Origin of the sequence: Rhodohalobacter barkolensis (assembly GCF_002834295.1) — a bacterium.
Lineage (GTDB): Bacteria > Bacteroidota > Rhodothermia > Balneolales > Balneolaceae > Rhodohalobacter > Rhodohalobacter barkolensis.
Genome location: NZ_PISP01000006.1, coordinates 346,030 through 390,745, shown reverse-complemented (window position 1 = coordinate 390,745; position 44,716 = coordinate 346,030). Strand labels below are relative to the sequence as shown.

Below are 44,716 nucleotides of genomic sequence, written 5' to 3'. Positions count from 1 at the left end.
GAAATAGATTTTAACGAGAAGTATTTGGTTTAGCCTGAGTAGAATTGAACCCCTTCAGGGTTCTGCATTGCTCTAATTCCCTCCAACCCAACTTGCAGTCGGGGCTAGTTAAATTGATTCGCCAACTGGCGAATCTTTCCAACCTGAACTCGGATTTGGGCCTTTTCAAAACCGAATTGATATCGGGGTTAATCGGATTGATCCGCCGATTGGCGGACCTTATCAAGAAAAGTCTGAATTTAATTCTTCTAAACCGACTTGACAGGATTGGGAAATTCACTACAGAGGCACTAATCGCGCAATGAAAGGAAAAAGTGGAGAACTCTCTCCTCCTTCGTCATTCGATATTCTTCTGTTCAGTATTCGATATTCTTTCATCCCCCCAACCCCTTCTCATTTATCAATCCGCCTAAGGCGGATAAATTTAATTAGCCCCGATTAAAAATCGGGGTAATTATGCACATGTCTTGTGGGAACCCCGAATGGGGTTCAATATTTTCCCAAACTGCTAAAGAAAGACAAATCAGGAAATTCACTTGGTAATCAACCCTCGTCCTTTTCAGCAAGCTCCATCCAAACCATTGTCTTCTCATCAATCTCATCAGTAAGCTTCCCATATCGCTCTGATTTCTCTTGAAGCTCCTCAGGATTAAGTGACCCGCCGGCCAGTTCCTTCTCCAACTTGGTTTTTTCCTCTTCGAGCTTGGCTATTTCTTTCTCGAGTTTGTTGAACTCCTTGCGCTCTTTATAGCTCAGTTTGTTCGTTTCTTCTTGCTTTTTCTTTGGCTTCTCCTTCTTTTCTTTTTTGGGAGATTTTTTCTCTCTTTCAATTCGTTTCTGTTCAGCCTCCTCAGCATCTTTCAACTCCCGATACTCCATGTAGGTACCGTGATGATCTCGAATCACTCCATCTCCTTCAAACACAAAGTAGTGATCCACCAGCTTGTCCATAAAAAACCGATCGTGAGATACCACAATCAGACAGCCACCGAATCCTCTTAAGAAATCCTCGATTTTCTGCATCGTAGTGAGATCCAAATCATTGGTCGGCTCATCCAGTATTAAAAAATTGGGGTTTTGGATCAGAACCATCATCAAAGCAAGACGCCGTTTCTCTCCACCGCTCAATTTCCCTACCGGGGTATACTGCAATGATCCCGGAAACTGAAAATGCTCCAGAAATTGAGAGGCCGAAATCTGTGAACCGTCCGACATCTGAATCACCGAAGCCACCTCCTTGATCACATCAATCACGCGCTGATTTTCATCAAAATCCACATCCTGCTGGCGATAGTGTCCAAACTGAATGGTCTGGCCGGTGTGAATATCTCCTGAATCGGCCTCCTCTTCTCCGGTAATAATTTTTAGAAAGGTACTCTTGCCAACTCCATTCTTACCGATAATCCCGATTTTTTCACCCCGGTTAAAGGAGTATGAAAAATTATCCAGGATGACAAGATCGTCGTACGACTTGGAAATCTTCTCCATCTCCAGAACCTGCCCACCCATTCGCTGCATCGAAACATCCAGTTCCAGCTCACTTTCATCACTGCTTTGAGTGGCCTTTTCTTTGGTTTTGTGAAACGAATCAATACGTGATTTCGATTTACCGGTTCGGGCTTTGGGCTGTCGACGCATCCACTCCAGCTCTTTTTTGAAAAGCTGCCCCGCTTTTTTCATCTCCACTCTCTCCTGCTCCTCACGCTCTGCCTTCTTTTGCAGATAATAGGCGTAATTTCCATTGTGATTGTAGAGTTTGCCGGCATCCATCTCCAGAATATGGTTACAAACCCGGTCCAGAAAATAGCGATCGTGAGTCACCATCAACAAGGTCACATTGCTCTTGGCCAGATAATCCTCCAGCCACTCAATCATATCCAGATCGAGGTGGTTGGTGGGCTCATCCAGAATCAGCAGATCGGGATCGTCCAGCAGAACAAATGCCAAAGCCACACGCTTCTTCTCTCCACCCGAAAGTGTACTGATTGATCGCTCCAAATCGTGAATATCCAGCCGGCTCAAAATCTGCTCCAATCGCTGTTCATAATCCCAGGCGCCGGCGGCATCCATTGCGGCACTGGCTCGCATGTATTCTTCCTGGGTCTCTTCATTGAAATTCTCTGCCTGCGCCTCTACAGCTTTTTCATATCGCAGCACCACATTAGAAAGCTCTGTATGCCCTTGAGAAATATATTCCTGTATAGTCAGACTTGGATTGAGCTCCGGCTCCTGCTCCAAATATCCCACCTTGATATCACTTTGAAACATCACTTCCCCGGTATCCTGCACTTCATTACCGGCTATTATTTTCAGAAGCGTGGATTTTCCGGTGCCGTTTGGAGCCACCAGCGCAGTTTTATCCCCTTTCGAAAGGCCAAAGGTGATCTTTTCAAATAAAATTTTTGTGCCGAAACTTTTAGAAAGGTTCTCTACAGTCAGATAGGTCATGCGACGAGTCAATCAATTTTCAATGCAATTCAAACCTGAGTTCTGGTGATTTGTAAAGAAAGTATAGAACTCCCCTCCTTTTTAAGGAGGGCTTGGGGGTGGTTAACTAACCCAAAATTGAGCATGATTAAGAAAATTTGGCTTAAATATAACACTCAATCCAACCACCCCTTATTCCCCTCCTTCGGAAGGAGGGGACCTTTACATTCAATCGGTAACTAAAACCTTCAAACTCAGGTATTCGGTATTGAAAATAAGATTTTTTACGGCCAACCTCGCCATCCAAAAAGATGTTTATTTAACTACCCGTTTGATAGACCGGCTCTCCTTCCACAATCATTCCATCTTTCAGATGTATAATTCGATCTGCATACTCTGCATCGATTGGGGAGTGTGTTACCATCACAATGGTCGTTCCCTGGTCGTTGAGCTCTTTCAAAAGCTCCATCACCTCTTTTCCATGACCCGAATCGAGGTTTCCGGTTGGTTCATCAGCCAGGATAAGTTTTGGGTCGGTAACCACAGCTCGCGCAATGGCTGCACGCTGCTGCTGGCCACCTGATAACTGTTGTGGGAAATGATTTTTGCGAGGTGTCATCCCCATTTTATCCAGTGCCTTTTCAACTTTAATCTTGCTTTCCGATGCTTTCAAACCCAGATATTGAAGCGGCAGTTCTGCATTTTCAAGTACGGTAAGTTCATCAATCAGATTAAAACTTTGAAAAATAAAGCCGATATTTCCCTTTCTCATCCGCGACCGATCCCGTTCGGAGTAACCGACGGTTTCCTCTCCTAAAAACTGATAGCTTCCGCCTGTTGGATTGTCCAGCAATCCCATAATATTAAGCAGAGTTGATTTCCCACAACCCGATGGACCCATGATCGCAACAAAATCACCTTCCTTAACCTCGAGATTCAGACGATTCAACGCTGTCGTTTCAATCTCATCTGTTCTGTAAACTTTTGTCAGGTTTTCTGCTTTAATCATTTTTCTGGTATTACATTTTAATTATTTCAATCCTGGAATATCAATACATCGGCCTGCTCAAAAGCATCATAGCTGGATGTAATGACATTCTGACCGGGTTCCAAGCCCTCAATTACCTCATAATATTCTCGATTGGATCGTCCCAACCGAACCGCATGCTTTAATGCACGGTTTTCATCTTCGTCCATTACAAAAACCCAATTCCCACCGGTCTGCTGAAAAAATGCACCCCTGGGCAACAAGAGAGCATTTCCTGAGTCACCCAATTCAAGCCGGATTCGAACCGATTGTCCTCGTCGAAGTGACTGAGGAACCACATCCTCAAACTGAAAATCCACCTGAAATTGTCCATCCTGAATGACCGGGTAGACCCGATCGATGACGACATCATAATTTTCGCCCGCAAACTCAAAGCTTCCCGATTGACCTGCAGCAACCCGGGCCAGGTAAAATTCATCTATACCGGCCCGTACTTTAAATCCATCCAGCTGATCGATCTGACCTATTCTTTCGCCTTGCTGAATTGATAATCCGGGATCCAGCTCCATGGTCGAGAGTTGTCCCGATATCGGCGCTGTAACAACAAGGTTGTCCAATATCTGCTGCACACCATCCAGACTGCGCCACATCCGCTGCTCAGACTGATTCAGCTGAGTTAGCTGCTGTTCCATCTGTACGGAGTCGCGCCGGAAGGATTCGTAATTCAAATCATACCGGCTCTTCTGAAAAGAGTACTCCAGCTCCGACTCTTCAATTTCTTTTGAGGGGATCAGCTCTCTCTCATACAACACACTGTCTCGCCGATACGAAGCTTGCGCTAACTCCACACGTGTTTTTGAATCCGTGAGCTCTTTCTGAATGTTGAGATGATTCTGCTCCAGGTTCAAACGTGAATTTCTGACGTTATTAATCTGATCATAAATTCCCGCTTCCTGCTGAAGTACACTGAGCTGAAGTGACGAGTTGGTTAAAACCACAATTGTATCACCTGCTTCCACCATTTCGCCCGACTCGGTAAAAATCTGCTGAACAACCCCGCCTTCCACCGCATCCAGGTAGGTTGTTTGAATAGGCTGAACGGTTCCGGATACATCAACATACTCCTGAAAAACTCCCTCTGTAACTTCAGAAATCATGACCCGCTGTCTGTCAATCGTAGCTGAAGATCCTGATTCACGACCCAAAAAATTATACAGTACAATTGCCGCGATACCAACGAGCAGAAGAGTACCTGCTATTTTCAGAGGTGAACTTTTCCTTTTTTCGATCTTTTTATCCATGAAAATTCATCAACTCACATTATTCATTTTTCAGGCTTTCAGCCGGATTCAGCAGTGCCGCCTTAATTGACTGAGTACTGATTGTACCCATGCTTATTATCAGGGACACGATTAAACTCGCTACAAAAGTAACGATTAAATAGTAAAACAGGTCTATATGATACGGAAAGCCTGATAGCCAGCCTTCTGCTACAAAATAGATAATCGGTAGTGCTATCAAATGAGCTAATACAATAAGTGCCAGGTAATCTTTCGACAGCAGATAAAACACGCCCGGAGCTGTAAGGCCCAGTGTTTTTCGTATGGCAACCTCTTTCTCCCGCACCTTTATGGAATAAGAGGCCAGGCCAAGTAATCCTATACTTCCCACAAAGATTGCAATCAGCGCAAATATTCCCATAACCGAAGCCACCTTCTGTTCAGGCTCATAGATTTGATTGAGCCGATCATCCACAAAAAAGTAATCGAACGGATGAGTTTGATCCAAATCAGCCCAGATCTCTTGCAGGTGTTGAATAGCTTCGCCCGGATTACCCGGTGCCAAACGAACTTTCATATACTCAATATTGGCAACCATCTGATTTGTATTTGCCGGAAGCTCTAAAATCAGTGGCTCCAGCTCCCTGCGCAAAAAGGTGTGATTAAAGTTTTCGGTAACTCCAATCACCGAGTACCGTCCGCCATTGGAGTCTCTAAACGTTCGACCCACGGCATCGGAGGGATCACCCCACTCCAGATAATCGACCATTGCACGATTAATCAACAGGGCATCGCTTTCATCTGATGAGAATTCATCAGAAAAATCCCGGCCGGCGATGATATCGATATTCATGGTTTCAAGGATATCTTTCATAACAAACAGCTTACTGAAAGATGGTATATCATCTGAACCGCTGTCGTCCGGGATGTAGTCGTACTTCCAAAAATTTGAACTGCCAAAAAGCGTTTGAGAACCCGATACCTGTAGTATAGATGAATGAGAAAGCGCCCTCTGTTTCATTTCATCGTAAGACCATATTGCACTGGTTAAGTATACCGGAACGGCGATAACCTGCTCTGTATCAAACCCAAGATCTTTTTGCTGAAGATGTTGATGTTGAAAATATACAAGTGAAGTTCCGATCAGCAGAATTGCAGTTATAGAAAATTGTACAAGTACCAGACCCTTTCTAATTCGGGTGCCCTTTTTACCCTTGGTTTGAGAGCCTCGCAAACTATCTATTGGGTTGAAGGATGAAAGCACTGCAGACGGATAAAATCCTGCCAGCAGAGTAATTACGATGATTAAAACTGAAAGTAAAAGTGCCAGTTCAGGCAGTTCCAGTTGAGCAGACTGCAACTCCCTGCCTGTAAATATTTCGAAGTAGGGAAGTGCCAGCCAGCTTATCAAAATCCCCAGAGCAAACGCTACTAACGTGAACAGGAGGGATTCAATCATAAACTGGGCCACCAAACCGGAGCGTTCAGCTCCTAAAACTTTTCGCACGCCTACCTCTTTCGATCTTCTAAGCGCCGCTGCAGTTGATAAGTTAATGAAGTTAATACAAGCCAGCAGCAGGATGAAAAAAGCAACCAGGCTGAAGAGATATACATTTACTGAACTGCTAACCGGTTCAATTTCTGAAATTAATCCTGAGCTGAGCCAGATATCCTTAAGTGGCTGTAAGTGTACATCTACAGTTTCTGCTCCTGTAAAATATTCGTCGTAATAGGGCTTTGTTGCCTCTGCAATATTCTGCTCTAATAGTTCAGCATCAACACCGGGCGATGTGAGTACATAGGTCCAGACCGGATTCCATCTCCACCGGGATGTAAGCTGATCGTAATTGCCCCATAAATTTCTCAGTGTTTCAAAAGAGGTTAAAAAGTCAGCTTTAAAGTGTGAGTTTTCCGGCCACTCTTGCATTACCCCGCTTACCGTAAGAGAAATACGCCCTTCGAAGTGAAGTGTTTTACCCATTGGATCTTCATCACCAAAGTAAACCGTTGCCATCTGCTCTGTTATCACTACTGAATTGGGTTCAGACAATACTTCATTCGGATCCCCACGGACCAGATTGATGTTGAACATTTCAAAGATTCCCGGATCGGAAAAGAAGAATCGGCTTTGCCGGATGATGACATTATTATCCGGATTTTTGATGGCTACACTTTCACTTTCTAAATCAAAAAATCTTACCGTTGTTGTCACCGAACCGCTCAATTCATTCTCGATGATGTTTTTTAGGGGAAAGGGTGTGGTTGCCGCTCTTTCTTCAGCCTCGCCGTTGGTAAGTGTTGATTGAGTAACTCTGTAAATTCTCTCTTTGTTATCATGGTACTGATCGTAGGACAGCTCCCCAATCACATACATTCCTATCAACAGACAACCGGACACACCTATGGCCAACCCGATTAGATTCACCATTGAAAAAAATGGCGATCTCTTCCAGTTTCTGAATGCAATCTTTAATATGAATTTTAGATTTACCCTGTGCGCACCCATGTACTATCCGATAGTCCTAAAGCTTACCTTTACTCAATCAAGAGTAGCCAAACATGAACCTGTTACAAAAAAATATATATTTTACAATTTATGGATATCAGGTTCTCCCTTAATACTCTCTTAGTAAAGTTTAATTACCTTATAGGTTCATTTAAATTTGAACCGAGTAACAATGTTTGACAGATCTTTTTTATACAAACTGGTTGTAGCTAAGATGCCCTACGGACAATATAAAGGCTGGAATATTACGTCACTGCCTGTTCACTACCTGGAGTGGTTTGAGCGTCAGGGGTTTCCAAAAGGTGTGCTTGGCCAGCAGTTATCCACAATGTATGAGATCAAAACCAATGGGCTGGATGAAATTCTGGATCCCATTAAAAAAGAGATGAAAGTTCATCAGAATAAATATTAAATCAGAAATACTATGTTAGTTTTAGTCATCAACTGCGGGAGTTCTTCCGTTAAGTACAATTTAATTGAGACGGAAAGTTCAAAAGATGTTTGCAAGGGAATTGTGGAACGTATAGGTGCTGTAACGTCTATTGTAAAGCACGAACCGGAAGGTAAAAAGCACAAGAAAACCACCCAGGTTATTGCAAACCACGAGGAAGCTTTGCAGGAAGTTATGAACTATCTGCTAAATGAAAAGAATGAAATTATTTCCTCACCCTCCGATATCAAAGCCGTTGGCCACAGGGTTGTACACGGGGGTGAAATGTTTAAAGACTCCGTTTTGATTGATGATGACGTAACTCATGCGATCGAAGAGGCTTTTGATTTGGCTCCTCTGCACAATCCCAACAATCTGAAAGGGATTCAGGCTGCTAAAAAACATCTGCCAACCATTCCCCATGTTGCCGTTTTTGATACGGCATTTCATCACTCACTACCGGCCAAGGCTTATCTGTATGGTATTCCCAACCGACTCTATCGACGGTATAAAATCCGGAAGTACGGTTTTCATGGAACCTCACACTATTACGTTAGCCGCCAATATTATAAGTTGACCGAAAAGCCCGTTGAAGATACCAAAGTGATTACCTGCCATTTGGGTAACGGCGCATCCATCGCAGCTATTGATGGAGGCAAATCTGTGGAAACTTCAATGGGTTTTACCCCGCTTTCCGGTTTGGTGATGGGAACACGCAGCGGAGATCTGGATCCTTCCATATTGTTCTACATTATGGAGAAAGAGGAGATTACACTCAACAATCTGCACGCATTGCTCAACAGACACAGCGGACTCCTTGGACTTAGCGGTTATGCCAGTGACATGCGCGACCTGCTGAATGAAGCCCATAACGGTGATCGCCGTTGCCAGCAGGCCGTTGATGTTTTTTGCCATAAAGTGAAGCAATACATCGGATCATACATCGCAACACTCAATGGCTGTGATTCCATCATATTCACTGCCGGAATTGGTGAGAACTCCGCCGAAATTCGTAAGCAGTCCATTGAAGGATTAGACTACCTGGGAATTGAAATTGATGCCGACAAAAACAATAATGTTAAGCGAGGCAAAGTTCAAAAAATCAGCACTGATAGTTCTAAAACTGATATCTATGTTATCCCAACAAATGAAGAGCTTGTGATTGCCATCGATGCGGCTAAAATTGCAACGGCTACTCAGCAGAGTCCATGGTTGTAAAATAAAGTCCCCTCTCGAGAACTTGTCCGCCTACCGGCGGAGGGGATTTAGGGGTGTGTTTAATTCGATCTTTTAATTGAGACTTAATTCTGATTTTCTCTCTTCGACTGTATGCTTAATCACTCTAAGTACATTATCTAAATCTTTAAAAACTTCATCATCCCAAAATCGAATTATTTTCACGCCAAATTTACTGAGCCTCTTTTCTCGTTGGACATCTTTCTTCGCTGTTTCAACAAAGTGATGCGTATACCCATCAAGTTCAATTCCCAGGTATAGTTCTTGGCAAAAGAAGTCAATAATGTATTGATCGACAGGTCTTTGGCGGTGGAAATCAAATCCTAACATCTGTTTCCCTTTCAGATATTTCCATAGTAACCTTTCACTTTTAGTTGAATTATTTCTGAGAAATCTCGCTCTCTCCTTAAATTTTGGATTGTATGGAATGATTGGTCGTCTCATAGTAGTCATATGACACAAAATCATCATTTCCCTTACAAGTTATACACACCCCTTAATCCCCTCTCAAGAGTGGAAACCACTGTCAGACCGCTCTATGCGGTCTGACGGATAATTCAAATCACTTATCAACTCCTCGGCACCAGCGTTGCACTTATTACTTCATCCTGACGGGTGCAAATGTTGTTAAGGACTTTTTCGGATGGCTCGGCATCCAGTTGAATTGTACAGCACGCAGCCAGTTTCCGATCAAAGATTACATTTTCGAGTTCCTGAGCGTTGATATTTGCCTCCTTGAGTTCATTCATTACATTCGCAATAACACCCGGCTTGTCGTAATGTCGAACAACCAGCTGCCATGGAGATTCGGTATGCTCGCAGCGGTTTAACCAATTCCGCACTTTTCCCTCTTTGATATAGCCGCGGACAATATCAACCGCATCATCTGCTACTGCCATTTGAGCCTGATTCGTACTCGCACCAATGTGATGGGTGATACACACATTATCCAATCCCTGAAAACGACTTTCAAACTCACCCTCTTTAAATTCCGGTTCATCACTAAACACGTCCAGGCCGGCTTTGAGTCTTCCGTTTTTAACTTCATCATAAAGAGCTTCCTCATCTACCACTCCGTCTCGTGACGTATTGATAAACATTGCACCATCTTTTAATGAAGACAGTATTTCTTTTGAAATGATCCCCTTGGTTTGGGCATTCATTGCCAGGTGCACACTTAATATATCTGATGCTTCGGCTACTTCCTGGATTGAACCCGCTCGCTCAATTTCCATCTCATCAGCCATTTCAGAAGTAAGCGAACGTGACCATGCAATTACGTTTAATCCAAATCCCTGCGCCCTTTTTATCACTTCCTGGCCAATCATTCCGGTTCCAATGATCCCAATGGTTTTACCGTATAATCCATCGGCTTTAGAGTAGGCAGCCTTATTCCATTTTCCTGCATTGAAATCAGATACATTCTGGGGGATAAATCTATCTAATGATAGAATTAATCCCAGGGTAAGTTCTGCTACAGCTATTGCATTTTTACCCGGGCAATTTGCAACATAAATCCCCTTCCCGCTGGCCGCTTCTATATCAATATTATTCACTCCGGCACCGGCACGGATAATCAAACTCAGCTTTGGGCTGTGATCAATACATTCTTTGTTCACAACCGTTGATCTTACAATAAGTATTTGCGAATCTTTTAATCCCGAAGCCAGATCCTTCTCTTTTAAACCGGGATTATTATCCACATCCAATCCCAGCTGCTTTAACTGGTCGATTGCTTCTTCAGGTAATTTATCTGCTATGGTAACTTTCATAAGTCGTCTCTTTTTGTATGATTGAATTTTCCTGAATGTACGTAATGCCTCTCTATCTGCAAAGAAATTGAATCTGTTTTGGAGTTTACTTCTTGCTGATTTATATTCTACTAAACTTTTAGTACAATGAAATATATCTCTGCATTTTTACTCCTCTTAATGACCGGCTGTGCCCTCTTCAGGCCCTCACTGCAATCCCAGCTGGAACCTTTGGAAATGACTCGAATTGAAGGCGGCACATTTATCATGGGGGATGTTATTGAAGAAGAAAACGACGATTCCCTCCCTCTTCATGAAGTAACCCTACCGGATTATTACATCGGCACTTACGAGGTTACCTACCGTCAATATGATGCTTATGCGGAGGCAACAAAAAGGGAACTTTCCCGGGATGATGGCCGTGGCCGGGGGAATAGGGCCGTAATCTATGTAAACTGGTACGACGCACAAGCATTCTGCAACGCCTACGGGTATCGGCTGCCAACAGAACAGGAATGGGAATATGCGGCCCGATCGGGTGGTAAACATGAAATCTACGCCGGCACCTCAGACCCAGACAGCCTTGATCATTTTGCCCGACACAAAAACAACAGCGGCGGCTACTCATTTTTAGTGGGCACCAAAAAGCCCAACGGACTTGGACTTTACGATATGAGTGGTAACGTGGCCGAGTATGTAGGCGACTACTATCCCTTTTATAAAACCGATCCCGACTCTATTGAGTACTACCCGCTTGAAGAACGCGCCATGAGAGCTATCCGCGGCGGTAGTTTTAATCAAGAGGACAATGTACTCAGAACCTATTGGAGAGTTGGAGTTTTAGCTGAACTTCAAGATCACACCATTGGATTTCGGTGTGCTAAAAGTGCCGGAAAAGAGAATTAATCCTTCGCCACAACGCTTCTTATGGCATAGGGAATAGCCTCAAGACGCTCTTTCTGAATCTGCTCTCCGGTATCAACACAAATTCCATAATTCCCGGTTTCAATTCGGTCCAGGGCTACAGTTATTTGATCCAACTTTTCCGTCTGTTTTTCAATCTTCTTCAAAATCGTTGCTTTTCGATTCTCTTTTGTCCCCAAATCACCCTGATGGTGATCCTGTGAAGATTGCACATCATCTGCGGAATCGTTCAGGGAATCCAGATTGCTCTTCAAATCGTCAATCATGGATTCAGCTTCTCTCTTTTCCTGATGAAGTTTCTCTTTGAAGTGAGAGAGTTCTTCTTCGCTTAGATATGTATTATTGACCGGTGCTTTTTGCTTAGACATAATAAATCATTGTTTTATTGAATCTTCTACTAATACAATGAATTTAAAAAAAGATGCGTTTCAAGTGATTTAACAGAGATTTTTCTGTTACTTCGGAAATTTTAACCTGAATTCCGTCCCGGGATTAACATTTACATATTCGAATGTACCGTTCACCTGGTTGGTTAACTCCTGAATAAGATGCATACCCAGTGACTCGAATTTTTTTATGCGGCCGGACTCGATACCCACCCCGTCATCGGCAATGATTATACTCACCGTTCCTTCTGTATCGGTTATTTTAAATGTCAGTCTGCCCTTTTCCCGATTCACAAATGCATGCTTGTAGGCGTTTGTAACCACCTCATTCACAATCAGGGAAGCCGGAATGGCTTTATTAATATTGAGCTTGATATCTTCACACTGAATATCAATGTCAACTTCCGTGGATGCCTGAAGCGTCTCCGAAATATTGTTTACCAGTTGTAAGATTGTATCCCTGAAGTCGAGCCTGGAGTAGCTATCCGATTGATAAAGTAGCTCGTGAACAGAAGCCATCGTTTTAATTCGGTTCACACTGTCGTACAGTTCAGCCTGTAGTTTATCATCATCTGTTCCTAAAGCCTGAAGCTGCATCAGCCCGGATACAACGGCCAGATTATTCTTCACCCTGTGATGAATCTCAGAAAGCATAATCTCCTTTTCGGCAAGGGATTCTTTAATAGCCCTCTCCTTCTCCTCCCGGTCAGAGACATCATGGACAAGAGAAAAAATTGAGATAATCTTCCCGTTTTTATCAAACATTACAGAGTTGTACCACTCGCAGTTAAGCAGTTTTCCTTCTTTCGTGTAATTTCTATTACGGCTCACATTACTGGACTTTCGTCCTTGAAGCAGTTCATCAATTTTTTGGTTAACCGACTCAATATCATCTTTGTGAGTAAAAGCCCACTCCTCTCTTCTTTTTTCAAGCACTTCTTCTTCGGTCCACCCAAACAGCTCTTCTGCACTCTTCGACCACTGCACCACTTCAAAGTTTTCGTCCGATACAATCACGGCAAGAGGTGAATTTTCTATATGAAACTCCAGCTGCTGAGATGCTTTATGTACCAATTCCTCTGCCTCTTTACGTTCGGTAATATCGGTCAGATATCCCTCGAGATATTGCAGCTCATCATCTTCACTGTAAATACCGGTTCCGTGTTCTAAAATCCATCTCCAGCTTCCGTTTCTATGCAATATTCTATAATTCAGCTGAAACGACTCACGATTATTTACCGCTTGGTTAATTTCATCCTGAATCCAATCAATATCATCAGGATGATAGAGATCTATAAAACTGATCCTGTCTTTCAAAAAGTCCTGCGCCGGATAACCGGTCAGTTCCTCAACCTGATCACTGATAAAGTTCATCGTAAATCGCTCATCATTATTGCACAAATAGATGACGCCCGGAATATTGTAGGTCAATGACCGAAACCGCTCTTCGCTGGCGCGCAACGCTTCCCGCTGCCTGTACTCGTCGGTTACGTCTCTAAATACCAATACACAACCAATGATATTTCTTTCTGCATCCCGAATGGGGGCACAACTATCCGCAATCTGAAATTCGACTCCGTCTTTGGAAATCAAAATGGTATGATTTGCCAGACCTACTATCCGGCCTTCTTTCAACGCCCGCTTCACAGGATTCTCGCTCTTTTCACGCGTGTGAGCATTAATAATATCAAACACCTTATCTATAGGTTCACCTATGGCATCGTTCTCGGTCCAGCCTGTAAGTTTTTCTGCCACTCTATTGATATTCAGAATGCTTCCTTCTTTATTACAGGAGATCACACCATCACCAATAGAGTGTAATGTGGCCTCCAATCTCTCCTCATTTTCCTGAAGCTTCCGTTCTACCTTTATCCGTTCGGTAATATCTTTCATCATAATTACTGCACCCAGCTTGCCTCCTCTCTCGTCAATAATCGGGCTCCCGCTGGCTAAAATATATCGGGCCGGTTTCCCTTTGGGTACAATTGACATTCCCGCATTTAAAACTGCCTCTCCATTAAAAGCTCGCATTAACGGAATTTCAGATGGTTTCAGAGGAGTCTCTCCATCCAGGTGGCAGAGGTCGTAGTGATGAACAGCCTCCTCTACAGGAATCTTCATCAAATCTACACCGTGCCACTCCCTTGCTTTATCATTAAACAGAACCAGCTTACCATTTGCATCGCAGGCTACAATTCCATCAGCGGCAGAAGTAAGAATAGCATTGTTAAATTCTCGTTCCTGGTTCAGGGCTTCTTCTGCTCCTTTACGTTCCGTAATCTCAACAGAGATACCCACAAACCTGTAAATTCTATCCGATTCGTTCCGAATGGGTGAGATGGTTGTAAGATAGTGTCTCCGTCCCCGGCCGGGCATCGAAACATCTTCTTCATACGATATTTCAGCACCTGCAGCTAAACAATTCTGATAATTGGAAATGATGTTATCTGCCACCTCCTTCGGGAAAACCTCATCGATAAACTTTCCCTGAACATCTTCCCTTTTCATATTCAAATAGGTAAGCTGAGTGTCATTAAAATCCTTTATGATGAATCTCTCATCAGGCGTAATATCAATCACAAAAATACTTTGTGCGATATTCGAAAATATTTCGTGATACTCCTTCTCTTTCGATTTGATCTGCTTCCGGGCCCTCGTTTTCTCGGTTATATCCACAAAGAGTGTAGCAAAATACCCTGTTTCATCCGACCAAACCTGGACCTGAAACCATCGATCCAGCGGTTTTGAGTATTGCTCTATCACATCACTTTTGCCTTTTAATGCAATATCACCAAATGTTCCGATCCAGTCTTCCGAACCGTCATCAATTCCTGGAAGCACTTCTTTGGCCGATTTACCAATGATCTCCTTTCCTTTTAATCCGGTCAGTTTTTCAAACGCTTCATTGACTTTTAAAAAGGTGTAGTCTACCGGACGATTTTTTTCATTCAGCACAACCTTATGGTATGCAAAACCAAACGGTGAGGAGGCTAGGATTGATTCTGAGAATTGCATTCTTTCAGTTTCAGGAGTGAACCGCAGTTGTGATTATATTTTGTGTGACAATTTGATGTACCGGAATTTATCGATACATCAACGCAATTATATTAAGCTCAGGTTAATCATCAGCGATGGTCAGCCAATCGTAAATTTTCTTTGAAATTTCGCGACCCACATCTCTCCCACGATCTTCATCGGGCAGGTTTTTGGAGAGAAAAATCAGAATATACGATTGTCCGTCTGGCAGATAAAATATCCCCGAATCGTGACGCACACCTGTAATAAACCCGGTTTTATTTGCTGCAACCACGTCATCGGGCAGATATTCAGGCAGCACATCCTGGTAATATTGATCTTTTAATACTTCCACCATCACACTGTCCATTTCCGGACTCACCGCCGTTCCGTTGGCGATATGCTCATAAATGATCCCGAGATCTTTTGCCGTTGTACGGTTACTGAGCCCTTGATCAAAGGCTTTCAGATCCTCCACGCCACGCAGAACCTGTATACTTTCTGCCCCCAGGTCACGCATGGTTTCTGTTGTCTCTTCGGCACCCACAAGGCGAATCAAAAGGTTTGTGGTTAAATTGCTGCTGTAGGTGATCATCGCGTGATTCAAGTCATAAAGAGTGGCCATCTCGCCAACGCGGCGCTCAAATGGATCATCTCCGTCAGGATCCAGTGTTAGCTGAAATTCTGATCCATCCACAATACTGTAGAACTTATTTTCAATCTCGATGGAATCGGACAGATCAAACTCACCGGCTTCAGCCCGTCGAAACAGTTCGATCATTACCGGGGTTTTCATCGTGCTGGCTGCGTGGAACAGTGTATCCTCATTGATGGCAAAGAATCGATCCGGCTCCTGCAAATGCTGAAACCAAATGGCAAATGTGCCCTCTTCTTCTGAAATATGATTTTCAATATCGGCCTTAAGCTGATCAATGGATTTTGGAGATGAGCACGCGCTAACAAAAAACAGAACAATCAGGAAGTATTTATACATATATAGATTTGTTGGACTTAAGATTTTCTATCAGAAAATATAAAAACGGATGAACATTTCCGGTTAATTCTTATTTCAATATAATTGAGAAGGCTTTGCAAAAATAGCGAAAAGGTGTCCTTCTGAGCCCGCCTGCGCTAAAGCTTCTGCAGACAGGCCTGCTAGTTCCCAAAAGCATTCGGAAATCGGAAGATGGGCCCGCCGAAGAATCTCCAGTCTGTACCTACGAATTAGGAGATCCTTCGCTACCACTCAGGATGACTATTTCGTCACCCTGAGCTTGTCGAAGGGTCTACTGATGTAAACCGTTAGTATGGGTAGATCTTCCACTGCCGTTCCCCGTAAAACAGTCGGGCCACAGCAGGATGACATATAAGGTTTTGCAAAGCCTTCTTATAGAATATTCACATCTAATCATCCCCCATACCCCCTTCAAAGGGGGATTTTTCAACCTCACATTCTCATTTCCATTAATCTATATCAAACATTTCCCCGGGCAGGTAGATATCGAGCTGAATACTCCGGGCACCTGTCTTTCCATTTTCAACTTTCGCCTCACCCGATCGATTTTGATATACCAGAACCTGCGAATTCCCTACCACTTCAGCTTGGTTTCCCTTCACCAATATGGCCGTGGATTCGCTGATACCAATCCCAACATGATCCGGGTACTCCATCACGGCCGTTAGCAGCCGGTTGTTTCTGGCACGCTCTACAAAGTGCTGATCCACAATCACTCCCTCGATTAAACCAAGTCCTTCATCTGTTACCATGTTATCCTTCTCCAGATGGTAAAACGTTGAGGTGTAGTCCGGATAGTTGGCCTGATCTCCGGTGATCATAATTCGGCTCATAATGGCCGCGCCGGCGCTGGTTCCTGCAATCATCGCTCCGTTCATGTATGCGTTTTCGATGGAGCCTGCAATTTCGGGGACAGACTCTACCGCTTCCATAAAACGAGACTGGGAACCGCCTGTAATATAAATTAAGGATGCATTTTCGAGAGAATCAGAAGCTGACTCTGAAAATTCATGTCGACGCTCAAAATCGTAGAAGCGAATATTCTCAATGTCCTTCTCCCTAAACTGTCGCTCGCCGTAGTAGCCGGATGTATCGGGGTCAAAACCTGACATGGTTAAAACAATCGCGTAATTTTCCGGATTCTCAAGTTCCGTTTCTGCGATGATCCGATCAAGCATCACGTCCGGCCGGCTTCCACCACCGATGACGAGTAGAGAGCCTTCTGGACTGTTTTCATTTGAATCTTCTCCTTCAGTACATGAAAAGCTAATTAAAGCTGCCGAAATGATTCCAATAAGTAATAGATGTTTTTTCATATCTGACGTTTTATTCGTTGTCATAAAAAAAGCACCGAAACCAAAGGCTCCGGTGCTTTTAAATAATAGAAATCTCAAATTAGCATTGAGGCCCCGTGTACGTTGGGTTTTGACATAAATTTGAATTTACGTCAATATCACGTCTTGGAATTGGTAATACTAACTTAGGATCATCATATGTTCTGGAACCAACATCTCGTTGTGTTCTTTTAAGATCATGTAAAAGATTGCCTTCGAACATTAACTCAAACTTTCTTTCGAGAAGAATTGCATCCAAATCCAACTCGCCAATAAGCAATGGATCCAGGTTCACTCTGTCGCGAATGATATTGATGTCATTAAGTGGAGTATCACCGACATCTTCACCCAACCGGAAGTTTCCTTCGGCACGGGTTAGATACATTTCAGCCAATCTTATCAAGTTTACATTGTTGGCAGAATTAATCTCACTATCTGGTTCTTCGTCCCACTTTCCAGTGAATACATCACTACCAACACTGTAAAATAGATTCAGCCGATCATCATTGGCTTCGTACTCGTCCAAATGACCTTCACTTATTACAATATCTCCCCTGCTATCTTCAGCATAAAAAGTTATGAAGCTATTAGTTCCGTCCTGATTAGTATTCTGCATTGCAAAAATATCTTCAGGCGTATTACTCTCATTGTTGAAGGCCGCTGCAAAATCACTGCCACCAATTTCAGAGCTGCGAGCCAGAGAGTAGTTACCTTCTTCGATTACACGATTCGCTTCATCTCGTGCATCTTCATATTCGCCTTGTTGCAGGTATACTCTGGAAAGCACAGCGCTAGCTACCAATGAGTTGCCATAATATGACTCTTCGGGATTCGAAATCGATAACAAATTTTTTGCATCGTTTAAGTCATTCAGAATCAAGGTGTAAACATCTTCAACAGAAGATCTTGGTGTGTTATCCTCATCTGTAATTAAACCGGTTGGCTCCAAAATTATTGGAACACCGGCCTGATCATTTACCTGACCAGCTTCATAGGTAGCTGCAAATAACCTAACCAACTCAAAGTACATCAAACCGCGAATTAGTTTAGCTTCTCCTTCAACTCTTGGTGCATCAAATTCATCAAGAAGTTCTAGATTGGCCAAAACATTATTGGTTATGTTGATTGTATTGTATGCATCAACCCATGTTGAGGTCAACTGTCCATTATCATACAGCTGATTCTTGTTTGCGATTTCTCTTGGTCCAAAGAAAGTCCCAATGAAAGACATATTACCTTCAGAAGCCAATAAATCACCTGTCATTTGAATCCAACCTCCATAGAGATCGCCATCGCCAAGCGCGTCATAGGCTCCAACAAGTACAGAATTAACATCTTCCGCTGTAGTAATCGCATCTTCTGAGTCAACTGACTGTTGAGGGTCAACGTCCAGCAGACCATCGCAACCTTGAAACAGTATCAAGGCTACTGCTAATGCACTTATATAGATTTTTAGTTTATTCATAATTGTACAATTAAAACTTTTGGATTTACAATGACTAATCACGATTAAAAGCCAATGTTAACACCGAATGAGATGGTGCGGGCCTGAGGTACTGAATAAAATTCATTACCAATATTCAGGTTATTTGACTGACTATAAAGGTCAGTGTTTACTTCAGGATCCCACCCAGGGTAATCTGTAAAAGTTAACAGATTTACACCCGAGACATATAAACGAACTCTTCGGAGTCCCATTCTATCCAATGCGCTCTGTGGCAGCGTATAACCCAGAACTACATTCTTAAGCCTCAGGTACGAAGCATCATGAATATATCTTGAAGATGGATTTGACCCATTTCCACCAAAGAGTCTCGCCTCAGGCACATCTGTAATATCACCCGGCTCTTGCCATCTGTTCAGCTGGTCCTTTGTTTGGTTATCAAAGAAATCGCCGTTAGCAGACTGGTATCGGCCACCGCCATTGTAAATATCGTTTCCATAAACAAACTGCAGAAGAACATTCAAATCGAAGTTCTTGTAGCTGAATCGGTTACCCAATCCACCGACAAAGTCCGGATTTGGATCACCAATCACTACATCATTTGCTTCAGAATAACTATTAGTTGTTCCCGCGTCGTAATCTTTTCCATCATCACTGTGGAGATAGTATAGGGCATCTCCGTTATCGGGATCTACACCCGCATACTCTTTACCCCACATTACGGCAATCGGTTCACCCTCAACAGCTCTGTTCAGGAAACCCCCCGTAATAATCTGGCCTCCAAGATCAGTAATCTTGTTCTCATTAAAAGCAATGTTAAAGTTTGATGTCCACTGAAATTCACCAACCAGGTTATGTGTATTGACTACAAACTCAAACCCTTTATTCTCCAGTTCTCCAACATTCCTTAGTTGTGATGTAAAACCGGAAGTTGAAGGTACATTCACATTCAGAAGAAGATCATCGGTCTTCTTAATGTAGTAGTCAATTTCACCACTAATTCGGTCACCTACCAATTCAAAATCCAGTCCAAAGTTATACTGTGCTGTTTGTTCCCACTTTAAATCAGGATTAGGTAGTTGACTAGGCACCATACCTGAAGTACCGGAATAACCGGTGGCTGAAAACAACCCTCTGGATGGAAAGTTACCTACGTTTGCATTCCCGGTTAGACCATAGCTTGCACGAAGTTTCAGAAAGCTAAGAAAGTCTACATCACTCATGAACTCCTCTCGACTCACAATCCAACCTGCAGAGAGTGATGGGAAGAAACCATAACGCTCATTTTCACCGAATCGCGAAGAACCGTCTACACGCGCACTTGCCGACAGCAAATAGCGATCTTTAAATGTGTAGTTTGTTCTTGAGAAATAAGACAGGAATCTAAACACAGTAAGTGAAGATGAACCTCCGGTAATATCAGCAGCACTGGCTATCTTCGTGAAACTATCAGTTGGATAGTTCGTCCCGGATACAAAGGTCAGATAGCGATCTGAGCTTTGATAACTCATCCCGGCCACGGCCGTCAACTTGTGATCTTCTGCAAATTGCGTGTCCCAAGTCAAGTAATTATTTGTCGTATAATTCACAATGTTAACAATTCGTGAATCACCATAACCAGCTGTATTCTCACCTGCGTTGGTAGTTCTATCGGCATAGTAATCTTCATTCTGGAACATCAAATCCAGTCCCAGCTCACTTCTGAATTGAAGATTAGGGAGAATAGTATAATCAGCATAGAGATTACCTACGTTTCTGAATATAGTCTGATTATTATCTACACCACGTACATGACGCAGGAAATTATAGTAAAGAGTTTCTTCATTGGGGTCATCAGAAAATCCAGCCAAATTGCCATTATCAAACTGCGGCGTATAGGCGGGTGAAATTGGAGGTTGCGCAACCGCCTGTAGCGGTGTTGAAAACGCGTTGTCATTCGAAATCCGAATATTTTCCGTTCTCGTAACACCAAGGTTCATACCTACGGTTAACCTGTCTGACGCAGTATGGTCCACGTTCAAGCGTGCATTCATTCGGTTGAACTCATCACCTCGGGTAATACCTACTTGGTCACTGACTCCACCGGAAATAAAGAATCGGGTTGACTCCGTACCTCCACTTACCTGCATATTGAAATCAGTATTGTGTGCATCCTGAAAAGCCTCATCCTGCCAGTTTGTATCTACTTCCCGGTTTCTCCAGTCTGTTCCCTGAGCAAAATCGTCGAACCATACCGGCTCCAAATAACCTGGACCTGAAAGGTCACCAAAAGGAGAGCGTTCTGCCGCTTCAGTAAAAAACTCAATGTATTCATCGGCATTTAACCATTCAACTTTATTGGTTGGAGAACTGACTCCACGTTCTAAACTAACATTTACCTGAGTAGCACCGGCTTTTCCACGTTTTGTTGTAACCAGAACAACACCGTTTGCAGCACGAGATCCGTAAATGGCTGCGGCAGCTGCATCCTTTAGGATATCAATGGATTCAATATCATCCGGATTGATATCAGCCAGCGGGTTTGTGTCTGCCGTGGTTGATTGACTTTCTGCAGTTACCGGAATACCGTCAATTACATATAATGGCTGACTGCTGGCAGATACAGAGGATGTACCGCGAACGCGAATATTAATTCCTTGACCCAGCTTACCTGTTCCTCGCTGAATAAATACACCGGAAGCCTGCCCCTGAAGTGCTGATTCAAAACTGTTTACAGGAATTTCTTCAATTTCACGAGCGGAAATACTGGTAATATTACCGGTCATCTCCTCACGTACAACAGATCCGTAACCGGTTACCACCACTTCCTGCAGACTCTGAGCGTCCATGGAGAGTGAAAGATCCAGATTCAGATCCTGGTTTACATCTATGTTTCGGGTTAAAGGGACATAACCTACGTAAGTAACACGCAGTTGGTATGTTCCTTCCGGTACGTCTGTCAATTCAAAATATCCGTCAGCATCTGTTGCTACGCCGTAATCCGTATCGACCAAAACAACCGTTGCTCCGGGTAGTGGAGCTCCGTCAGATTGATCAGATACCGTACCTTCGACTGTATATTGTGCTACGGCTGATGAGCTGAAAACAGCTACAAACAGAGCCGAGCCAATAATAGAAAGTATCCTTTTTAGCATATAAGCCTCTATGTATTGATTAATATTAAGTGTTCGGTATCGCCAGGTTAAGGATTGAGCTATTTTTATAAATAGATTGATAAGCTGTCACTTTACCTAACCACACCACAATGAAATCTATCTATTAGATTTAGATTTGTCTCTACAGATAGCATTATTTTCCGCTAAAATCAACGAACAAATCCATTTGAAAGCGCTTTTAAAATAATTATTCATTTTAAAAGCAGTCTAAATTCAATCTTTTTAAACACTCCCGATTAAACCGATGTACTATAGCCCCTCAACGCATGATGAATTTGATACCGAAAGGCTTTGTAAGGGGAGATCCTTCACTTCATTCCCCGAAATAGAGTAGGGACACAGCAGGATGACTTGACAGCTATTTCAAACCCTTCTTCTGTTGTGAATTAATCTTTCTTATTTTCAGCCCATGAAGAGCATTGCAAGCAACCACTTTCCACGAATTGTATTTGATGGAACCAACCCGGCACTTTTCAACCCTGTCCTGAAAAAGCGTTTCAAAAACCGCCCGGAAGAGCGAGTACGCCTTAAGTGGGTAGAGTTTCTAATTCATCAAACGGATTGGCCCAAATCCCGTATTGGATTTGAAGCACCGGTTCAGCTGTGGCAGGAGAAGAATTCCCTGCGTGCAGACTTAATTCTATACAACAAAGAAATGAAGCCGGAGGTTTTAATTGAGTGCAAAGCCGAATCCGTAAGGCTCAGCCAATCTGTAGCCGAACAGGCTGCCCGTTATAATACTCAGGTTGGTGCACCCTTTATCTGCCTCACCAATGGACTTACCGATTTCTGGTTTCGTGTTAATGAAGGTAGGGTTTCCGCTCTGGATATGGACTCCGGATTAACCATCCCATTCAACAAGACAGCTTCTTTTTCAGATCTTAAAAAGGATCTCCAATGGTGGAGTGATCGGGGGTTTTGTTCCCCGAATTTTCCTGAACAGCACTCCGATACACTAAGTCAATCCATTATCCATTTTTGGAGTCAATCCATCGATTGGCCGGCTCAGTATCTTAATTTTCCAGCTTCACCCATACCGATAGGCATTCAGCAGTATTATCGAATACCGGTTATTGATAACCGCAAAAAATTAGCCATCTCATTTGCAGGAGCTCCAAACCATTCATCTTTTCTGGTCGCGATTCTGAACGAGAAGGGACAAAACAGGTCTCTATTAACCATTAATCTGAACAAGCTGGCCCATCAACATGAGGAGTCCGGATCACTTCTGACTGAAGGAAACCAGTCTACGTTTGCTGCCCACAAAACTCTCCCCTTGTTTCAGCATGGGTTCAGCCCAAAAACCATTGAACAACTCCCGGTTTACCTGATGAGATTTTTTGATTGATCTGCCGAAACAGTAAATTGAGTTTGATTGGAGGTCTTGAAAAACTGACTAAGTTGTCCTGATTTTGGGAGGAGTATCTCAATCAAAACATTTTAAACACTAAAGAATCTTTTTTCCGACCAGGTTGATATTTTTGTCATCCAGAAGGAATTTGAAGGTTTTTCAACGCCTCTATATAAAAAAACTTCACCAAGAAAACTGAATTAGAACTACTGACATGTCTACAAAACTGCATCGCGAAAAACTGCTTTCCCTCTTTGAAGAAAATCAAGATGGTGTAATCTATTTAAAAGGCGCCGACATCATGTATCGATACGGTACTGATTTTGAATTTCCTTTCCGCCAGGAGAGTAATTTCTGGTATCTGACCGGAGTAAACGAACCGGAATATCATGCGGTACTGGATATAAAGTCGGGCGATTACCATCTCTTTGCTCCGGAACGTGACGCCCAGTTTGCTGTGTGGCATGGTATGATCAAGAGCAATGAGCAGATTCAGCAGGATTATGCTCCGGACCATCTGCACCGCGCTAATGACATTCTATCCATTTTAAAAAAATTAACTCCGTCTGCCATTTACTGTCTGGATGAAGAGCAGGCTGAGTTTATTGAAGACTTAAATCGTGACTTTAATGTGGAGACCGAAACTCTTCAGGATGCACTCACCTATTGCCGGTGTATCAAAACGGATCATGAACTGGATCTCATGAGGGAAGCGGCTCGTGTAAACAATATTGCTCACCTGGAGGCGATGAAAGCGCTGAAACCGGGAATGCACGAGTATGAAATGAAGGCCATTTTTGATTACCATCAAACAACAAACGGTCTGCTTCAGCCGGCCTATACGGGCATCCACGCAGGCGGTACCAACAGCGCAATTCTGCATTATGTTGAAAACCGGGATAAAGTTAATGACGGTGATCTTTATCTGATCGATGCCGGCTACGAAAAAGATGGATATGCATCGGATGTAACCCGTACCTATCCCGCCAACGGTCGATTCTCCGGTGATCAGGCTGCAATCTACCAGATTGTACTGGACGCACTGAATAAATGTATTGAAAATGTAAAACCGGGTGTGAAGATGGAAGAGCTGCACCTGGGAGCTTGCCGAATCATCCTGCACGGACTTAAAGAGATTGGAGTTCTGAAGGGTGATATTGATCAGATGATGGAGGACAATATCTTTGCACTCTTTTTCCCTCACGGCCTGGGACACTTCCTCGGCCTCGACACGCACGATGTAGGCGGTTATCCTAAAGGTGTTGAACGGATTGATCGTCCCGGAATCAAATTTTTACGTGTACGCCGCGAGCTGATGCCGGGTATGGTCATTACCATCGAACCGGGAATTTACTTTATCCCCGCCCTGCTAAAACCGGCGTTGGAAAGCCCGGACCAGTCCAAATATCTCAATGAAGAGCGAGTCAACTCGTTAATGAATTTTGGCGGAGTCCGTATTGAAGACAATCTCATCATTACCGAAGAAGGTTATGAAAACATGACTGATGTACCGAAGGAGGTCAAGAATATTGAAGAGGTTATGAATAGATAAAGAACACTCCGTCAGACCGCTCAACGAGGTCAGACGGATAATTCAGCCTCAGTTTTTGCACTAACCTGTTTGACCACTTGGAGCGGTCAGACGGGTATTTGATTCTTTTGGTTTAAATACAACTAAATCGATTTGTGGTATGAATCAAAAGGCTGAAAAGCCTGAAATATCTCAGCCCGGGGCATCGTCCCGGGTCAACGGATCCAACCAAATCAGATAGCAGGCTGAAAGCCTGCGACAGGCAGAAGATCATTGCAGAATCCTAATTCCAGAAATAGTCCGTATTATATTCTATCACATCATACTCTTTCATAAATCTCTCAATTTCTTCCCGATAACCCATGTGCTTATGGTGTTCTTCCTGCCGGGCTATATAACGAGCTACTAAATCAACTTTCGAACTGCTGACCGAAAAAGCTCCGTATCCTCTCTGCCAAAAAAATGAAGAACTTCCTGTTCGTTCCTTCATCCATTTTGAAGTGCTTTTCTTTACTTGTTCTACAACCCCGGCCAAAGCCATATTTTTAGATAATCGAAATAAAACATGAAGATGATCAGGAACGGAATTGATGATGATTGCGGGGCTTTCATTCCTTATGAATATACCTGCCATATATGAATGTAAATCGGATTGGGTTCCTCTAGGGATCAACGGTTGTCGGCCCTTTGTTGAAAAGATCAGGTGAATGTAAAGTTTAGAGAGGGATTGGCTCATACCAGTGTTTTATATCGAATACATGTTTCATATCTCTGTACTTGTATGAACCGAAATTGTGAAATTACTTACAGTTTTTTCGGGTAAAGGAGCCATTCTCTTACAGGCTTTCAGCCTTTTTGGTATTGGATGGCGTTCATAACCTGGGACGGTGTCCCAGGCTGAGTTGGCAGAGGCTTACAGCCTTGCATTGCTAATGGAAAAATCAGCACGTTTTGATAAAAACTGGAGCTTGAAGTTATTGCTGCAATGCTACATACTTTGTTAAGGCTTTGCAGAACTAGGCCTGTCATTATGAACGCAGTAAAGAATCTTGTTTTAAAACCGATATGCGCACTTAATGATATTGCAAAGCCCTCTTTGTTTAATAAAACATTTTAGCACTGACAATTAGCAAATCAGTTTAAATATTAAATATTGAAGAGTGGAGGTATTCCTCTTATCCTGATTATATTGGTATAAGAAATGGTTCACTTTGTAATGTACATCTAGCGACTGAAATACTGTGTCTACCGACTAAATTAAATGAATTAAAAACTTTAACTCTTAATTCTATACCTGATAAGGTTTTTCAAAAAATAGTTTAATGCTTAAAACCACACGTGGCACGCCTTTGAGTCGTGCCACGAGTACTCTGACGTCGATCACCTGACACGAACTGAAGGATTTCAAAAAAACACAAAACCCATGCAATTTCATTTTCAAATTTCATCCACACCGCAAAAATCGAGAGAACGGCAGATTTTAACTGCTCTGCTGGCCCTTGTTACCGGTGCGCTTGTTCTCATGTACGCTAACTTTCTGTATCTGATTGCCGGTGGATATCTGATTGCCCTCGGATTGATGTTTATGTATGCCCGGGTTCCCGCGTTCATTTCCGGGTTTCCTATTTTAGCCGGTGTTATGATTTTCATCTTCCCGGAACTGATCCCTTATACATTCGCCATATTCCTGGGATTTTTTGGGTTGATGATGGTGATGGCTTTTCAATTCGCCATTATGGGCTTTCTTACCATGATTATTGCTATTCTGATTCTGATGAATCCCGATTCTGTTGCCTACTTTATCGCGGCTTTCATGCTACTTTATGGGGTTTCCAACCTGATTCGCCTGTTTCAGGATCGGAATCGAAAACGTGATGATAATGGTGATCCGGATGTGATTGTGCAATGATGGATATGATTTTCACCTCAGTGACACAGAGTTCGCAGGTTATTATATTGCTTACCTGACGGCATACCAATAGTCTTGCCCTCCATTCTCTTCTCCCCATGTTATGTCCCTAACGGGACATAGTCTTCAAATAGAAAACGTGTATAGGTCAAATAATAAAATGCCTCAATCTGTCTCAATTTAGAGAGGATTGTAGATATAAAATCTGAAAATCAATGCGTCTTACAGTCCCGCTAGGGACTGAACATGGGTAGAAAAGTTAAAAATACATTCCTTATACCCGTGCCGTCAGGTACGGTATATATTTTTGTTGATCTAGCATGGAACACCCCTCGCGGCTTCGCCGCACTCCCCTCAAGGGGAGAATTCATTACCCATTACAAATCCTCTAGAATATTGGCTGCCTCCTCTTTAAGCTGGCCTTCATTAGGAAGCTCCACTTCCATTTCAGATATCTCTTCCAAAACCTCTTTTGCCTTATCATCTTCGTCCACTTTCATATAGTGCTTGGCCAGATCCAATCGAAACAGAATACTCTCAGGCATCATATCGATCGCTTTTTTAAGATATTCCACCGCTTTATCATTACTTCCATCCGGAACTCCTTCCGAAATCAGATTAGCCGCAAACTTTTCAGCTCCACTGATGTTGGCTATATCCGAGTGAAAAACTCCATACAGATGCCATACCGGAGCATAATCAGGAATCATATCAGTAGCTTTTTCAATATTCTCTTTAATTTCGTGAGAGGTTTCTATTCGGGTGTCATTATCCTGAAGTTCGCTCCATCTGCCCAATGCCACCGCTTTCACATAATAGGAGTGTCCTTCATCATCGTGGTGCTCTATGGCACGATCAGCCAAATCAAGAGCCTCTTCATAATATTCCAGCTGCTTCTCCTCTTCGTCATCTCCAAGCTGATACCCCAACCTGGAGTTGATCAAGCTGGCATTCCAAAGCGCCTCATAATTTTCCGGTTCATCGTCCAGCACTTCAAGATATACTTCGAGCGCTTCCTTTTCGTCACCGGCTTCAAATAATTCCTCAGCCTCTTTCAGCAGTTTGTCGGGATCAGAAACTTCAGCCCCAAAAGTGATGAGTGGCATACTGATCATAAACATCAGCAAAGAGAGGGTAAAAATTGTTGATTTCATAATTTTATGGATTTAATGGATGTTCAATGATCATATACTCCTCTACCGGATTTCCGTCTATCAGGTGTTCCTGAATGATTCTTTCCAGAACATCCGGACTGCAGGAGTGATACCACGTGCCTTCGGGGTAGACCACCGCTATGGGTCCACGTTTACAAATTCGGAGACAGTTGGCTTTGGTTCGATAAATTCCACCGGCTCCGTCAAGATTCAACTCTCCCAACCGCTTCTTGAGGAATTTCCAGGCTTCAATGCCTGCTTCCTTTTTGCAACATTTGGGATTGGTTTGATCGGCACAGATGAATATATGCCTCTTAATTTCACCGATTTTTAGCTCTTCAGCTTTCTTTTCCAGCCTCTTTAAACGTTTATTCATTTTGTAAGTTAATGCTATCTGTTTGCACGCTTTTCTATAATTTGGTAAAAATTTTTAGAATTTATCATCAATGCAGTTATTACTACAACAATAAAGGCTCTTTTATCATTTAACCTGATAAACTTTTTGTGATTGAACTGTCGATAAATCGTCCAATCAGACCTTTTAAAGTAAGAACTAAGTTTTTTCCTGAGACTCATCTGCGTTTTGGCTTCTTAATCCTGGATCCCAACCCTAAGTAGCACCATTTCATTTCTATTTAATAATTAGCTTAATTTAGGTATCTGAAAAAACCTGTAGAATGAACAGTTTCATCTGTTTAAAAATTAATCGTCACCACAATTCAAACAATTATGATTCGAACATCTATTCTAATTCCTGCCCTGAGCCTTGTCATGATGACATTTTTATTCTCCTGTACAAGTGAACCTGAACTGATGATTGATGAACCGGAGGTAGTGACGGATGGATTTCAATTCACCGAAGGCCCTTTTTGGCACCCGGATGGGTTTCTTCTTTTCAGCGATATTCCCGCCAATACCATCTATAAATGGGAGCCGGGTAACTCTGAATCTGATGTTTATATTGAGCCGAGCGGAAATTCAAATGGAATTACCTCCTCACCTGATGGAACCGTGCTGTTAGCTCAGCACAGTGGTAAAGTTTCACAGGTCAATGACGATTTATCTCTCTCCGTATTGGCCGAAGAATTTAATGGTAACCGACTCAACAGCCCGAATGACCTGGTTGCCCGGTCTGACGGGAAAATCTTCTTCACGGATCCGCCATTTGGGGTATCGGACGAAGATCGTGAACTGGATTTCAGCGGTGTATTCAGGCTCGATCAGGATGGAACATTAACCCTGCTTTACGATGGTTTTGAGTATCCAAATGGAATTGCGCTATCGCCTGATGAATCGAAACTTTACGTCAACGATTCTGCAACCGGACAAATTTTACGTTTCGATCTCCTTGAGGATGGCTCTGTTACTAATGAAACCCTTTTCGCAAGTGTAGGAGAACGGGATGATACCGGCGCAGCCGACGGAATGAAAACAGATTCAGAGGGCAGATTATACTCTACAGGCCCCGGCGGACTGTCAATTTTTGATGCGGAAGGAAACCGTATTCAGATCATAGAGTTCGACGAGCGCATCACTAACCTGGCCTGGGGCGATTCTGATTACAGCAGAATTTACGTTACCGCACCTAACTCAGTTTATCGGGTTCAGACGAACGTTACGGGACTGTAGAATACGATCTTAATTTTCTGATCGTTTTGAATGTATTACATTGAAGTACATCTGAAATTTAGATTATCATGGAAACTACACTTACTGTTAGGATTGACAAGGAACTTGATCAACTTCTTGAGGAGTCTTCTAAACGATCAGGTCAAACAAAAAGTGAATTTGTACGTCAGGCTCTTAAGCGTCAGCTTACCGTAGAATCATTTCAACAACTTCGTAAAGAGTTGCTTCCATATGGAGAAGCGCAAGGATGGCTTACCGATGAAGATGTATTCCGAGAAGTTTCCTGAATATTAGATGTAATCAACTTCTTTTTTTTACACATTCCTCACACTAACCTTTTCAATAGATCTGCATGAAAATTTTTGCTGACACAAATGTTCTTATCAGTGCATTTACAGCAAGAGGATTATGTGCCGATTTACTTGAGATAATACTCTTAGATCATCAACTAATAACAGGAGAAATTGTTTTAGATGAACTTAAAAGTGTTTTGTTGAATAAACTGAATGTGCCTGAAAAAAAGGTTCAAAGTGTTCTTCAATTTATGCGGCAACATCACGTTGAACCGGCTCCTGATAAACCTTCCAAAATCAAAGTAAGAGATGAAGACGACCGATGGATTTTAGAATCCGCATTGAGAGCAAATGCTGATGTTTTGGTTACCGGAGATAAAGACCTCTTAGTTATTTCAAATAAGGTTTCTCAACTTAAGATCATTTCTCCCCGTGGTTTTTGGGAACTGCTTAAAAAGTAGTTCTTATTTCATTTGTCAGGCTTCATTTCTATTTCAACTACTACGGAAACCGAAGTTACGTACAGTGTTATCCTTGTTTAAACTTCGAATACCCTGCAACAACCAACTCTACCGCAATCGCGATAGACGGCAGTATCGCCCCAACTGTAACCCATTGATATACATTTGTGGGCTGCCAGGCGGGTGGCCATAACCCGCTGATGATAACAAGTGTTGATATCAGCACAAATACTGAACCAAGAAACAGGTAGATTCCTGCTTTGGAAATTTGTGTGTTTACGGTATGAAATGCCGCAAAAAATAGTGTGCTCACAAATCCAAGCAGCAGAAGGTGCAGATATAAGACACGCAATCCATGCTGTCCCAGCCACAGTGTTTCCGGTAAGAAAACAGCAGATAATTGAACTGTAACTTTCAAAGCCAACATCGTGAGAACAACCGACCAGATTACTTTATTTCGATTTGGCAAGGCTCGAGCCATATAAAATAGATTTATCCCCAGCCCGATTCCCACTAATAAAGAGCCGGATTTTGCAGTCCACAACAATGACTCATTCAGCAGATCAACAGAAAGACCAAACGGAAACATCAGAGGAGCACCTAACACGATCGGGGCAATCAGCCAGTTCTTATCAACCGGAAATGAATAATTCTGATCGGATAAGTCGTAGTAGATTCCGATAGCCGCCAACACACACCAGCCCTCTGTAAATACCGTCAGAAAAAAATGCGTCAGTGCGCCGGAGATCAAATTGTTATCAATATTACTGAACTGAGCAACCGCTACACCCCATGCGCCAAGAGAGCTTACGAATAGCATAACCAGCGCACCATCATAAAAAAGAGTCGATAATCCGTCAGACAATTTTTTTCGATGCTTTATATAGATGGCCATGAACCAATACCAACCTATCATCACCAATCCGGAAAGCATCACAGAAAGAGGAAGATTTGCCGAACCCAGTTGAACCGGGTGATAACCATAAAGCAGGAAAAATGGGAACGAGGTAAAGCCAATCAGAATAATTGCCGTAACAGACCACTTTAGACTTTGGTATGCCTCCGGTGATGTTTTAAGCAATTTTCTTGCTATAAACACCATCGGCACGGGTGTTACCCAATTGAAGAACATCAGGTGCGAATGGGCATGGCGAACATTTGTCAATCTGAGTCCAAATATCTCCCCGCCTATCAAACCCCACCGATAGAGGAATCCGGTGAGAGCTGCGAGCATAAAAAATGACAGACTCCACAACCATACTTTTTGTAAAAGTTGATCCTTCTGTTCCATTTCAAAAATATTATGCAGTTGCTTGAACCCGGTTTTCCCTGATGCTGTATATTCCCAGTAACAGCGATCCCACAAGCAGAAGAGCTACAAATTGATGCAAAACGGCTAGGGTAATTTGAACGTGGGTTACCAGTGTAAACACACCTAACGCATATTGTACCAACACCAGCGCAAAAATCACCCCACCCCAAAGTTTTGCTGATCTACTGGTGGGAACCATAAATAGCCGAACCCAGTAGCCGATGGCCATCAATCCAATCAAAGCGGCCAGCGACCGATGAATAAATTGTACCGTTGATGAGTTTTCTGTGAAATTCTGATACCACGGCTCCAACGCCATAATTTCGGGCGGGACCCAATACTGATACATTTTGGGAAATGTGTTGTAAACGTGCCCGGCATCCAGACCTGCTACCAAAGCTCCCCACACTACCTGAACAACAACCACACCAAACAAAATTTTCAGCCAATTGCTCAATTCCTTTTTTCTCGGTTCAGATTGTGAATTAAACTTGGTCAGGTCAGCGGCATACCATACACAAAACGCAAAAATAGTAAACGCGAGCATCAGGTGAGCAGTAAGCCGGTAGGGGTTTACGTGGGGTACATCCACCAGGCCGCTCTGAACCATGTACCAGCCCATCAATCCTTGCGATCCACCCAAAATAAGCAGCCATACCGATCGCTTCAGCCATTTGGTGTTCAGTTTTTTCTTTGCTACAAAGTAGATAAACGGCACAAGGAACACGATGCCAATCAAACGCCCTAGCATTCGATGAAGATATTCCCAGAAGAAGATGTATTTAAATTCAGAGAGTTCCATCCCCCGGTTAACCTGCTGATACTCCGGATACTGTTTGTATTGATCAAACGCATCATTCCATTGAGCATCGGTGACTGGGGGAATCGCACCCATAATGGGTTTCCAATCGGTCATCGACAGTCCCGACCCGGTCAACCTTGTAATACCGCCCACAATCAAAATCAACGTTACCATTACGGCTCCGCTTATAAACCAGGCACGAAGCCATTTTCTATCTTTTGGCTGCATCTCCATATTCCCCTTATACCGTTTTTGAATAGCGATTTGTCTGTTTGCCCTGAGAAAGATATGCGTCAAATGCCATTGCAATATTTCTTAAAAAGAGCCGTCCACGTTCTGTAATTTGTATTTCTTCTTCAAGCTGAATGATCAATCCGTCTTCTTCCAATTCATCAAGGCGATGCCATTCATCTGCAAAATATGACTTTACATCCACATTCCATTTTTTATTGAAATCACTGAAGGATACACGAGGTTTACACATCAATCGGGAGATCCAATCGCGCCGGACTCGGTCATCTTCACTTAAAATCATCTGTTTGATAACAGGTAGATTTCCATTGTCCAGCTCCGTGTAGTAGGCGTCCAGATCTTTCGTGTTCTGATAGTAGATCGAATCCACCATCGAAATGCCCGACATCCCCAAAGCGTACATATCCGTGTTTGCATGTGTGCTGTACCCTTGAAAATTTCGCTGCAACGTTCCCTCTTCCAGGGCCTTGGTTAGCTCGTCACCCTCTTTTGAGAAGTGATCCATCCCGATATATCTGTAACCTTCACCCTCAAGCGTATCAATCGCCATCATCAGCATGGACAGTTTTTCGTCCGGAGTTGGGAAGTCTTCTTCATTCAATAAGCGCTGAGAAGGCATCAGGTTGGGCAGATGCGCATAGCTGTAAACTGCATACCGGTCCGGATCCAGCGTTTGAACATCTCTGAGGGTCTGTTGAAATGTATCCAGTGTCTGTTTAGGCAGTCCGTAGATCAAATCGAAATTGATGGAGTTGATCCACGCCTCGCGCAGCCAGCGGGTTACTTGCTCGGTCTGTTCAAACGGCTGAATCCGATGAATCGCTTTCTGGACATCTTCGTTGGTATCCTGAACGCCAAGAGAAGCGCGATTCACACCAATTTCTGCTAACGCCGATACGTGCTCTTTCGAACAGGTTCGGGGATCGATCTCCACGCTGAATTCAATTTCCTTATGGTACCGGAATCTTTTTCTGATTTCAGTGCCCAGTCTGCGAAGCTGATCGGGCTTTAAAAATGTTGGCGTTCCACCGCCCATGTGAAGCTGAATCACCTCTGATTCGGAATGCAACTGTTCTTTTATCAGATCCATCTCTTTGGCAAGATAGTCGATATAGACATCACCCCGATCGGTATTTTTGGTGATGATTTTTGTGCAGCCACAGTACCAGCAGAGGGAAAAACAGAACGGCACATGAAAATAGAGCGAGATATTTCTCGGTTCACCGTTTCTTTTTTTCAGCCTATAAATAACTGTCTCGGAATTGTCTATCTCCTGAAACTGAACCGCTGTCGGGTAAGAGGTATAGCGTGGTCCGGGAACGTTGTATTTTTGAATCAGATCTCTTTCAGTCTGCATAAAACATAAATCATTAAAATGGGCTGAGTTCCCCAAGATCAACATAAAATATGAAGACTTGGGGAATACTCGTATTGCGCCTCTCTAAAAGTCTTTCTTTCTGAAAACATTGAGACCGATCCAGCTCGGCACTGCAAGCCAAACCAAAAGCATAGCACTTGCCACTGAAATCCCCATCGCGGTTCCAAAAAAGCGATTAAATACAGCACCGGTATAGCCCATCAGGGCGGAGACATCAAATTCGAGCATCACCATGATCCGGGCCAGATCGATCGGGTTGAGCATGGAAACGGCTATCACAAAATTCTCCAGCGGGTAGTCGCCGAATAGAAATACCAGCATTAAAACCAGGCCATCATAGAGTATTGCCAGGAAGAGCCACACCACGATCGTAAATCCAAATCCCTTGATTTTATCTTCATAGAACATCAAACCGAAAACAAATCCCAGGGAAGCGAAAATGAGAGTCAATATTCCACCCAGTGCCAGAACCATCGCTGATGCCATCCCGTCAATCATCAGGATTCCGTGCCACCCGAGCGGGAGCATCGACCCAATAATAAACGCCGCCATCAACGGAGTGGATATTCCCAAGAAGAGACCCCAATAGAGGACGCCCCGGTTGATCGGCTGTGTCAGTAAAAGTTCCACAAACTCACGCGACTGATAGATATACAGAATTCCGTAAATCATGCCCACCAGCGGCACAAACAACAGCATTACGTTACTCAGGCTCAGAAGTGTTTCTGCACCCCCTCCGCCAAATCGTAACAGTGTATCAGTCAGAACCAGAAAAATTAGGCCATAACCGATTACCCATTTACCGCGCAGCAGTGATTTCCATTCGTTTTGGATAATATGCATCAATAAACTCATGCTGCTACCTCCTGCGGGTCTTCATCCATCATGGTTGCAATTGCCGCTTCTAAACGAGTTTCATTGCTCTCATTCAGCAGCTTCTCCATAGAACCGTAGTATCTAATATTTCCATCCAGGATAAAGACAACGTGATCCACCAGCTGCTCCAGCTCACTCATGATGTGAGATGTGATAATTACCGTTTTTCCATCCTCTTTCTCATTCTCTACACGCTTTTTAAACTTATGGCTTGAACGGGGATCGAGCCCGGCGGTCGGTTCATCAAAAAAGAGAATATCGGGATTGAACATCATTGCCAGCGTAGCACCTACTTTTTGCCGATTACCGCCTGATAAGTTCCGAAGTGATTTTTCCAGTTCCGGTCGAAGCGTGAACTGATCGATCAATTCCTCTTCATAAACGGGATCCTGATCTCTGAGGCCTTTGATGAAATCAAAAAGCTCATAAACTCTCATGTTTTCGGGGTAACGGGCCACCTGTGGCATATAGCCAATATTTTTCCTGTATTTTCCGTCTTTGTCCAACGGCTGACCATTTACTTTGATCAGACCGGAATCCGCTTTCACCAATCCTAAAATTGTTTTGATAAGCGTTGTTTTTCCGGCGCCGTTGGGTCCCACAATTCCGGTAGCCTGACCTTTGGGAATCGTTAAACTCATCCCTTTCAGCACATCCAGCTGGCCAAACGACTTTTTAACATTCTCAATTTCAATCATCTTACTATTTGATCCATTTTTGGGTTTTCATCGTACAAGGTTTTTGGAGTCAGAACCGGCGCAATACGTTCAGCTGTATCCAGCAGCTTGATGAACATACTTCTCAATAGAATGAGCGATTCCGGTTGTTTTGTAATGACCATGGAAAACAGACTGACAGGCCTGTAAGGCACATCCCCGATTCCGTCTCTGTCCAAGTCATACCCCTCGTATTGACTCCAATAGTTCCCCTCAAATTCATTGTTGTTTCTCGGACTATCGGTCCTAACGTCGAAACTGTTTTCAATAAAATTATTCTCTGTAAACTGGTTACGAGCACTGTTTGATTTGATGTTCACCGCCCAGCCATTCAATTCTATGTCATTTCCATGAATGTGAACTTCATTCGTCCCTTCAGAATAGATTGCTACTGTATTTCTGTAAAATCGGTTTCCCTCAATTTTACTATAGTTGATATCCTTAAGCAGAAGTCCGTAAGCAGCAGTACCCCAGTTGTGCTCAAACAGATTGTTCATCATGTCCACATTGTCGGAGTACATCACTGCAACCCCGGCTCCGTTCCTGCGGAAAATATTGTCGTAGTACCGGCCGCCATCAGAAAACATGTAGTGAAGGCCGTAACGGTTATTCTCATTACTGGTGTTACCATAAATTTCTGCATTGTCTACAAACTCCAGGTAGATTCCATCCCTCATCCCCATCACTTCATTGTCGATGATTTTTGGATTTTTCACACTCCAGAGATGAATACCGTTACCGGAAGAAGCTTCCCGCGTATCGAAGGCTTCCACCCTATTGTTTCGAACTACTCCGCCTTCGGTCTCGGCTAGGTAGATACCAAAAAAAACATCTTCGAGGCGATTGTCTTCAATAATAAAATCCTTGACTCCTTCAATCATGATCGCTGCATAGTCTCTGACGTAACTGCGCCCGGTTCTTTTGATATTAAAACCTTTTATCGTCACGCTGTCGGCTGCTATCACAAAAATAAAGCCCTCACTGTTTCCATCAATTAAGGGATAATCAATGCCCTCCAAGGTTAGCGGCTTATCAATACCAATATCACTTTCCATGTAGGTACCTGGCTCTACAAGAATATGCGCGCCGGGCTCGGCCATCTCAACAGCTTGCTTGATTGACTTGATTTCGCCGTCCGGACTGACAACAATTTGTGCCAATCCCGGTTGAGCCAATAAAGCAAATAGCCCTGCTATGATAGTTTTTAAAATCATTCCCCTCATTATGATCTCATTAATTATTCATCATCTGGCGGCCACCGGATCCATTCGACAGCCACTCGCGTTCAACAATTTGTTTTACTGCTTCATAATCTACGATATCCCCGCCATACTCATCCTTCATCTCCTCAGCTGAGGTTCGATCAGCATATGCTGACAAAAAGAGACCCATTGGGCTGCGAAGTGTTTCGCTATGCAGATATACAGCCTCTTCAGCATTCAGCCATTCTTCACGATCCAGAAAGTTTGGAACCCATTTTGAATGAAAATTCTCGCCATCTTCTGTAAGGTCATATGCGGCCATGCATTCCACTGAATCGAACTTATATGCACGCCCTTGATTGTTTACGATCTGCGATCCAAATTCCGCGTCCGTAATCATCATTCTGCAGTAAGCACACTCATCGCTACCGTAGTTGATGGGTTGTGGTTTGGGCTCACAGCCCATAAGAATTGCTGCTGAAAGTACTATCAGCGATAAAATTGATCCGCCCCTCATTTTACACCTCAAAATTATTAATTAACAGACGCTTTCAATTCGTCGTGATTGATGTTCCATTGATCGCTTACCAATTCCAGAACTTCATACCAAGTATGAAATTCACCGGGATAGGCATCATAGATGTAATCCTTCATCTTTTCGTTGGAATTATCAATCGCTGTTAAGGACATCCCGTTAGGACTCGGTCTTAAACTGCTCTTCAGAAAAGTCAACTCATCGACCGGTAAATATTTCTGGCCATGTGCAAAATCCACGATCTCCAATCTTTCGATTTCATCTCTGTTCTCCATTTCCAGATAAAACCCGGCAACACATTCTACTGACATAAACTTATGAACGGTTCCGTCCTTCATGGTGATTTTACCCCCATATCGTACGGTTTCGATCACGTCATTCGTGTAGCTGCAAATATCTGACCCGTACTCAATATCCACTGAGTTGGTGTATCGATAAACATCATCGTTGTTCTTTTCTGAAGCTTGATTACAGCCCCCCAGCAGTATCAAACCCATCACAAAAATTGTGACTATTGCTTTATGATCCATTTTATTTATCTGTCTTTATTTTTTGAATTTTTCAGTCCATGTTACCCAGCCCGCCATCAAGAATGACAGTCCGATAAATATTGAGCCGGTTGTTGGCCAGGAGCATGCATTGATGTTAAGAAGTTGTTTACAGCCAAATAGTGGTGGTTGATAACTCATTCCCGGCACCTTAATCGCTGCATCCGGGTTTAGATTATGTCCATAGTCGTAGCCCCACAGATAGAAGTCTACAAATCCGACTATTCCAATCAATACCATCAATACCAGCCAGGTAATCACAAGTTTTACACTACCGGTTGCGGCGGCCACCAAGCCGAGAATGATCATGCCGGCAAATACCCACGGCATAATTTTAAATTCTATAAAATCTTCTTTGTGTATTTCACTCATACCAATGTAGTGGTTCAGCTGGTTGATGCTTTTCAAGTCATGCTTATTATGACCGGTTACATCATCAATATGAATATGCATTCCAATTCCCTCCGGGTATTGCGGTGCCGACATATCAATGGTCCAAAATGGCATAAAATATAGAGGGATCAGCAGTAGGGCTGCCAATGCCATTATTACTTTTGATTGATTTTTCATTTTCCCTGTATTCGGTTATTTCGTTTAGTTCATGATAGGGTTTGATTTTTGAACCAAACCCCGTCATCAACTAAATGCCCGTTTATTTTATGATCCCGGGTCCGGCAACTAACCGAACCCGGTTCTGGATCATAAGTCCCGATTATTCCTCGGGACGAGGGGCTCTTTGGTTATTCGTTTGTACTCCACGTTAATTCTACATTTGAATCAGGTCCAGATACCCGAATATATCCCTGCATCTCCTGGTGAAGTGCAGAACAGAAAGCTGTACAGTAGAATGGATAGATTCCCGTTCTGGTAGGTGTCCACTTGATGGTTTTTGTTTGTCCGGGTGGTACAAGCAGCTCAGTGCTTTGAGAGCCTTTTATAGCTATACCGTGAACAACATCCCATTCCTGTTCCATGTTGGTTAAGTGAACATATACGTCATCACCTAACTTAACTCCCTCGATATTATCGGGACGGAAGTGGCTTCGAGTTGCTCCCATATAAATATGGACATCATTTCCTCTGCGCTCTACACGGTTTTCAGTCATTCTAAGAAGAGCATCCGGGTGATCGTTTTCCTCCATTTCATAAATCTTCGCAATCTGATCTACAATTTTATCAGCCTTGATGGACTGTGCATAGTGAGGCTCTCCAATGGTTGGGAAGTCTAACAGCAGCTCCATCTTATCACCGGATATATCATATAGCTGAGCCGGGTGATTTTGTTTTGGGCCGGTAGGCAGATATCTGTCTTTTGCCGTCTTAGTCAAACCAACCATGTATTGAGCGTCGGGATCAACAGTATCACCACCTGTAATCATTAAGTGACCGATTGAGTAGTAAGAATCTATTCTGTCAACCACTTCAAACGTCTCGAGAGACCATTTTACAATTTCAGATGAGATATACACAGAGGTATACGCATACCCTTTACCGTCAAATTCGGTATGAAGCGGACCTAAGCCCGGATTTTCCACTTCTCCGGCTATGGTTGCATCATAGTTCAATACCGGAATTCCATCGATGTAATCATCAATATCATCGTTTTCAATCGCTTCCAGCATATTTGAGAAGGAGTGTACCGGTATAACGGTAGCCAGTTTACCGCCACCTACAATGTACTCACCGGTTGGGTCTACATCTACACCGTGAGGAGATTTAGGAGTTGGCAGATAGTAGATGAAGTTTTCATCTATTTCACGTGTATCTAATACTGTAACTTCATTCTTTACTTCTGAAACTGCGTATCCCTGTTTCTTGCCATTGTAATGATTGTGATAGTACTCGGCGTCCATTGTTTTTCCATGCCCGTCACGTACAAGTTCGGCAGCTTTTTTCCAGTTCACGGCAGCAATAAAATCTTTGTCGTTTCTGGATGCATTCACTTCAAGCATAGTGTGTGCTTCCTCGGTGTTGTATGTAGTGAAGAAAACCCAGTCACTTGAAATACCCTTACCGGCTCTGCCCAGGTCGTAGTTGTAAGGAGGTACTACAATTTGGAAATCCACCTCCATCATACCTGTCTCCTGATCAACCTCTATAAATGATAGCGATCCTCTGAATTCATCACTGTAGCTATCGATCGGCACATCCAGATCTTTTTCGTAAGGAATACTGAATCGGGTTGCTCCAATCACATACTCCGTGTTCGAAGTAACATATGATGAAGCGTGATTACCGCCGGTGTTTGGCAGCTCCAGAATCTCTTTTGTTTGAAAAGTTTCCAGATCAATTCTTGCGATACGCGGTGTATTATTTGCATTGATAAAGATCCATCTTCCATCGGCGTTTCCATCTGTTTGAGAAATATGCGGATGGTGAGAATCATCCCATGGGATAAATCCGTAGCTGGTATTAAATAGAGGTTTAGTTTCTTCAGAATACCCATATGCAGTTTCAGGATCCTGAGAAAAAACAGGTATCACTTTCAACATACGAGCTGATGGGAGTCCCCATACACTCAATTGCCCACTGTATCCACCGGAGAAGAATCCGTAGAATTCATCGTGATCTCCTGGAGCTACATATACTTTTTGCGCAGCGTCTCCACTGTCTAGCATTCTTTGTTCAGAAGGACATCCCGTAAACAGAAATGCGGCTAATGCCACAAAACCTGCTCCCAATAATATCCCTCGTAACCTTTTATTATTATTCTTATTCATAGTATTGTTTGTTTATGTTTGATAGAGGAGTTGTTTGATTAATTGTTCATGTTATAGTCTCTTAGGTATTCCACCAGGGCTCTGGCGTCCTCTTCTGATACATTCTGAAACGGCATCACTGACATATACTCCTGAACCAGTTTCTCACCTTCAGGATGGTTCTTTGCCATGCCACCCGGATTTAAAATCATGTTCATTATGTATTCCGGGCTTCTTCGATCTGCCACATCACCTAGCGCCGGTCCTACCATTCGGCCCTCCATATTGTGACACATTTCACATTTCATTTCAAAGATTTCCTGGCCCCGTACCCTAAGATCATCATCAATGTCGTCACTGATATCTAACCTTGCAGTTATAGGACCTATGCCGTGTTCCAATTCGAAATCACTTAAACCTTGCTCCTGAGTCTCTTCCTCTTGTGTCTCCTGCTGAGAGTCGCCACCTGAGCAAGCTGAAAATGTTAATGCGAGTGCAAAAAAAATTGTTAATAAAGGTTTCATTTTGGTTAAATCTTATTTTGGTTAAAAGATAACTTTGTCTTAATTAGGATTAAATTTTTTTTTGAGACTATTCTAAATCAAAAAATTTCTCAAAGCCTCCTTTTGCTGTTAGTCGTAAATTCTCTTCCATTCCTTTTATGGCCAGGTCACTGATGCTGGTGCTTTCCATCATCTGTTTAATTTTGTCTCTTGTTTCGGCCCACTGCTCGTGAAAAGGACATGGTTTTTCAACTCCGCACCCTGGTAAACCTAAAGCACATTCCGTAAACAGAGCCGGACCGTCAATGGCAATTACGATATCCATGAATGTAATTTCTTCGCCTGATCTCTTTAAGCGAACACCACCATTTGGCCCTTTAAAAGACTCCAACAGATTATTTGCAGTAAGTTGTTGTAAAATCTTAGTTAAGAAATGAAATGATATCTCAAGATCATCACTCATTTTCCTGATAGGAATGTAGTCCTCACTCGATCGGGAGGCGAGGTATAGCGAGGCGCGCAAGCCGTAAATACATGACTTAGATAGTAGCATTATGATCCAAAAAGTAATTAAGAGTATTTAATCTTAAATTAAGGCGGCCCGGCTTCTTTGTCAAGACATTTTGGAAAATTTGTCCGAAATAAATAAAAAAGCCTGTACCCTCAACTTGGGATACAGGCTTAAACCCTAAAAGAAACAATAACTAGTTCGTTGCGGTACGGCTAATTTGATCCCCAAAAAACAGTGCATTGGCAAACAATTTATTGGTACCAAACCAAAATGCTCTGAAATTTGGATTGTCTACAAATCCAATCACGCGGCCCGATCCGTAACTTCCTACCATGATGGATGCCGTATTCTTTATCAGCTCACTGTTTTCACCCGAAATATAACCGCTCACCAATGGGTTGTCGGTTAAATAAAGTGGCGTAGCAGCCTGATTTTCGGTAATCTGAAGAAATGTGGTGCTGTTTCTGAAAATGTGCATGCTATCGTTTCGGTAGCCAAACATCAGTGGGTTCGTATTGTCTAAATTGGCTTCAAATATTGATCCTCCAATACCTTGTGCCCCGCGTGCGGCGGAAAGATCTTCGTAGGCAACTCTCCTGTTATCAGAAGATTCCTGCTCTACTCTTTCGGCGTTCAACAACCCTTCACTGATAGCCCAGTTTACTGCACTTTTTTGAACGATTAATGTTCCTCCGTCACGAACCCAAGATTTAAGATCTGCCTTCGCACTTTCGCTAAGGTCTCCGTAACCTCCGTTCACCAGAACTAACCGGTTATATCGGCTTAGGTCGGTTCGTCCTACCCTGTCTTTTTCCAGCAGCGTAATCGGGATCTTATATCTCTGATCGAGCTGATGCCACACCTCGCCAGCCTCAAGGTTACTTACACCGCTTCCTACAAGAATAGCTATGCTCGGTTTTTCTAGGGCATTCACATTTGGACTGCCCAAATCAACGCCGCTTGCAGCAAGTCCGGTTCTAAGGTTATAAACGTCTACACCGTCTTCCTCAGCGATCTCCTGCATGGTTCTGAAGATGGTTGCCTCATCTACATCCTGGATTCCTAACGGTACGACTATTGTACCATAATTAAACTCTTTAGCACCGGTTGAAACGACGGATTGAAACTTCTGAAATGCTGCCTGAGTTCGAACCCCAAGTTCTTGCAGCCTGTAAAGCGCACGTGGAGCATAATATTCATCCCACTCAAAAGCATAAGCGTAATTACTTCTACCGCCGATGATCTGTCCGGATGGTTTTTCAGGCGACTCAACTCTATCTCCCATCAAGTTTGAATCAAACTGACGCTGATTCAATTCGACGTGAGGCAGGTTAAATGCAGATGGTAAAGTCCACGTAGAAACATCATAAAAAAGGCTGTCGGTAAACTCAGTTCTCCGTTCAAACATCGCCTCTATAAACTTATACTCAGTCTGTTCAACCGGAATTACCCAGGCCTTTCCCTGCTCAAAGCTCTTACCATCCACTTCAAGATTCTGAGCCAACTCATAAATTTCAACATTATGACGGCTCATCAGATCGGCAAAGTGGTAGTTTTTACCGGAATCGTATGTATCCCCTATAACAAAAGCTTTCACCGAGCTGCGTGACGCCTCTTGCTGTACTTCCCGATAAAACTCTCTCATGTTATTATGGAGCTCCATTCTCAAGCCATTTGCCGCTTTAACCGTCGAAAGTGATGTTCTGAACTGATTTCTAACCGCAAATGGGAACTCAACAACTCCGTGATCGCTCTCCTGCGCATGTCCTCGAGAACTCGCCTGTTCAAACAAAATCCCGATTGTTCCAAAAATGTCGGGATAGGTGGAACCCTTTCCGTAGTAGAAATCATCGAAAGACTCCCTGGTGTAATAAAGACTTTGAATTTCATCCAGTTCGTCCGCATGGTACTCCCCAATCGCTGCCGTTAAGTCCTGATTTCTTTGCGGGGTTAACGGATGTGTTCGGGATGGAATACCCGGCTGGAAGAAAAATGTGGAGTTAGTACCCATTTCGTGATGATCTGTAAGCACATGTGGTTTCCACTCCTGATACATCTTAATTCGGCCACGGCTTTCCGGGTGCACTACCGGCATCCAGTCGCGATTCAGGTCAAACCAATAGTGATTGGTTCTGCCACCGGGCCATACTTCACCAAACTCACGCGCAGCCGGATCGGTAGCAGTTGTAGCACTTTTATGCATATTCACCCATGTAGAAAAACGCTGAAGTCCATCCGGGTTGAATGATGGATCGAGTAAAATTACGGTGTTGCTTAGAGTCTCCTCAATTTCATCTCCCTGAGCTGCCGCAAAGTGATAGGCACTTACAAGGGATGCGTTTGAGCCACTTGCTTCATTTCCGTGAACGCTGAATCCCATATTCACAATTACCGGCATCGACTCCAGGTCGAGATTACCGGATCGTTCTGGATTACGCAAAAGACTTTGGTTCGATTTAATCTGATCGATTGAACTGTGGTTGTCCGGTGCGGTAATGGTCAATACAAGAAGCGGACGATTTTCATACGTGCGGGCATATTCCTGTATGGTTACCCGATCTGAGGCTTCAGCCAGCGCATACATATACTGGACCAGCTTGTCGTGTGTAATATGCCACTCACCCACTTCATGGCCAACCACTTCTTTAGGTGTTGGAATATCAGGGTTATAGGTAACGCCATCCGGCAAGTAGTATTCCAATTCTACCTGCGAAAAGGCTACCGCAGGCACAATGAGCAATAGTAAAATAGATTGTAGTAAAGATTTCATTCGATACATTTGAATTTGATTAATTATGGCAAAGATTGCCACTATAGTAATCAATTCATTGCACTCTTTGAAATCAGAACCGATTCTGAAACAACTTTTTAAATATACTTATGGTAAGGGGCTACATGACCTTAAGCTTTTTTGATGCCTGAAAATCTATGATTTTCCTCAGGATATCCCCCTCTGTTTTTAGCTCCACTCAGAATAACACTGAATAACTCTCTCTTTTATAGACATAAAAAAAGCGGTATCCGACTTTTCAGACACCGCTTGAATTTAAAATACTGACTCACTTAAAATCTGAACTCAGCTGCTACAGTAGAGTGCATAGGCATCTCTTCTTTTTCCAGCATATAAACGTTGCTTCCGGTTTTTCTGCCAGTAATAGAAAGC

At 43.1% G+C, this 44,716-nt stretch carries 38 protein-coding genes (1 of these 38 cut by a window edge); 9 read left to right on the top strand and 29 right to left on the bottom strand.

The annotated features are described in order from the left end of the window. Positions 1-543: 543 nt before the first annotated feature. The 4 genes from CWD77_RS15205 to CWD77_RS15190 all read right to left on the bottom strand — a co-directional run bounded on the left by CWD77_RS15205 (position 544) and on the right by CWD77_RS15190 (position 7,123). Positions 544-2,448: an ABC-F family ATP-binding cassette domain-containing protein gene (locus tag CWD77_RS15205; RefSeq protein ID WP_101074440.1), complete on the bottom strand. Its 1,905-nt coding sequence runs from the start codon at positions 2,446-2,448 to the stop codon at positions 544-546. A 298-nt stretch (positions 2,449-2,746) separates the two neighbouring features. Then, entirely contained in the window at positions 2,747-3,436 is a 690-nt protein-coding gene (locus tag CWD77_RS15200) for an ABC transporter ATP-binding protein (protein WP_101074439.1), read from the bottom strand. A 26-nt stretch (positions 3,437-3,462) separates the two neighbouring features. Beyond that, positions 3,463-4,716, bottom strand: a complete 1,254-nt coding sequence (locus tag CWD77_RS15195; RefSeq protein ID WP_101074438.1) for an efflux RND transporter periplasmic adaptor subunit — start codon at positions 4,714-4,716, stop codon at positions 3,463-3,465. 19 nt (positions 4,717-4,735) lie between these two features. Next, positions 4,736-7,123 (bottom strand): ABC transporter permease, encoded by a 2,388-nt coding sequence (locus CWD77_RS15190; protein ID WP_165779171.1) that lies wholly within the window; start codon positions 7,121-7,123, stop codon positions 4,736-4,738. 250 nt (positions 7,124-7,373) lie between these two features. On the opposite strand from CWD77_RS15190, the gene CWD77_RS15185 reads away from it, so the two are divergent. Both CWD77_RS15185 and CWD77_RS15180 read left to right on the top strand, forming a co-directional pair. Then, the gene (locus tag CWD77_RS15185; RefSeq protein WP_101074436.1) at positions 7,374-7,613 is read left to right on the top strand and encodes a DUF3820 family protein; all 240 of its coding nucleotides are present in this window, start codon (positions 7,374-7,376) and stop codon (positions 7,611-7,613) included. 12 nt (positions 7,614-7,625) lie between these two features. After that, positions 7,626-8,849: an acetate/propionate family kinase gene (locus CWD77_RS15180; RefSeq protein ID WP_101074435.1), complete on the top strand. Its 1,224-nt coding sequence runs from the start codon at positions 7,626-7,628 to the stop codon at positions 8,847-8,849. 72 nt (positions 8,850-8,921) lie between these two features. Here the strand turns inward: CWD77_RS15180 and CWD77_RS15175 are convergent, their stop codons facing one another. Further along, entirely contained in the window at positions 8,922-9,311 is a 390-nt protein-coding gene (locus tag CWD77_RS15175; protein WP_101074464.1) for an endonuclease domain-containing protein, read from the bottom strand. A gap of 125 nt (positions 9,312-9,436) precedes the next feature. Next, positions 9,437-10,639, bottom strand: coding sequence for an NAD(P)-dependent oxidoreductase (locus CWD77_RS15170; protein ID WP_101074434.1), 1,203 nt, complete (start codon positions 10,637-10,639; stop codon positions 9,437-9,439). Positions 10,640-10,765: 126 nt separating this feature from the next. Here CWD77_RS15170 and CWD77_RS15165 point away from each other — a divergent pair, with 126 nt between their 5' ends. Continuing rightward, positions 10,766-11,524, top strand: coding sequence for a formylglycine-generating enzyme family protein (locus CWD77_RS15165; RefSeq protein WP_101074433.1), 759 nt, complete (start codon positions 10,766-10,768; stop codon positions 11,522-11,524). Here the strand turns inward: CWD77_RS15165 and CWD77_RS15160 are convergent. From CWD77_RS15160 to CWD77_RS15135, 6 genes are all read right to left on the bottom strand, one after another. Continuing rightward, complete coding sequence (locus CWD77_RS15160; protein WP_101074432.1) at positions 11,521-11,910, bottom strand: TraR/DksA family transcriptional regulator; 390 nt, start codon at positions 11,908-11,910, stop codon at positions 11,521-11,523. The genes CWD77_RS15165 and CWD77_RS15160 overlap by 4 nt on opposite strands. A gap of 87 nt (positions 11,911-11,997) precedes the next feature. Next, positions 11,998-14,943, bottom strand: a complete 2,946-nt coding sequence (locus CWD77_RS15155; RefSeq protein WP_101074431.1) for a PAS domain-containing sensor histidine kinase — start codon at positions 14,941-14,943, stop codon at positions 11,998-12,000. A 103-nt stretch (positions 14,944-15,046) separates the two neighbouring features. After that, a complete protein-coding gene (locus CWD77_RS15150) occupies positions 15,047-15,937 on the bottom strand; it encodes a serine hydrolase (protein ID WP_101074430.1) in 891 nt (296 codons plus the stop codon). Between the two features lie 470 nt (positions 15,938-16,407). Continuing rightward, positions 16,408-17,274 (bottom strand): cyanophycinase, encoded by an 867-nt coding sequence (locus tag CWD77_RS15145; protein WP_165779170.1) that lies wholly within the window; start codon positions 17,272-17,274, stop codon positions 16,408-16,410. 79 nt (positions 17,275-17,353) lie between these two features. After that, complete coding sequence (locus CWD77_RS15140) at positions 17,354-18,715, bottom strand: RagB/SusD family nutrient uptake outer membrane protein (RefSeq protein WP_165779169.1); 1,362 nt, start codon at positions 18,713-18,715, stop codon at positions 17,354-17,356. Positions 18,716-18,801: 86 nt separating this feature from the next. Further along, positions 18,802-21,870: a SusC/RagA family TonB-linked outer membrane protein gene (locus tag CWD77_RS15135; protein ID WP_101074427.1), complete on the bottom strand. Its 3,069-nt coding sequence runs from the start codon at positions 21,868-21,870 to the stop codon at positions 18,802-18,804. A gap of 430 nt (positions 21,871-22,300) precedes the next feature. On the opposite strand from CWD77_RS15135, the gene CWD77_RS15130 reads away from it, so the two are divergent. Both CWD77_RS15130 and CWD77_RS15125 read left to right on the top strand, forming a co-directional pair. Beyond that, positions 22,301-23,239, top strand: coding sequence for a type I restriction enzyme HsdR N-terminal domain-containing protein (locus tag CWD77_RS15130; protein ID WP_101074426.1), 939 nt, complete (start codon positions 22,301-22,303; stop codon positions 23,237-23,239). A 217-nt stretch (positions 23,240-23,456) separates the two neighbouring features. Beyond that, on the top strand, positions 23,457-24,794 hold the full coding sequence (locus tag CWD77_RS15125) for an aminopeptidase P family protein (RefSeq protein ID WP_101074425.1): 1,338 nt from the start codon (positions 23,457-23,459) through the stop codon (positions 24,792-24,794). Between the two features lie 262 nt (positions 24,795-25,056). Here the strand turns inward: CWD77_RS15125 and tnpA are convergent, their stop codons facing one another. Continuing rightward, a complete protein-coding gene (tnpA, locus tag CWD77_RS15120) occupies positions 25,057-25,509 on the bottom strand; it encodes an IS200/IS605 family transposase (RefSeq protein ID WP_101074424.1) in 453 nt (150 codons plus the stop codon). A 687-nt stretch (positions 25,510-26,196) separates the two neighbouring features. Here tnpA and CWD77_RS15110 point away from each other — a divergent pair. Next, complete coding sequence (locus tag CWD77_RS15110; RefSeq protein WP_101074422.1) at positions 26,197-26,682, top strand: DUF308 domain-containing protein; 486 nt, start codon at positions 26,197-26,199, stop codon at positions 26,680-26,682. Between the two features lie 377 nt (positions 26,683-27,059). Here the strand turns inward: CWD77_RS15110 and CWD77_RS15105 are convergent, their stop codons facing one another. Next, the gene (locus CWD77_RS15105; protein WP_101074421.1) at positions 27,060-27,836 is read right to left on the bottom strand and encodes a tetratricopeptide repeat protein; all 777 of its coding nucleotides are present in this window, start codon (positions 27,834-27,836) and stop codon (positions 27,060-27,062) included. Positions 27,837-27,840: 4 nt separating this feature from the next. Beyond that, a complete protein-coding gene (locus tag CWD77_RS15100; RefSeq protein ID WP_101074420.1) occupies positions 27,841-28,212 on the bottom strand; it encodes a (2Fe-2S) ferredoxin domain-containing protein in 372 nt (123 codons plus the stop codon). A gap of 353 nt (positions 28,213-28,565) precedes the next feature. Here CWD77_RS15100 and CWD77_RS15095 point away from each other — a divergent pair, with 353 nt between their 5' ends. The 3 genes from CWD77_RS15095 (at position 28,566) to CWD77_RS15085 (ending at position 30,219) form a co-directional block, all read left to right on the top strand. Next, on the top strand, positions 28,566-29,465 hold the full coding sequence (locus CWD77_RS15095; RefSeq protein WP_206018040.1) for an SMP-30/gluconolactonase/LRE family protein: 900 nt from the start codon (positions 28,566-28,568) through the stop codon (positions 29,463-29,465). A 68-nt stretch (positions 29,466-29,533) separates the two neighbouring features. Continuing rightward, on the top strand, positions 29,534-29,752 hold the full coding sequence (locus CWD77_RS15090; protein WP_101074419.1) for a ribbon-helix-helix protein, CopG family: 219 nt from the start codon (positions 29,534-29,536) through the stop codon (positions 29,750-29,752). 65 nt (positions 29,753-29,817) lie between these two features. Beyond that, on the top strand, positions 29,818-30,219 hold the full coding sequence (locus CWD77_RS15085; protein ID WP_101074418.1) for a putative toxin-antitoxin system toxin component, PIN family: 402 nt from the start codon (positions 29,818-29,820) through the stop codon (positions 30,217-30,219). Positions 30,220-30,286: 67 nt separating this feature from the next. Here CWD77_RS15085 and CWD77_RS15080 read toward each other — a convergent pair whose 3' ends face one another. The 14 genes from CWD77_RS15080 to CWD77_RS15015 all read right to left on the bottom strand — a co-directional run. After that, positions 30,287-31,510 carry a hypothetical protein gene (locus CWD77_RS15080; RefSeq protein WP_101074417.1) on the bottom strand — a complete coding sequence of 408 codons (1,224 nt, stop codon included), beginning with the start codon at positions 31,508-31,510 and terminating at the stop codon, positions 30,287-30,289. A 10-nt stretch (positions 31,511-31,520) separates the two neighbouring features. Beyond that, positions 31,521-32,567: a COX15/CtaA family protein gene (locus CWD77_RS15075; protein ID WP_101074416.1), complete on the bottom strand. Its 1,047-nt coding sequence runs from the start codon at positions 32,565-32,567 to the stop codon at positions 31,521-31,523. A 7-nt stretch (positions 32,568-32,574) separates the two neighbouring features. After that, positions 32,575-33,942: an oxygen-independent coproporphyrinogen III oxidase gene (gene hemN / locus CWD77_RS15070; RefSeq protein WP_101074415.1), complete on the bottom strand. Its 1,368-nt coding sequence runs from the start codon at positions 33,940-33,942 to the stop codon at positions 32,575-32,577. Between the two features lie 84 nt (positions 33,943-34,026). Then, on the bottom strand, positions 34,027-34,818 hold the full coding sequence (locus CWD77_RS15065; protein WP_101074414.1) for an ABC transporter permease: 792 nt from the start codon (positions 34,816-34,818) through the stop codon (positions 34,027-34,029). Beyond that, complete coding sequence (locus CWD77_RS15060) at positions 34,815-35,537, bottom strand: ABC transporter ATP-binding protein (protein WP_101074413.1); 723 nt, start codon at positions 35,535-35,537, stop codon at positions 34,815-34,817. The genes CWD77_RS15065 and CWD77_RS15060 overlap by 4 nt, the downstream gene beginning before the upstream one ends. After that, the gene (locus tag CWD77_RS15055) at positions 35,534-36,769 is read right to left on the bottom strand and encodes a nitrous oxide reductase family maturation protein NosD (protein WP_101074462.1); all 1,236 of its coding nucleotides are present in this window, start codon (positions 36,767-36,769) and stop codon (positions 35,534-35,536) included. Before CWD77_RS15055 ends, CWD77_RS15060 begins: the two co-directional genes overlap by 4 nt. Positions 36,770-36,788: 19 nt before the next feature. Continuing rightward, positions 36,789-37,223, bottom strand: coding sequence for a nitrous oxide reductase accessory protein NosL (locus tag CWD77_RS15050; RefSeq protein WP_276307529.1), 435 nt, complete (start codon positions 37,221-37,223; stop codon positions 36,789-36,791). A 68-nt stretch (positions 37,224-37,291) separates the two neighbouring features. Beyond that, positions 37,292-37,822 carry a hypothetical protein gene (locus CWD77_RS15045; RefSeq protein ID WP_101074411.1) on the bottom strand — a complete coding sequence of 177 codons (531 nt, stop codon included), beginning with the start codon at positions 37,820-37,822 and terminating at the stop codon, positions 37,292-37,294. 15 nt (positions 37,823-37,837) lie between these two features. After that, entirely contained in the window at positions 37,838-38,410 is a 573-nt protein-coding gene (locus CWD77_RS15040) for a hypothetical protein (protein ID WP_101074410.1), read from the bottom strand. Between the two features lie 170 nt (positions 38,411-38,580). Then, positions 38,581-40,560, bottom strand: a complete 1,980-nt coding sequence (gene nosZ, locus CWD77_RS15035) for a Sec-dependent nitrous-oxide reductase (protein ID WP_101074409.1) — start codon at positions 40,558-40,560, stop codon at positions 38,581-38,583. A gap of 38 nt (positions 40,561-40,598) precedes the next feature. Next, positions 40,599-41,063, bottom strand: coding sequence for a c-type cytochrome (locus CWD77_RS15030; RefSeq protein WP_101074408.1), 465 nt, complete (start codon positions 41,061-41,063; stop codon positions 40,599-40,601). Between the two features lie 67 nt (positions 41,064-41,130). Beyond that, positions 41,131-41,595, bottom strand: a complete 465-nt coding sequence (locus CWD77_RS15025; RefSeq protein ID WP_101074407.1) for an RrF2 family transcriptional regulator — start codon at positions 41,593-41,595, stop codon at positions 41,131-41,133. Between the two features lie 151 nt (positions 41,596-41,746). Further along, a complete protein-coding gene (locus tag CWD77_RS15020; protein ID WP_101074406.1) occupies positions 41,747-44,323 on the bottom strand; it encodes a M14 family metallopeptidase in 2,577 nt (858 codons plus the stop codon). A 293-nt stretch (positions 44,324-44,616) separates the two neighbouring features. After that, a protein-coding gene (locus tag CWD77_RS15015; RefSeq protein WP_101074405.1) for a baeRF7 domain-containing protein crosses the window boundary here: on the bottom strand, positions 44,617-44,716 show its end. It continues 1,028 nt past the right edge of the window; only the last 100 of its 1,128 coding nucleotides appear in the window; the start codon falls outside the window, past its right edge; its stop codon occupies positions 44,617-44,619.

Excerpts from the sequence above, each read along its gene's own strand:
- CWD77_RS15075 (WP_101074416.1), bottom strand. The coding sequence starts at position 32,567 with ATGGAGATGCAGCCAAAAGATAGAAAATGGCTTCGTGCCTGGTTTATA.
- CWD77_RS15025 (WP_101074407.1), bottom strand. The coding sequence starts at position 41,595 with ATGCTACTATCTAAGTCATGTATTTACGGCTTGCGCGCCTCGCTATAC.
- CWD77_RS15205 (WP_101074440.1), bottom strand. The coding sequence starts at position 2,448 with ATGACCTATCTGACTGTAGAGAACCTTTCTAAAAGTTTCGGCACAAAA.
- CWD77_RS15170 (WP_101074434.1), bottom strand. The coding sequence starts at position 10,639 with ATGAAAGTTACCATAGCAGATAAATTACCTGAAGAAGCAATCGACCAG.
- CWD77_RS15100 (WP_101074420.1), bottom strand. The coding sequence starts at position 28,212 with ATGAATAAACGTTTAAAGAGGCTGGAAAAGAAAGCTGAAGAGCTAAAA.
- CWD77_RS15105 (WP_101074421.1), bottom strand. The coding sequence starts at position 27,836 with ATGAAATCAACAATTTTTACCCTCTCTTTGCTGATGTTTATGATCAGT.
- tnpA (WP_101074424.1), bottom strand. The coding sequence starts at position 25,509 with ATGAGCCAATCCCTCTCTAAACTTTACATTCACCTGATCTTTTCAACA.
- CWD77_RS15195 (WP_101074438.1), bottom strand. The coding sequence starts at position 4,716 with ATGGATAAAAAGATCGAAAAAAGGAAAAGTTCACCTCTGAAAATAGCA.
- CWD77_RS15130 (WP_101074426.1), top strand. The coding sequence starts at position 22,301 with ATGAAGAGCATTGCAAGCAACCACTTTCCACGAATTGTATTTGATGGA.
- CWD77_RS15190 (WP_165779171.1), bottom strand. The coding sequence starts at position 7,123 with ATGGTGAATCTAATCGGGTTGGCCATAGGTGTGTCCGGTTGTCTGTTG.
- CWD77_RS15030 (WP_101074408.1), bottom strand. The coding sequence starts at position 41,063 with ATGAAACCTTTATTAACAATTTTTTTTGCACTCGCATTAACATTTTCA.
- CWD77_RS15125 (WP_101074425.1), top strand. The coding sequence starts at position 23,457 with ATGTCTACAAAACTGCATCGCGAAAAACTGCTTTCCCTCTTTGAAGAA.
- CWD77_RS15200 (WP_101074439.1), bottom strand. The coding sequence starts at position 3,436 with ATGATTAAAGCAGAAAACCTGACAAAAGTTTACAGAACAGATGAGATT.
- CWD77_RS15185 (WP_101074436.1), top strand. The coding sequence starts at position 7,374 with ATGTTTGACAGATCTTTTTTATACAAACTGGTTGTAGCTAAGATGCCC.
- CWD77_RS15050 (WP_276307529.1), bottom strand. The coding sequence starts at position 37,223 with ATGGGCTGTGAGCCCAAACCACAACCCATCAACTACGGTAGCGATGAG.
- CWD77_RS15085 (WP_101074418.1), top strand. The coding sequence starts at position 29,818 with ATGAAAATTTTTGCTGACACAAATGTTCTTATCAGTGCATTTACAGCA.
- CWD77_RS15060 (WP_101074413.1), bottom strand. The coding sequence starts at position 35,537 with ATGATTGAAATTGAGAATGTTAAAAAGTCGTTTGGCCAGCTGGATGTG.
- CWD77_RS15055 (WP_101074462.1), bottom strand. The coding sequence starts at position 36,769 with ATGATTTTAAAAACTATCATAGCAGGGCTATTTGCTTTATTGGCTCAA.
- CWD77_RS15165 (WP_101074433.1), top strand. The coding sequence starts at position 10,766 with ATGAAATATATCTCTGCATTTTTACTCCTCTTAATGACCGGCTGTGCC.
- CWD77_RS15045 (WP_101074411.1), bottom strand. The coding sequence starts at position 37,822 with ATGGATCATAAAGCAATAGTCACAATTTTTGTGATGGGTTTGATACTG.
- CWD77_RS15090 (WP_101074419.1), top strand. The coding sequence starts at position 29,534 with ATGGAAACTACACTTACTGTTAGGATTGACAAGGAACTTGATCAACTT.
- CWD77_RS15080 (WP_101074417.1), bottom strand. The coding sequence starts at position 31,510 with ATGGAACAGAAGGATCAACTTTTACAAAAAGTATGGTTGTGGAGTCTG.
- CWD77_RS15160 (WP_101074432.1), bottom strand. The coding sequence starts at position 11,910 with ATGTCTAAGCAAAAAGCACCGGTCAATAATACATATCTAAGCGAAGAA.
- CWD77_RS15110 (WP_101074422.1), top strand. The coding sequence starts at position 26,197 with ATGCAATTTCATTTTCAAATTTCATCCACACCGCAAAAATCGAGAGAA.
- CWD77_RS15175 (WP_101074464.1), bottom strand. The coding sequence starts at position 9,311 with ATGAGACGACCAATCATTCCATACAATCCAAAATTTAAGGAGAGAGCG.
- CWD77_RS15150 (WP_101074430.1), bottom strand. The coding sequence starts at position 15,937 with ATGTATAAATACTTCCTGATTGTTCTGTTTTTTGTTAGCGCGTGCTCA.
- nosZ (WP_101074409.1), bottom strand. The coding sequence starts at position 40,560 with ATGAATAAGAATAATAATAAAAGGTTACGAGGGATATTATTGGGAGCA.
- CWD77_RS15135 (WP_101074427.1), bottom strand. The coding sequence starts at position 21,870 with ATGCTAAAAAGGATACTTTCTATTATTGGCTCGGCTCTGTTTGTAGCT.
- CWD77_RS15040 (WP_101074410.1), bottom strand. The coding sequence starts at position 38,410 with ATGAAAAATCAATCAAAAGTAATAATGGCATTGGCAGCCCTACTGCTG.
- CWD77_RS15095 (WP_206018040.1), top strand. The coding sequence starts at position 28,566 with ATGATTCGAACATCTATTCTAATTCCTGCCCTGAGCCTTGTCATGATG.
- CWD77_RS15180 (WP_101074435.1), top strand. The coding sequence starts at position 7,626 with ATGTTAGTTTTAGTCATCAACTGCGGGAGTTCTTCCGTTAAGTACAAT.
- CWD77_RS15020 (WP_101074406.1), bottom strand. The coding sequence starts at position 44,323 with ATGAAATCTTTACTACAATCTATTTTACTATTGCTCATTGTGCCTGCG.
- CWD77_RS15065 (WP_101074414.1), bottom strand. The coding sequence starts at position 34,818 with ATGAGTTTATTGATGCATATTATCCAAAACGAATGGAAATCACTGCTG.
- hemN (WP_101074415.1), bottom strand. The coding sequence starts at position 33,942 with ATGCAGACTGAAAGAGATCTGATTCAAAAATACAACGTTCCCGGACCA.
- CWD77_RS15145 (WP_165779170.1), bottom strand. The coding sequence starts at position 17,274 with ATGAAAAAACATCTATTACTTATTGGAATCATTTCGGCAGCTTTAATT.
- CWD77_RS15155 (WP_101074431.1), bottom strand. The coding sequence starts at position 14,943 with ATGCAATTCTCAGAATCAATCCTAGCCTCCTCACCGTTTGGTTTTGCA.